At 50.3% G+C, this 56,132-nt stretch carries 53 protein-coding genes, 8 pseudogenes and 1 riboswitch (1 of these 62 running past the window's edge); of the genes and pseudogenes, 36 read left to right on the top strand and 25 right to left on the bottom strand.

The genetic code is table 11. The features are described from left to right. Nucleotides 1-125, top strand: a pseudogene (locus tag B9L21_RS17210) (IS701 family transposase); the annotation flags it as partial. Between the two features lie 69 nt (nucleotides 126-194). Here B9L21_RS17210 and istB read toward each other — a convergent pair. Together istB and B9L21_RS01520 are read right to left on the bottom strand one after the other, a co-directional pair. After that, nucleotides 195-947 carry an IS21-like element helper ATPase IstB gene (gene istB / locus B9L21_RS01515; protein ID WP_063164906.1) on the bottom strand — a complete coding sequence of 251 codons (753 nt, stop codon included), beginning with the start codon at nucleotides 945-947 and terminating at the stop codon, nucleotides 195-197. Further along, nucleotides 944-1,945: pseudogene (locus B9L21_RS01520) on the bottom strand (IS21 family transposase); the annotation flags it as partial. The gene istB and the pseudogene B9L21_RS01520, both read right to left, overlap by 4 nt. A 126-nt stretch (nucleotides 1,946-2,071) precedes the next feature. On the opposite strand from B9L21_RS01520, the pseudogene B9L21_RS17215 reads away from it, so the two are divergent. From B9L21_RS17215 to B9L21_RS01535, 3 genes and pseudogenes are all read left to right on the top strand, one after another. After that, nucleotides 2,072-2,284 (top strand): annotated as a pseudogene (locus tag B9L21_RS17215) (transposase); the annotation flags it as partial. A gap of 205 nt (nucleotides 2,285-2,489) precedes the next feature. Continuing rightward, a pseudogene (locus B9L21_RS01530) lies at nucleotides 2,490-2,721 on the top strand (PCYCGC motif-containing (lipo)protein); the annotation flags it as partial. 136 nt (nucleotides 2,722-2,857) lie between these two features. Then, nucleotides 2,858-3,580 (top strand): ZIP family metal transporter, encoded by a 723-nt coding sequence (locus B9L21_RS01535; protein ID WP_015374824.1) that lies wholly within the window; start codon nucleotides 2,858-2,860, stop codon nucleotides 3,578-3,580. 211 nt (nucleotides 3,581-3,791) lie between these two features. Here B9L21_RS01535 and B9L21_RS01540 read toward each other — a convergent pair whose 3' ends face one another. Both B9L21_RS01540 and B9L21_RS17845 read right to left on the bottom strand, forming a co-directional pair. Continuing rightward, the gene (locus B9L21_RS01540; RefSeq protein WP_050368667.1) at nucleotides 3,792-4,241 is read right to left on the bottom strand and encodes a hypothetical protein; all 450 of its coding nucleotides are present in this window, start codon (nucleotides 4,239-4,241) and stop codon (nucleotides 3,792-3,794) included. A gap of 183 nt (nucleotides 4,242-4,424) precedes the next feature. Continuing rightward, entirely contained in the window at nucleotides 4,425-4,826 is a 402-nt protein-coding gene (locus tag B9L21_RS17845; RefSeq protein WP_050367240.1) for a hypothetical protein, read from the bottom strand. 750 nt (nucleotides 4,827-5,576) lie between these two features. On the opposite strand from B9L21_RS17845, the gene B9L21_RS18025 reads away from it, so the two are divergent. From B9L21_RS18025 to B9L21_RS01575, 6 genes are all read left to right on the top strand, one after another. Then, complete coding sequence (locus B9L21_RS18025) at nucleotides 5,577-5,702, top strand: hypothetical protein (protein ID WP_256368158.1); 126 nt, start codon at nucleotides 5,577-5,579, stop codon at nucleotides 5,700-5,702. Nucleotides 5,703-5,922: 220 nt separating this feature from the next. After that, nucleotides 5,923-6,231, top strand: coding sequence for an ArsR/SmtB family transcription factor (locus B9L21_RS01550; RefSeq protein WP_050367241.1), 309 nt, complete (start codon nucleotides 5,923-5,925; stop codon nucleotides 6,229-6,231). A gap of 14 nt (nucleotides 6,232-6,245) precedes the next feature. Next, nucleotides 6,246-7,190 (top strand): cation diffusion facilitator family transporter, encoded by a 945-nt coding sequence (locus tag B9L21_RS01555; protein ID WP_063164909.1) that lies wholly within the window; start codon nucleotides 6,246-6,248, stop codon nucleotides 7,188-7,190. Between the two features lie 291 nt (nucleotides 7,191-7,481). Further along, nucleotides 7,482-7,850 carry an ArsR/SmtB family transcription factor gene (locus tag B9L21_RS01560; RefSeq protein ID WP_055358810.1) on the top strand — a complete coding sequence of 123 codons (369 nt, stop codon included), beginning with the start codon at nucleotides 7,482-7,484 and terminating at the stop codon, nucleotides 7,848-7,850. Then, nucleotides 7,843-9,981, top strand: coding sequence for a heavy metal translocating P-type ATPase (locus B9L21_RS01565; RefSeq protein WP_063164910.1), 2,139 nt, complete (start codon nucleotides 7,843-7,845; stop codon nucleotides 9,979-9,981). The genes B9L21_RS01560 and B9L21_RS01565 overlap by 8 nt, the downstream gene beginning before the upstream one ends. Nucleotides 9,982-10,219: 238 nt before the next feature. Further along, complete coding sequence (locus tag B9L21_RS01575; protein ID WP_052585063.1) at nucleotides 10,220-10,600, top strand: hypothetical protein; 381 nt, start codon at nucleotides 10,220-10,222, stop codon at nucleotides 10,598-10,600. A 209-nt stretch (nucleotides 10,601-10,809) separates the two neighbouring features. On the opposite strand, the pseudogene B9L21_RS18240 reads toward B9L21_RS01575, so the two are convergent. Next, nucleotides 10,810-11,891, bottom strand: a pseudogene (locus B9L21_RS18240) (type I restriction endonuclease). 168 nt (nucleotides 11,892-12,059) lie between these two features. On the opposite strand from B9L21_RS18240, the pseudogene B9L21_RS01585 reads away from it, so the two are divergent. The 3 genes and pseudogenes from B9L21_RS01585 to B9L21_RS01595 form a co-directional block, all read left to right on the top strand. After that, nucleotides 12,060-12,628: pseudogene (locus tag B9L21_RS01585) on the top strand (transposase); the annotation flags it as partial. A gap of 206 nt (nucleotides 12,629-12,834) precedes the next feature. Next, nucleotides 12,835-14,874 (top strand): bifunctional 2',3'-cyclic-nucleotide 2'-phosphodiesterase/3'-nucleotidase, encoded by a 2,040-nt coding sequence (locus tag B9L21_RS01590; protein WP_063164911.1) that lies wholly within the window; start codon nucleotides 12,835-12,837, stop codon nucleotides 14,872-14,874. A 14-nt stretch (nucleotides 14,875-14,888) separates the two neighbouring features. After that, the gene (locus B9L21_RS01595) at nucleotides 14,889-15,521 is read left to right on the top strand and encodes a LysE family translocator (RefSeq protein ID WP_063164912.1); all 633 of its coding nucleotides are present in this window, start codon (nucleotides 14,889-14,891) and stop codon (nucleotides 15,519-15,521) included. 40 nt (nucleotides 15,522-15,561) lie between these two features. Here the strand turns inward: B9L21_RS01595 and B9L21_RS01600 are convergent, their stop codons facing one another. Beyond that, nucleotides 15,562-16,188 (bottom strand): LysE family translocator, encoded by a 627-nt coding sequence (locus B9L21_RS01600; protein ID WP_063164913.1) that lies wholly within the window; start codon nucleotides 16,186-16,188, stop codon nucleotides 15,562-15,564. A 213-nt stretch (nucleotides 16,189-16,401) separates the two neighbouring features. Then, on the bottom strand, nucleotides 16,402-17,355 hold the full coding sequence (locus B9L21_RS01605) for a cation diffusion facilitator family transporter (protein WP_063164914.1): 954 nt from the start codon (nucleotides 17,353-17,355) through the stop codon (nucleotides 16,402-16,404). A 166-nt stretch (nucleotides 17,356-17,521) separates the two neighbouring features. On the opposite strand from B9L21_RS01605, the gene glgB reads away from it, so the two are divergent. The 5 genes from glgB to B9L21_RS01630 are packed head-to-tail and all read left to right on the top strand — an operon-like array spanning nucleotide 17,522 to nucleotide 25,477. After that, entirely contained in the window at nucleotides 17,522-19,522 is a 2,001-nt protein-coding gene (gene glgB, locus B9L21_RS01610; RefSeq protein WP_063164915.1) for a 1,4-alpha-glucan branching enzyme, read from the top strand. Continuing rightward, nucleotides 19,443-20,606 carry a glucose-1-phosphate adenylyltransferase gene (locus B9L21_RS01615; protein ID WP_063164916.1) on the top strand — a complete coding sequence of 388 codons (1,164 nt, stop codon included), beginning with the start codon at nucleotides 19,443-19,445 and terminating at the stop codon, nucleotides 20,604-20,606. The genes glgB and B9L21_RS01615 overlap by 80 nt, the downstream gene beginning before the upstream one ends. After that, complete coding sequence (locus B9L21_RS01620) at nucleotides 20,606-21,637, top strand: sugar phosphate nucleotidyltransferase (protein WP_063164917.1); 1,032 nt, start codon at nucleotides 20,606-20,608, stop codon at nucleotides 21,635-21,637. The genes B9L21_RS01615 and B9L21_RS01620 overlap by 1 nt, the downstream gene beginning before the upstream one ends. Continuing rightward, the gene (gene glgA / locus B9L21_RS01625; RefSeq protein ID WP_063164918.1) at nucleotides 21,634-23,091 is read left to right on the top strand and encodes a glycogen synthase GlgA; all 1,458 of its coding nucleotides are present in this window, start codon (nucleotides 21,634-21,636) and stop codon (nucleotides 23,089-23,091) included. Before B9L21_RS01620 ends, glgA begins: the two co-directional genes overlap by 4 nt. Next, on the top strand, nucleotides 23,078-25,477 hold the full coding sequence (locus B9L21_RS01630) for a glycogen/starch/alpha-glucan phosphorylase (protein ID WP_063164919.1): 2,400 nt from the start codon (nucleotides 23,078-23,080) through the stop codon (nucleotides 25,475-25,477). Before glgA ends, B9L21_RS01630 begins: the two co-directional genes overlap by 14 nt. A 139-nt stretch (nucleotides 25,478-25,616) precedes the next feature. Here the strand turns inward: B9L21_RS01630 and B9L21_RS01635 are convergent, their stop codons facing one another. From B9L21_RS01635 to B9L21_RS01645, 3 genes are all read right to left on the bottom strand, one after another. Beyond that, nucleotides 25,617-26,411: a TIGR00266 family protein gene (locus B9L21_RS01635; RefSeq protein WP_063164920.1), complete on the bottom strand. Its 795-nt coding sequence runs from the start codon at nucleotides 26,409-26,411 to the stop codon at nucleotides 25,617-25,619. Nucleotides 26,412-26,536: 125 nt separating this feature from the next. Beyond that, entirely contained in the window at nucleotides 26,537-27,346 is an 810-nt protein-coding gene (locus B9L21_RS01640; RefSeq protein WP_063164921.1) for a yteA family sporulation protein, read from the bottom strand. An 85-nt stretch (nucleotides 27,347-27,431) separates the two neighbouring features. Continuing rightward, nucleotides 27,432-28,361: a 1,4-dihydroxy-2-naphthoate polyprenyltransferase gene (locus B9L21_RS01645; protein WP_063164922.1), complete on the bottom strand. Its 930-nt coding sequence runs from the start codon at nucleotides 28,359-28,361 to the stop codon at nucleotides 27,432-27,434. A 158-nt stretch (nucleotides 28,362-28,519) separates the two neighbouring features. Here B9L21_RS01645 and B9L21_RS01650 point away from each other — a divergent pair, with 158 nt between their 5' ends. From B9L21_RS01650 to B9L21_RS01670, 5 genes are all read left to right on the top strand, one after another. After that, on the top strand, nucleotides 28,520-29,896 hold the full coding sequence (locus B9L21_RS01650; RefSeq protein ID WP_063167279.1) for an isochorismate synthase MenF: 1,377 nt from the start codon (nucleotides 28,520-28,522) through the stop codon (nucleotides 29,894-29,896). Next, nucleotides 29,889-31,649: a 2-succinyl-5-enolpyruvyl-6-hydroxy-3-cyclohexene-1-carboxylic-acid synthase gene (menD, locus tag B9L21_RS17855; protein WP_063164923.1), complete on the top strand. Its 1,761-nt coding sequence runs from the start codon at nucleotides 29,889-29,891 to the stop codon at nucleotides 31,647-31,649. Before B9L21_RS01650 ends, menD begins: the two co-directional genes overlap by 8 nt. Beyond that, the gene (gene menH / locus B9L21_RS01660) at nucleotides 31,640-32,446 is read left to right on the top strand and encodes a 2-succinyl-6-hydroxy-2,4-cyclohexadiene-1-carboxylate synthase (RefSeq protein WP_063164924.1); all 807 of its coding nucleotides are present in this window, start codon (nucleotides 31,640-31,642) and stop codon (nucleotides 32,444-32,446) included. The genes menD and menH overlap by 10 nt, the downstream gene beginning before the upstream one ends. Then, nucleotides 32,447-33,265: a 1,4-dihydroxy-2-naphthoyl-CoA synthase gene (gene menB, locus B9L21_RS01665; RefSeq protein ID WP_063164925.1), complete on the top strand. Its 819-nt coding sequence runs from the start codon at nucleotides 32,447-32,449 to the stop codon at nucleotides 33,263-33,265. It abuts the gene before it with no gap. 62 nt (nucleotides 33,266-33,327) lie between these two features. Beyond that, entirely contained in the window at nucleotides 33,328-34,809 is a 1,482-nt protein-coding gene (locus B9L21_RS01670) for an o-succinylbenzoate--CoA ligase (protein ID WP_063164926.1), read from the top strand. A 31-nt stretch (nucleotides 34,810-34,840) separates the two neighbouring features. Here B9L21_RS01670 and B9L21_RS01675 read toward each other — a convergent pair whose 3' ends face one another. Together B9L21_RS01675 and B9L21_RS01680 are read right to left on the bottom strand one after the other, a co-directional pair. Then, a complete protein-coding gene (locus B9L21_RS01675) occupies nucleotides 34,841-35,041 on the bottom strand; it encodes a hypothetical protein (RefSeq protein WP_063164927.1) in 201 nt (66 codons plus the stop codon). A 66-nt stretch (nucleotides 35,042-35,107) separates the two neighbouring features. Continuing rightward, nucleotides 35,108-35,269 (bottom strand): DUF1540 domain-containing protein, encoded by a 162-nt coding sequence (locus tag B9L21_RS01680; RefSeq protein ID WP_082816514.1) that lies wholly within the window; start codon nucleotides 35,267-35,269, stop codon nucleotides 35,108-35,110. Nucleotides 35,270-35,503: 234 nt separating this feature from the next. Here B9L21_RS01680 and B9L21_RS01685 point away from each other — a divergent pair, with 234 nt between their 5' ends. Next, nucleotides 35,504-35,794: a DUF2325 domain-containing protein gene (locus B9L21_RS01685; protein WP_063164928.1), complete on the top strand. Its 291-nt coding sequence runs from the start codon at nucleotides 35,504-35,506 to the stop codon at nucleotides 35,792-35,794. An 18-nt stretch (nucleotides 35,795-35,812) separates the two neighbouring features. Beyond that, the gene (locus B9L21_RS01690; RefSeq protein WP_063164929.1) at nucleotides 35,813-36,313 is read left to right on the top strand and encodes a hypothetical protein; all 501 of its coding nucleotides are present in this window, start codon (nucleotides 35,813-35,815) and stop codon (nucleotides 36,311-36,313) included. A gap of 564 nt (nucleotides 36,314-36,877) precedes the next feature. On the opposite strand, the gene B9L21_RS01700 is transcribed toward B9L21_RS01690, so the two are convergent. The 3 genes and pseudogenes from B9L21_RS01700 to yidD form a co-directional block, all read right to left on the bottom strand. Further along, a complete protein-coding gene (locus B9L21_RS01700; RefSeq protein WP_063167280.1) occupies nucleotides 36,878-37,849 on the bottom strand; it encodes a metal ABC transporter solute-binding protein, Zn/Mn family in 972 nt (323 codons plus the stop codon). An 80-nt stretch (nucleotides 37,850-37,929) separates the two neighbouring features. Beyond that, nucleotides 37,930-38,349, bottom strand: a pseudogene (locus B9L21_RS01705) (GTP-binding protein); the annotation flags it as partial. A 21-nt stretch (nucleotides 38,350-38,370) separates the two neighbouring features. Beyond that, nucleotides 38,371-38,592, bottom strand: coding sequence for a membrane protein insertion efficiency factor YidD (gene yidD, locus B9L21_RS01710; protein WP_409071376.1), 222 nt, complete (start codon nucleotides 38,590-38,592; stop codon nucleotides 38,371-38,373). Between the two features lie 260 nt (nucleotides 38,593-38,852). Between yidD and B9L21_RS01715 the strand changes: the two genes are divergently transcribed. Beyond that, nucleotides 38,853-39,329: an S-ribosylhomocysteine lyase gene (locus B9L21_RS01715; RefSeq protein ID WP_063164933.1), complete on the top strand. Its 477-nt coding sequence runs from the start codon at nucleotides 38,853-38,855 to the stop codon at nucleotides 39,327-39,329. Nucleotides 39,330-39,352: 23 nt separating this feature from the next. On the opposite strand, the gene ytzI is transcribed toward B9L21_RS01715, so the two are convergent. Next, entirely contained in the window at nucleotides 39,353-39,511 is a 159-nt protein-coding gene (gene ytzI, locus B9L21_RS01720) for a YtzI protein (protein ID WP_225995611.1), read from the bottom strand. Between the two features lie 151 nt (nucleotides 39,512-39,662). On the opposite strand from ytzI, the gene B9L21_RS01725 reads away from it, so the two are divergent. The 4 genes from B9L21_RS01725 (at nucleotide 39,663) to ytkD (ending at nucleotide 41,906) form a co-directional block, all read left to right on the top strand. Beyond that, a complete protein-coding gene (locus tag B9L21_RS01725) occupies nucleotides 39,663-40,103 on the top strand; it encodes a Dps family protein (RefSeq protein ID WP_063164935.1) in 441 nt (146 codons plus the stop codon). A 142-nt stretch (nucleotides 40,104-40,245) separates the two neighbouring features. Continuing rightward, a complete protein-coding gene (locus B9L21_RS01730; protein ID WP_063164936.1) occupies nucleotides 40,246-40,641 on the top strand; it encodes a holin family protein in 396 nt (131 codons plus the stop codon). Between the two features lie 400 nt (nucleotides 40,642-41,041). Next, entirely contained in the window at nucleotides 41,042-41,380 is a 339-nt protein-coding gene (locus B9L21_RS01735) for a hypothetical protein (RefSeq protein ID WP_063164937.1), read from the top strand. Nucleotides 41,381-41,438: 58 nt separating this feature from the next. Further along, nucleotides 41,439-41,906, top strand: coding sequence for an RNA deprotection pyrophosphohydrolase (ytkD, locus tag B9L21_RS01740; RefSeq protein WP_063164938.1), 468 nt, complete (start codon nucleotides 41,439-41,441; stop codon nucleotides 41,904-41,906). Between the two features lie 72 nt (nucleotides 41,907-41,978). Here the strand turns inward: ytkD and B9L21_RS01745 are convergent, their stop codons facing one another. The 3 genes from B9L21_RS01745 to B9L21_RS01755 are packed head-to-tail and all read right to left on the bottom strand — an operon-like array spanning nucleotide 41,979 to nucleotide 44,616. After that, nucleotides 41,979-42,788: an ABC transporter permease gene (locus B9L21_RS01745; protein WP_063164939.1), complete on the bottom strand. Its 810-nt coding sequence runs from the start codon at nucleotides 42,786-42,788 to the stop codon at nucleotides 41,979-41,981. Continuing rightward, nucleotides 42,775-43,593, bottom strand: a complete 819-nt coding sequence (locus tag B9L21_RS01750; RefSeq protein WP_063164940.1) for an ABC transporter ATP-binding protein — start codon at nucleotides 43,591-43,593, stop codon at nucleotides 42,775-42,777. Before B9L21_RS01750 ends, B9L21_RS01745 begins: the two co-directional genes overlap by 14 nt. An 18-nt stretch (nucleotides 43,594-43,611) precedes the next feature. Beyond that, nucleotides 43,612-44,616: an ABC transporter substrate-binding protein gene (locus B9L21_RS01755; RefSeq protein ID WP_063164941.1), complete on the bottom strand. Its 1,005-nt coding sequence runs from the start codon at nucleotides 44,614-44,616 to the stop codon at nucleotides 43,612-43,614. 271 nt (nucleotides 44,617-44,887) lie between these two features. Here B9L21_RS01755 and B9L21_RS01760 point away from each other — a divergent pair, with 271 nt between their 5' ends. From B9L21_RS01760 to B9L21_RS01770, 3 genes are all read left to right on the top strand, one after another. After that, nucleotides 44,888-45,676 carry an alpha/beta hydrolase family protein gene (locus B9L21_RS01760; protein ID WP_063164942.1) on the top strand — a complete coding sequence of 263 codons (789 nt, stop codon included), beginning with the start codon at nucleotides 44,888-44,890 and terminating at the stop codon, nucleotides 45,674-45,676. 68 nt (nucleotides 45,677-45,744) lie between these two features. Further along, on the top strand, nucleotides 45,745-45,987 hold the full coding sequence (locus B9L21_RS01765) for a DUF2584 domain-containing protein (RefSeq protein ID WP_033009830.1): 243 nt from the start codon (nucleotides 45,745-45,747) through the stop codon (nucleotides 45,985-45,987). Between the two features lie 233 nt (nucleotides 45,988-46,220). Next, nucleotides 46,221-47,171 (top strand): Rpn family recombination-promoting nuclease/putative transposase, encoded by a 951-nt coding sequence (locus tag B9L21_RS01770; RefSeq protein ID WP_063164943.1) that lies wholly within the window; start codon nucleotides 46,221-46,223, stop codon nucleotides 47,169-47,171. 272 nt (nucleotides 47,172-47,443) lie between these two features. Here the strand turns inward: B9L21_RS01770 and B9L21_RS01775 are convergent, their stop codons facing one another. Then, nucleotides 47,444-48,691: an MFS transporter gene (locus B9L21_RS01775; protein WP_063164944.1), complete on the bottom strand. Its 1,248-nt coding sequence runs from the start codon at nucleotides 48,689-48,691 to the stop codon at nucleotides 47,444-47,446. 374 nt (nucleotides 48,692-49,065) lie between these two features. Continuing rightward, nucleotides 49,066-49,225: pseudogene (locus B9L21_RS01780) on the bottom strand (DUF4277 domain-containing protein); the annotation flags it as partial. Between the two features lie 49 nt (nucleotides 49,226-49,274). Here B9L21_RS01780 and B9L21_RS01785 point away from each other — a divergent pair. Continuing rightward, on the top strand, nucleotides 49,275-49,550 hold the full coding sequence (locus B9L21_RS01785; protein ID WP_063164946.1) for a hypothetical protein: 276 nt from the start codon (nucleotides 49,275-49,277) through the stop codon (nucleotides 49,548-49,550). A 193-nt stretch (nucleotides 49,551-49,743) separates the two neighbouring features. On the opposite strand, the gene pckA is transcribed toward B9L21_RS01785, so the two are convergent. Next, nucleotides 49,744-51,330, bottom strand: a complete 1,587-nt coding sequence (gene pckA / locus B9L21_RS01790) for a phosphoenolpyruvate carboxykinase (ATP) (RefSeq protein ID WP_063164947.1) — start codon at nucleotides 51,328-51,330, stop codon at nucleotides 49,744-49,746. Nucleotides 51,331-51,515: 185 nt separating this feature from the next. Beyond that, nucleotides 51,516-51,630, top strand: a riboswitch (SAM riboswitch). Between the two features lie 121 nt (nucleotides 51,631-51,751). Here pckA and metK point away from each other — a divergent pair. After that, nucleotides 51,752-52,966, top strand: coding sequence for a methionine adenosyltransferase (gene metK / locus B9L21_RS01795; RefSeq protein WP_063164948.1), 1,215 nt, complete (start codon nucleotides 51,752-51,754; stop codon nucleotides 52,964-52,966). A gap of 187 nt (nucleotides 52,967-53,153) precedes the next feature. Here metK and B9L21_RS01800 read toward each other — a convergent pair whose 3' ends face one another. Then, nucleotides 53,154-53,684 (bottom strand): gamma carbonic anhydrase family protein, encoded by a 531-nt coding sequence (locus B9L21_RS01800; protein WP_063164949.1) that lies wholly within the window; start codon nucleotides 53,682-53,684, stop codon nucleotides 53,154-53,156. Between the two features lie 172 nt (nucleotides 53,685-53,856). Between B9L21_RS01800 and B9L21_RS01805 the strand changes: the two genes are divergently transcribed. Next, nucleotides 53,857-54,939 (top strand): tetraprenyl-beta-curcumene synthase family protein, encoded by a 1,083-nt coding sequence (locus B9L21_RS01805; protein ID WP_063164950.1) that lies wholly within the window; start codon nucleotides 53,857-53,859, stop codon nucleotides 54,937-54,939. Nucleotides 54,940-54,951: 12 nt separating this feature from the next. On the opposite strand, the gene B9L21_RS01810 is transcribed toward B9L21_RS01805, so the two are convergent. Further along, the gene (locus B9L21_RS01810; protein WP_063164951.1) at nucleotides 54,952-55,563 is read right to left on the bottom strand and encodes a tRNA (mnm(5)s(2)U34)-methyltransferase; all 612 of its coding nucleotides are present in this window, start codon (nucleotides 55,561-55,563) and stop codon (nucleotides 54,952-54,954) included. Next, nucleotides 55,560-56,132 carry the 3' portion of a TIGR01212 family radical SAM protein gene (locus B9L21_RS01815; protein WP_063164952.1) on the bottom strand. Its footprint extends 387 nt past the window's final position, so 573 of the gene's 960 nt are visible here — the last part of the coding sequence; its start codon lies off the right edge, out of view; its stop codon occupies nucleotides 55,560-55,562. Before B9L21_RS01815 ends, B9L21_RS01810 begins: the two co-directional genes overlap by 4 nt.

Consider the following 56,132-nt stretch of genomic DNA (forward strand, 5'->3'; position numbering starts at 1 on the left):
ATTTCTCTCACAGCGATCATCAATTGGTCTGGGGGCATTCGCTTGTTTGGCTGATGGTGCACACCTTCACGCAAGCGTTTCCGTTCGCCTTTCGTCTGTATGACAAGACATCGGGAAGAAGCAAAATGTTTTTTGCAAGCAAAAAGTGCAGAGAATTGCAAGAAAAAATACATAGGCTTGCCGGCTCAATGAATTTACCTTTCAACCGAGCGAGAAGGGAGCGACTGAACGGCAGAAAGCGCGTGCCGCAAGCGGTAGCTCTCTCCCGTAAACGCGAGAATGTGGGCGTGATGGACCAAACGATCCACCAGCGCTGCCGTCAGGCGGTTGTCCCCAAACACTCGATTCCACTGTCCAAACTCTAAATTCGATGTCACGATGACACTTTTTCGTTCATAACAATCGGCAATGATGTGAAACAGCAGTTCCGATCCCTGCTTTTGAAAAGGTACATAGCCGAGTTCGTCCAAAATCAACAGCTCGCATGTGTCGATTTGCCGTTTGAGCCGTCCGAGGGTGCCGTCTTTTAACGCCTCTTCGAGCTGGGCGACAAGATCGGCGACACGGAAAAACCGAACTTCATGGCCCCGTTCACACGCTTTTAATCCTAATGCGGTGGCGAGATGGGTTTTTCCTGTTCCCGGCGAACCTAAAAGCAGGACGTTCTGTTTTTGCTCCAAAAAGCGAAGGTCGCAAAGTTCTTCCTTCGAGGTCGTGGTCGGCCAATGAATCTGATCCGACCATTCATAATCTTTGAGCCATTTCAACTCCCGGAACTTCGCCTTCTTGATCAATCGAGCCTGTTTTGCTTTCTGACGGAACGACAGCTCCAACGCCAACACATCACGCAAAAACTGTTCCTTGGTCTCGTAGGCCACCTCCTCGAATCGATCCGCGATGTACGCCAAATGCAGGGCTTTACAAATCTCTTTTACATCCATCTTCATGCCCGGCTTCCCCCTTCCCTTGACGGACAAAGACGTTGATCATACACATGTAAATCGGTTTCATAGTCGACGAAAACGGAAGGGGTATAGGCTTCTTCCCATTTCGCGGGATACTCCGAACGCTTCGCCTCCATCAACACCCCGATCTCATGGGGCGTCAAATCCCACCGTTGATACTTGTCAAGCCACTGGGCGATCTCATAGACGGTGTACCGCTCCAGCAGCTTCTGCACTCCTCGAATGCGTGATGCCGTCTGTTTCGGTTGTTCCATGAAGTATTTCCTAATGGCCTCCGGCAAGTAAACTCGAAACCGCGAATACTCCACCACCCGGGGCTTTTGCGCCCATTCCGCCAAAATGTCCTTCCAAGGGAGCTCCCGTTGCTTTTTCGTGTACGGCCTTGGCGCTTCCAGGTACACCTCCCCTTCCTGGGACAAAACCATGAAACAATCCCATTCCTTTTTGACAAGGACACGGTTGGGAACCGGGATCCCATGAACCACAAACGCCTCCCCATCCACCGTTACTTCCCCGTATTTATTGACATTAGCGTGGTGGAAGGAGAAGATCGGGAGATCTCTCTCCGGCAGGACAAGCAACTCCTTTTGTTCTTCCTGCCATAATTCCTCAATGGTTCTCCCTTTTTCATAGTGGGGGCGGGCTCGATCTTCGATCATCTTGCGATGCAGCCACTCCGCCAGTTCTTCATCCCCCTCGATCAACGGAGCAGGGACAAAGCAGTGTTGACGAGTATAGTAAACTTTCCGTTCGACATTCCCTTTTTCGTGTCCGCTATACGGATTGCACGCCTGTACGTCAAACCCATAATGAAGCCGGAATCGCTCAAATGCTTCAGTATATTGACGTTCGCCTCCTTTTCGAATCGAAACCACCGCCGCCGCCAAATTGTCGATGCGCAGTTTTCTCGGGACGCCTCCGGCTTGGCGAAACAGCTGAGTGAGCCCGTAAAGAAAACATTCGCTGTTTTCCGCCGGCATCCACTGTTTTGTTCTTCACAACCTTAACAGTAGAGGGAATTTTAGGAGCTGGCAAGCCTTTTTTTATGCCATGAAGCTCTGCACTTTTTTGTTGCAGAACTCTGTACTTTCATTTTGCACTAAACAAGCAAAATCGACCTGGCGATCGAGATGCTTTCCTCGCTCAAGAGGAAGCGGGCTCAGCCGGTGTATGTGCTCGTGGATTCATGGTATCCGTCCCAAGCGCTCATCGAAGCCTGTCTGAAACAAGGATTCCATGTCATCGCCATGCTCAAGACGAACCGGATTCTCTACCCACGAATCACGATACCCAACCGCTTCGGCAATCAGTTGAATCTCTTCATCCGAAACAAGTTTTTGCATCAAATTCGGGAGTGTGGTATGCTTGTTCATAGAGAGCACCTCCTGGGTTTGTTTGTGTCGCTACTCACATTCTACAGGAAAGGTGCTCTTTTTTCTATACCCTTTGGATTTTATTGGATAATCAACACGCCTGATAAAAAATATAACTATGTGCTAAATAATCAATATAACCAAACAAAAGAAGAGTGCAGGACATAAAAGTAGTATGAATTGCTTTGTCAAAAAAAATCAATGAAGATGGTTCTGTTGTCTGGGATGACCACGGTACTCGTTGTGGCGTTTGCTTACAAATCGCCGCGGAATCCATTAAAATGAAACAAGAAGGTAAGTCTATAAAGGAAATTCGCCACTACATTGATGAAAAGTACAAAGAAGGTTACGCAAAACCAACTAAAACTCCAATGCCTTTATAATAAACAAACCTCACTTTTCCGAAAACGAAGGCTTTACAATCCTCCCACGGTGGAGGATTTTTTGTTTTCTTAAGGCATATTTTATAAGTTTGGCAGATATAAAAGTAAAGACAACTTAGTACAAGGGGGATGATGGATGAACTCACTTTGGCTTTTAGGGTTTTCTGCTTCTGCTATTGGAATGTTATCTGGCGGAGTGATTGCTTGGTTGTTTAAAGGCTGGCAAAAAGGAACGCCAACCATTTTTTCAGTATGTAGTGGTATGATATTTGGACTGGTCGCGATGGAAATTTTGCCTGAAAGCATAGAAATTGGAGGTTGGTTTATTGCTATTGTCGGATTGATTTTTGGTTATTTTATTTATAAGCATCTAGAAAAGGTTTCCCATCATGTGATCATTATTACCAATGACGCTAAAAAAGACTTATTTGTACATTCTGGTCTATTTTTAACATTCAGTATTGCCCTACACAATTTTCCAACAGGCATCGCACTTGGAGCCAATACTCACGATTCATTGACTAAACCAATGATGACTGCGATCATGCTTCACAATATTCCAGAAGGGATTGCTGTTTTTACTCCCTTGCTGATGGCTGGGTTTGGAATTATCAGCATCATACTTGGGGCAACCATAGCCTCCGCCCCCATAGGAGTTGGAGCCTTCATCGGAAGTAATTATGGGATGGGTGTCCCTTGGCTAGTAGCAATGATTATCGCATTGGCGATGGGGGTAATGCTTTCCGTGACGGGAAAAGAAATTTTTGGAACAGCTTTACGCACATCTACCAAAATATACTGCGTTATCATGGCTGTAATCGGTTTTGTATTGGTTTCATTTTACTTGTTTTTTCTATAAAAGACTTTACTAAAAAGGTGCATGTTAAGTTAACGGGTTCGGTTCAGAAGTACAAAATCAAGAAAAACAGTACAAATAACAGCGTAATTAGCACAAAATTCGAACCAAATTTAACAAAGTAAAAAGCACATTAAAACGCTTGGGTTTATTCCAAGCGTTTTAAACTAAAATTATATTGACTTGTTCAATTAAGACTGTTACTAAAATGTTACTACCGTACTTCAATTACAAAGGCATAACTTGAATCTCCCTTTTCCCATCTCGCTGAAACATCATACACATATACACCTTTTTCTTTTGGTAATAGTATCACATTATCATTTATTGGAACATTTTCTGTTTTTTCATTTGTAAGCCATCTATTTACTACTAATGTATTTTCTTTAGGCTCATCTTTGAATTCTATTTTCAATTGGGAATCTGGTGGTACAACCACAGGTTTTAGTTCTTGATTTTTAATGAGTTCTGGCGGAGAACTTGTATCGGCACAAACAGAACTAAGTAATCCATTCCAACAATACGAACCTTGTGCCACTTCTACCTTTTTTTCTCCAACAGTTATGGTTGGTAAAGGTGGTTTAGCACTAAATAGTTCAGTAACAAAATCCCCCCCAATGCCTAACGCAATTAATACTAATAATGTAATTAAAAACTTTTTCATACACTTCCCCCTCATGGGTTAATTTTCCCTTTGCTAATTTTCTGAGTAATCTATATATTCAGTTTAACATAAAATACCAAAATCATTAAAAAGGATTTAGTCAAAAAATATTGATATTTCAGCAAAAAATAAAAAACAAATCGTATACTGATTTGGTCCTATAAAATATCAAATCCCTTAAGGTTATTGCATATAGATTATTTCTTTTAAATCAAATTGTTTTTTTGCAATGCCTAATCGTTGAGCAGGTGTTCCTACTGTCTCCTTTGTTTTGTATGCTAAACAAAAATTGTAGTAAGTCCGAAGTATGGTAAGAGCCATTTGAGCATACTTTGAGTTAAAGTTTGAATAGATATAGCTTTTTCCGTCACCACGAGCTGTTATCAATGGTCTTTCTAAAATAGATAGCCGTCTTCGAATGTGCTGGATAAAGGTATTTGTGGCGTTGTCATTCACGATTAGCAATGTCCTTTGGTTCGAATGATGAAAGATTGGTTGTACAATCAATTCATCGAAATCTTCTGTCAATTGTCGCAAGTGGATGTTCAATCGAATTATCAGCGTATTCATAATGACTGCTGCCACCTGAAATGACTTTCTTATGAAATTGGTGTGTATGAAATAATTCTTCCAGTTTCAGAAAAGCCAATTTCTGCAAAGAACTTGTAATCATAACCAAAGTTAATTCCCCAGTTGATTAAATCCACTCCTGCTTGAATAAATTCCTCACGAGCTTGTTTCCGAGATTTTGTTTTATCCGTTTGACAAAGAAAATGGTGGGCATTAGATAAGTGAATTTCTTTGGCAAATACACGATAAAGGGAAGTCATCAATGAATTTATGTCCAATTAGCATCAATTTTAACACATATTTGGAATACTGTCTGTTGGTCAGCAGTCACTTGCTAATTATAATGCGATTAATGGTGATAAATTCAATAAAACATTGATATATCAACAAATAAAAGGAGTCCAATTCATATGCGAATTGAACTCCTTTTTGTATTACTTTTTTCAATTTTATACTCAACAACCGAACCCGTTATGTTAAATTGTGCCTTTTTGTATGTTATCCCAAAGAATAATCTAGCGGATGTGTAGAGAAAATAATCCAAAAAATGGTTCTTTCGGGAGTTTTTTATCAAAAACGATGTTATTTCATCAGAACTCAAGACATCGCTAAAAGTATGAAAGCGGATGTGACACAATTAAAATGTGAAGATGATATGGTATACAGAACGTAACAAGAAGGATGCTAAAAATGAAATCGAAAACGAGCAATAAAAAGTGGTCATTTTGAATCGATCGATAAACTGCATTCATACGGAGGTTTCTAATGAACAGGGATAAAGACAAGAAAGAAACTGAGAAAAAAGAGGAACAAACACAACAAACAAGTAATGAGGATAACGTCATACGGGAACTTGAAGAAGAATTTACAAAAGATGTGCTGATATTTTAAAGGACAGCTCACTGCTGTCCTTTTTATACCCTTAAATCGGCATGTTGCAAGTCTGATTTTTCCACCTGAACGGTTGTCATCATCCCCCCTCATTTATTATCTAAATCCCTCATTTTCATGAAAAAACATTTCCTAAACTTGACAAAAAACTGAATGTAAAATATGATACATACATATGAATATATGCTCATATATAATAAATAAAGTGAGGGAAATCATCATGAAGACCGAAGACCATTCTTTCCTAAAATCTGAAACCATTGAAAATGTATCGCGCATATTTAAAGTATTAGCCGATCCAACACGAATCAAAATTCTTTATTTGTTATCGCAAGAAGAGTGCAATGTCAATCACATTGCAGAAGTGTTGGAAATGTCACAATCAGCCGTTTCCCACCAACTTAGTATGTTGCGAAATCTGAGACTGGTTAAGTATCGCCGTGAAGGAAAAACACTGTTTTACTCCTGCGATGACGAACACGTTATTTCATTATTAAAACAAGCCATTGACCATGCTGAACATCATTAAGGAGGCGTTTTATCATGCATCATCACCACCATCATTCTCACGACCACCATGGTCATCACCATCACCACGGACACCATCATGGTCACAGTAGAGAAGGGAATAAAAAAGGGCTTACGATTGCACTTCTCATTACCACTGGAATTATGTTATTGGAGTTTTTTGGAGGTTTAATCACAAACAGTCTAGCTCTTCTTTCTGACTCTGGTCATATGCTTAGTGATGCCAGTTCACTTGTTCTTAGTCTAGTTGCTATTTGGTTTGCCACCAAACCAGCTTCCCCCAATAAAACGTATGGCTTTTATCGTTTTGAAATTTTAGCCGCTTTATTTAATGGAGTTACCTTGTTTGTAATCGCTGGATTTATTATTTGGGAAGCAATTGAACGTTTTTACAACCCACCAACGGTAGCTAGCGGCTCTATGATGATCATTGCGTCCATTGGTCTGTTTGCCAATCTTTTAAGTGCTTGGGCGTTAATGAGAAAAGGGGATGTGAAAAATAATGTCAATCTTCGTAGCGCTTATCTTCATGTGATCGGTGACGCTTTGGGTTCCGTAGGTGCTATCATCGCTGGGCTTGTCATGTGGCTCTTTAGTTGGTATGTCGCTGACCCCATTATTTCCATTTTGGTTGCCTTATTAATCTTGAAAGGCGCTTGGGGAGTGATTAAACATACGGTTCACATTTTGATGGAAGGAACGCCCATTACCATTGACCAAAATGAAGTGAAAAAAGCCTTAGAAAGTATTGAAGGAGTGATTAACGTTCACGACCTTCATATTTGGACAATTACTTCAGGGTTAGACTCATTAAGTTGCCATATTTTGATTGAAGATCATCAAGACAGCCAAAAGGTTTTACAAGATGCCATTCACATGATTGAAGAAAAATTTAAGATTCTGCATACAACCATTCAAATTGAAACCTCTCAAATCCATCATGGGGAAATGAAAGTCTAGCGAAAAACAATATAGAGTGATGTCAGCTATTGTGATTAGCGGCTTAAACGCATATTTATTGTTTAAGAAATAGTAAACCTCATTATCTTTTTGCGGATAATGAGGTTTATTGTTTTTATCTAATAGAATTTTTTGATGTAGCTAATTAAATGAATCGCACGGTAAATATTGGGTTGATTTTTTTAAATTCCATTCTTTTTTTGTTTTTAATTCAAATAAATATTTGAATAATAAAAGAAATGGGGTATAATATATTAAAACGGAAATTTGAATATGAAAGAGGGATAATGAATGAGTAAGAAAGATACATGTGAAATTTATTGTTATGACGAAGAAAAAGTCAATCGAATACAAGGGGAATTGCAAAAAGAAGATATATCCAGTGTTGTCCTGTTGTTTAAAGCACTGGCAGATGAAAATAGGGCAAAAATTGTCTATTCACTTTGCCAAGATGAAGAGTTATGTGTATGTGATATTGCTAATATCATCGGGGCTTCTGTTGCAACAACTTCCCATCATTTACGGACTCTTTATAAACAAGGGATTGTAAAGTATCGAAAAGAAGGAAAGCTAGCATTTTATTCGCTGGATGATGACCATATTAAGCAGTTAATCATGATTGCGTTAGTACATGATAAAGAGGTGAAAGTCCGTGTCTGAACAACAAGCAAAATTATCTAAATCAGAAGCGAAAACCTACCGTGTTCAAGGATTTACTTGTGCAAACTGTGCGGCAAAGTTTGAAAATAATGTAAAATCATTGCCCGGTGTTCAGGATGCTAAAGTAAACTTTGGAGCATCTAAAATTACCGTTTGGGGTACAACAACCATCGAAGAATTAGAAAAAGCAGGAGCTTTTGAAAACTTAAAGGTTCGGGAAGATAAAGAAAAATCAGTCAAGCGTGAACCTTTTTGGAAGCAAAAAGAGAACATTAAAGTGTATATTTCCGCCGTTTTGCTTGTGATCAGTTGGTTTTTAGGGAAGCAATACGGAGAAGAGCATATCTTTGCGACAATTGGATATGCTGCAGCAATTTTAATCGGTGGATATTCGTTATTTATAAAAGGTTTCAAAAACCTAGTTCGATTGAATTTTGATATGAATACGCTGATGACAGTGGCGATTTTAGGAGCTGCAGCGATTGGTGAATGGGGAGAAGGTGCAACGGTTGTTATTCTATTCGCCATTAGCGAAGCCTTAGAGCGTTATTCCATGGATAAAGCTCGTCAATCCATTGAATCGTTGATGGATATTGCTCCAAAAGAAGCATTAATTCGTCGCGGAAATGAAGAAATGATGGTCCCTGTTGACGATATTCAAGTCGGAGATATTATGATCGTAAAGCCTGGTCAGAAATTAGCGATGGATGGAATCGTCATCAAGGGTACATCTACGCTAAATCAGGCTGCCATTACGGGAGAAAGTGTTCCCGTAGCGAAAACAGTTGGTGATGAAGTTTTTGCAGGAACATTGAATGAAGAAGGGTTATTGGAAGTAAAAGTGACAAAACGAGTGGAAGATACAACTCTTTCGAAAATCATCCATTTAGTGGAAGAAGCTCAAGCAGAACGAGCACCTTCTCAAGCGTTTGTAGATCGTTTTGCCAAATACTATACACCAGCCATTATCATTTTTGCTCTTTTACTAGCCGTTATTCCTCCATTATTTATGGGTGCTGATTGGAGCGAATGGATTTATCGAGGTCTAGCTGTATTAGTGGTTGGTTGTCCGTGTGCGTTGGTTATTTCCACGCCTGTTTCGATTGTAACTGCCATTGGAAATGCAGCGAAAAACGGTGTGTTAATTAAAGGTGGTATTTATTTAGAGGAAGCAGGATCTCTAAAAGTCATCGCTTTTGATAAAACAGGAACATTAACAAAAGGTGTTCCTTCCGTCACCGATGTGGTCACTTATAATGGCAATGAAAATGAACTAATGACCATTACAGCAGCCATTGAAAAAGGCTCACAACATCCACTTGCTTCCGCCATTATAAGAAAAGCAGAAGAAGATGGATTGAATTTTAATGATTTATCTGTTGAAGAATTCCAATCCATTACAGGTAAAGGGGTCAAAGCAAGAGTAAACAACGAAATGTATTATGTCGGAAGTCCAGGTCTTTTTGAAGAACTTCTTCCAAATGGCATCCAATCAGAAATAAAAGAACAAATGACAACCCTTCAAACACAAGGGAAAACGGTCATGGCGTTAGGAACGGAAAAAGAAATTCTGGCGTTAATTGCCGTGGCAGACGAAATAAGAGAATCATCCAAAGAGGTTATTCGAAAACTTCATCAAGTCGGTATTGAAAAAACGGTAATGTTGACAGGGGATAACCAAAGAACAGCCGAAGCCATCGGAAAACAAGTCGGCGTTTCCGATATTAAAGCCGATTTACTTCCAGAAGATAAACTGAATTTCATCAAAGAGCTTCGTGACAAGCATCAAAGCGTGGCGATGGTTGGAGATGGTGTGAACGATGCACCAGCTCTTGCAGCTTCAACCGTTGGTGTGGCAATGGGCGGTGCTGGAACCGATACAGCCCTAGAAACAGCCGATATTGTCTTAATGTCTGATGATTTAAGCAAATTGCCATATACGATTAAATTGAGCCGCAAAGCTTTAGCGATTATTAAGCAAAACATTACTTTCTCTTTAGGGATTAAGGCATTGTCATTACTGTTAATTGTGCCTGGTTGGTTAACGCTATGGTTAGCGATATTTGCCGATATGGGAGCAACATTAATCGTAACATTAAACAGCATGCGATTGCTAAAAGTTAAAGAATAGGCTCTTCACCACAAAATGTACTTGACAATCAAGTTGTTTTCTGATCAAGGGTACAAAAAATGCGAAATTTCCTGTATGGTAAAGGTAACCAAACCATCAACCATGGAGGAAATTTCGCATGCAATCTCAGTTTATCAAAGATTTGATCACTTCACCAGGCTTTCTTATTCAAGGAGAACGAAAAGAGGAAGGACGATGGATTTTTGAACGTTCCCTCCCTTCTCATTAGGTGAATAAAATGATCGTTGCCAACAATTATAGTGAAATCAAAGATCATTTTGATTTCACGGATAGTATTATAACGGATATGAAATGGAACAATCCGTTAGATTTATCTATAATGATCGACTATTATTGGGATACACAGGAGAATAGGGAAGAAAACAGAATATTAGCGTTGCATTTTAAGGATTGCCTGGCTGTGGAGTATAAACTAAAAAAAGAGATACTAGAAATGTCAAGGGATGATATCCATTTTGATAGCTTGTTCACTATTATTCGCTTCGAAAATGTAGAAGCAAATTCAAGCGTATTTCACCATTTTCATATCTATACCTTTGATTATAAAGAGCCATTGCTAAAAATTATTTGTAAGCAGGTTCAGTTGGAGGAAGTATAGGTCGGTGTTTGAAAACAATGGAAGAAGAAAAGAAGGCGGATCGCTCCGCCTTTTTTGCACGGGATAGCAGCCGAAAATAATTTTGCACAAATTGAACGGTGCGGTGGGGAACGTTGGTCAACAGGCGGCTTACAAATTTTTATGTAAAATATGTTAAATTCCGTTGAAATTGGCTGGAAACTTTGTTATGGAGCAAGGCTTTCCAATGTTTAGAGGAATTTCTGTGCTACTTTTATTAGTTTGTCCCTATGTTTTTCAATATCGGCCACCGTTTCGATATATACTGTTGTTCTCCCTTCATCATTGAACTGAATGTACTTGTTGCTTGTATTGAGTCCGAGACGGCAAATCCATCTTCGGATGTTATTGTCCAGTAAAACATTAAAGTAGCTCAAGTTATCGCGATAATAGATACGTTCGGGATCGAGAATCTCCCTTAGGAGCATCCGCACTAATACATACCCCTCAAGCTCCTCCTCTGTAGTGACTATCTGCGGCGCATGGTGTTCCTCTTTTGGATCTTCGGGAACATCTGTCGCTTTCTCTTCTTTCGCTTGGGCGGTCTCTTCTTCGTCACTGTTGGCTAAGGCAGCCCTTAAGTTTATCGTTGACTTGGTCGTTTAGAAACTGTTTCAGTGCCTTTTTCACAAGCCCTTGAAACTTTTCGATCACGTTTTTAGTTTTCTTTCCGGGATAAATATCGCTGATGATGAATGCAACGAACTCATCAGACGGGTTTTCCCACTGATTATTCAGGAACTGTTTAATTTCATTTAGGTATTTTAATTCGGATGCGGCGCTGAAAATGCTGTCAACGTCGAAACTGCTTTTTCGGAATTTAGCCAGCTCGATAATTTGATTTTCTCTCGGTTCAGCGAGGTTAAACTCGAAAAATGGCACTGAATCCATTTTGTTTTGTTCATCGAGATCGGTATAAAATCTGTATAAGATGCCATTAGTCAAAATAGCGAACTTAGCTGAGGTTGCGTCAAAATATCTAAACAGCTGCGAATCGTGTTTATCCAGCTTTTGATTGGCGGCCTTAGCTTCAATGAGAATAACCGGTTTTCCATCGATCATAATGGCGTAGTCGACCTTTTCCCCTTTTTTGATTCCCACGTCAGCTGTAAACTCCGGTAAAAACTCTTCCGGATTGAAAATATCGTACCCTAGAACTTGAAAGAAAGGCATAATGATCGATGTTTTCGTAGCTTCCTCTGTCGCTATAGTATTTTTTAATCTGTTCACTCTTTTCGTATAGTGTCTGGATCTGCTCGATGAAATGATCCATTTTGCTCCACCCCTCTGCACAACATTTATCTTAATTAGGCGAGAAGACTCCCACTTCGACGAAGCGAAGCGGAGTAAGTGGGAGATGAATCGCCTTAACTATATTTTGTTGAAAATAGGATAGATTCAGTAAAATATAGTATCATATAGTTAGATGGGAGGTGAAAACATGTATTTTTGTATCAAACAACAGCTAAATGGTTTGACCAAAGAAGAATACTTGACTCTTCGAGAACTGTGCCATATTGCCAAGAACATGTACAACGTCGGATTGTACAATGTCAGACAATACTATTTTGAACACAAGGAATTTCTTAATTATGAGAAAAACTATCATCTTGCAAAAACTAACGAAAACTATAAGCTGTTAAACAGCAACATGGCACAGCAAATTTTAAAAAAGGTCAATGAAGCCTTTAAATCTTTCTTTGGTTTGATCAGTCTTGCCAAACAAGGAAAATATGACCTTGTGTCACATCAGACGGCAGATCATTCATCATTGATGGGCGGAGATTAAAAAGTATAAATCAATGGTTTAACAAAGAAAATGCCAGACTTCAAAGCATGAAAGATAAGCAAAAAATCAAAGGCACCACTCGTAAACAGGCTTTGCTTGCTATGAATCGCAATAATAAAGTGAATGATTATATCAACAAGACTTGCCGTTACATCATTAACTACTGTATTGAAAATCTGAGTGTCTTATGCTCTAGCGGCGAAGTGGACACGCCTCAAAGAATAAGGATTGCTTGAAGCAGTCAAACTTCTTTGGAAGCCCCCACTTCAAATTTTCGCTAGAAAATTAAGTGGGGGTAGTTCACATGTCCTTGACGGACCATTTATATCCCCCTTTGCTAAACTTTCAGCGAAACATTTCCCGAAAATTTTGGATCTTTTATAGTATAATACAGATGACAATGATTTGATGAGTGGGGGGATGGGCATTGAAAAAACGGAAGAAATACGCGGCGGCGAGCGTGTTGTTGGCGTTGGGGCTGCTGGCTCCTTCGTTTGGGCCGACGGCGGTAGGCGCGGAGGATCGGGATGTCGTCAAGCTGCGCATTTTGGAGACTACCGATGTACATATGAATCTCGTTAACTATGATTATTTCAAAGACAGCCCGACGAATGAGTTCGGGCTGTCAAAAACGGCGCGATTGATCGAGCAGGCACGCGTTGAGCAGCCGAATACGCTTCTGTTTGACAACGGAGATTTGATTCAAGGAACGCCGCTTGGCGACTATGTGGCGAAAGTGAAGCCGCTGCAAGATGGCGAAGTGCATCCAGCCGTGAAACTGTTGCATTTGTTGAAATATGATGCGGCGACAGTGGGAAACCATGAGTTCAACTATGGCTTGGATTTCCTCGATGAGGTGTATGATGATGCCAAGCTGCCGATCGTGAACGCGAATGTGTACCGCGATGACCATGATCAAAATCCAGATAACGATGTCAACTATTTCACGCCGTATCACATTTTCGCGAAAGACGTCGTTGATGAAGACGGAGAGACACATACGCTGAAGATCGGCGTCATCGGCTTTGTGCCGCCGCAAATCATGGATTGGGACAAAGCGAATTTGCAAGGGAAAGTAATAGCGAAAGACATTGTGCAGTCGGCACAAAAGTATATTCCAAAAATGAAAGCCGAAGGGGCCGATTTGATCGTCGTGCTGTCACACTCGGGCATTGAAACCAGCGGAAACAGCCCGAATATGGAAAACGCCTCCTATTATTTGACGCAAATTCCGGGGGTTGACGCCGTGTTGACCGGCCATCAGCATAAAAAATTTCCGGCGCTTCCGGGAACGACGCCCGATTTTCCGGATGGAAACGGTATCAACAATGAAAACGGGACGATCAACGGCGTTCCGGTGACGATGCCAGGTTCGTGGGGCGATACGCTTGGGGTTATTGACTTGACGGTTGAGCAAGTCGATGGGAAATGGAAAGTGACACAGGCAAAAGCCCAGCTTCGCCCGGTGTACGACAAGGCGACGAAAACGCCGTTGGTTGACAGCGACCCGGCCGTCGAGCAGGCGATCCAAACGGAACATGAAGCGACGATTCAGTACGTCCGCAGCCCGGTTGGAGAAACTACGAGCCCGATCAACAGCTATTTTGCACTCGTTCAAGATGATCCGTCCGTGCAAATCGTTACGAACGCCCAAAAGTGGTATGTGGAAAACATGCTAAAAGGGACGCAGTATGAAGGTCTTCCGGTGCTGTCGGCCGGCGCTCCGTTCAAAGCCGGCGGACGCGGTGGACCGAGCTATTACACGGATATTCCGACAGGGGAAATCGCCATTAAAAACGTCGCCGATTTGTACTTGTATCCAAACACGGTGTATGCGCTGAAAATTACGGGAGCCGAGTTGAAAGAATGGCTTGAGTGGTCGGCGGGGCAATTCAACCAAATCGACCCGAACAAGACAGGCATTCAGCCGCTTGTGAACAACGACTTCCCGACGTACAACTTCGACATTATTGATGGCGTAACGTACGAGATCGATGTTACCGAGCCGGCGAAATACGACAAAAACCAAAATGTGATCAACCCAAAAGCCAACCGCATTAAAAACTTGCGATTCCAAGGCAAGCCGGTGACGCCGAAGATGGAATTTATCGTTGCGACGAACAACTACCGGGCGACGACGAACCGGATCATCAATCCGGGCGGGAAAAACACGATTTTGGCCGCACCGGATGAAAACCGGCAAGTGATCATCGATTATATTCGCGAAAGCGGAACGATCAACCCGTCCGCGGACGGCAACTGGACCTTTGCGCCAGTGAAAGGGAAAGCATCGGTGACCGTTTCCTTTGAATCGTCACCGGACGCACAAAAATATTTGCCGCCAGACAGCCGCATCCGCTATGTGGCGACATTGTCCAACGGGTTTGCCCGATATGAACTTGCGCTGTTGTCTTGGAAAGAAACGAAGACAAACCATTCGAAAGAACTAGCAACATCCAGCCATTAAGGGGAGGGAGACGCGTGTTAGGCATTACAAGTTACGGGATGTATTTGCTGGCGTCGATTTTGATGCATGCCACTCCGGGTGTGGATACGATGTATATTATGGGGCGCAGTGTCGCGCAAGGGAGAAAAGCGGGCGTGTATTCGGTGTTGGGCATTTCGACAGGGGTGTTCGTTCATACGCTGCTCGCTGCGTTTGGCTTGGCGGTGATTTTGCAGCAGTCGGTTGTCTTGTTTACGGCTGTGAAAATCGCCGGTGCGGCGTATTTGGTGTATCTTGGCATCAAAATGATGCGGCAGCCGGCGCCGCCAGCGTTGGAGTCCGAGAAATTGGCGCCGATGAAGCTGAAAAAGATTTATTGGCAAGGCGTGACGACCAATGTAATGAATCCGAAAGTGGCGTTGTTTTTCCTTTCCTTTTTGCCGCAATTCATTCAAACGGATCAGCCGTACGGCCCGCTTCCGTTTTTGCTGCTTGGTTTATCGTTCGTGGTGACGAGCACGATGTGGGGGCTTGGCGTCGTCTATGTTACCGCGCTGGCAACGAAACGGGTGCGCCAAAACGCGAAAATGGCGCTTCTTGTCAATCGGTTGACGGGGATCATGTTCATTGGGCTTGGGGTGAAGCTGCTGCAAACGAAAGCATCATGAGCGGGCTGAAAAAATCGCCCGCTCACTTTGTTTGCCGCCGCTACGACCGCTCGCTGAAGGCGATTTGGATGCCGATGGCGGCGAAAAGGACGCCTTTTAGCCAATGGATCCGCCGGGCGATTCGTTCGTTCGACAGCAGCCAGTGGCGCAGTTTTTCCGCACCGATGCTCACCAAGGTGAAGACAACGAGCGCTTGAACGAGAAAGATGACGCCTAATGCGAGCATTTGCTGCGGGATTCGGCCCGCTGACGGATGGACGAACTGCGGCAATAGCGCCAAAAAGAAGAGCGACACTTTCGGATTGAGCACGTTCATGAAAATGCCTTTTTTGTACAGCGACATTAAGGCGAGCCGCTCTTGACGCTCGAGCGCCAGGCCAGCGTCTTTTTCGCGGAACGCTTGCCATGCCAAGTACAGCAAATACGCGGCGCCTGCGTATTTGACGACGGCAAAGGCCAAGGCGGATTGGTAAATGACGGCCGAGACGCCAAGCACCGCCGCGCTAATATGGACGACAAGCCCTGTGCACAGCCCGAGCGCGGTGGCGATGCCCGCGTGCTTGCTTTGGGACAGGCTTTGGGCGATGACGAATAAAATGTCTGGGCCCGGGGCGAGCGTCAGCACAACCGCGACGCCTAAAAACGATAAAGCGGTATCCATTTCCATCGGACACACCTCTTTGGTTGTTGATCATGACGATGATTCCTAAGTTTCGCCATGCTCCCGTTTAATTCCTTTTTTCTCGGCAAAAATGGGTTCATTTCCTGTTTGACAAACACAATGGAGATGTTGGGCGCATGCCTATGAAAAAAGGGTGAGACATCTCTTTACCTTTTTGACCGCCTCTGCCGGGATCGGCATGAGGCGGTCTTTAGGTCTTTATGCTTGCGGCGGCTTCTTTTTCGCTAAAAACGCCTTGCCATAGCTGCCGTGGTCATGCAGCATGGCGTGTTCGACTTGAATGGTGGCGTGCTCGATGCCGTATTTTTCCTTCAGCATTTCATTCACCGCCAAAATGACGCAAAGCGGTTGGATGTGTTCATTGATAAACACATGGGCCGACAGTGAATAATGGTCGGTGGAGATGGCCCATAAATGCATGTCGTGCACGTCCTCGACCCCTTCGATGCTCCGGATGTCAGCGCGGATTTGTTCGAGGTCAAACTCGTCCGGCACGGCTTCCATCAAAATGAGATACGATTCGCGCATAATTTTTACTCCGCCCGTGAAAATGATGGCGGCGATCACGAGGCTGATGATCGGATCGAAAATCGTCCAGCCAGTGAAATAAATGAGCAGCGCGGAAAGGATGACGCCGATCGAGCTGATCAAGTCGCCGATAAAGTGCCAAAGGGCGCTTTGGACGTTTAAATTGTCTTCTTCTTTCATGCTTCGGCTTAAGACGATCGTCAGCGTCACGTTGACAATGAGGCCGATCGCGGCGATTCCAAGCATGAGGCGAAACTGGATCGGCTCCGGGTGAAGAAACCGCTCGATCCCTTCCCATAAAATCCACACGGCAATGGCCGCCAACGTCAATCCATTTAAAAACGAGGCAATGATTTCAAACCGCAAAAACCCGAACGTAAAGCGGCGGTTGGGCGGCCGCGTCGCCATGTAAAGGGCGACCATGCTCAGGCCGAGCGCCAACACATCGGACGCCATATGAGCCGAATCGGACAACAAGGCGAGCGAGTTGGAGACTACGCCGCCAATGATTTCGACAACGGTGAAAAAAACGGTCAGCGCTAATGTAATCCAAAGCGCCTTTTTCGATTGGCTTTGTATTTTCACATGCGGGAGATGATGAAAATCGGATGTAACAGGAGACATAGCGCACCTCTCTTTATAATAATTATTATTTTAAATATATTATAATATAAGAGTCGGCGGATGTGCAAAAAATTTATCGACAGGGACACGATTTTTGATAGGTTTTGTCAAAAAATATAGAGAAGTTTTTCAAGGAATGAAGCATTGAAGCGGCGAATAAGGAATAATGTATGGCCATCATCTTGCTTTGGAAAGGATGCGATACGGTTTGATTGCGGCGAATCCGACGGATTTGGAAGTGTATTTGTTTCATGAAGGCAGCTTGTATCAAAGTTACGAGTTGTTTGGCGCCCATGTGATCCATGAGGGAGGGACGGTCAGCACCCGTTTTTGCGTTTGGGCGCCGCACGCGCGCGATGTGCGGCTTGTCGGCAGTTTCAACGATTGGGATGGGACGAATTTCCGCCTCCAAAAAGTGAATGATGAAGGGGTATGGACGATCGTTGTCCCGGAAAACTTGGAAGGGCACTTATATAAATATGAAATTGTTGCGCCGGACGGACGTGTGCTGTTCAAAGCCGACCCGTACGCCTTTTACTCCGAATTGCGTCCTCATACCGCCTCGATTGTCTACGATCTGAAAGGATACCAGTGGAACGATCAATCTTGGCAGCGGAAAAAGCGACGGAAACGAATTTATGATCAGCCGATGGTCATTTATGAACTCCATTTCGGTTCGTGGAAGAAAAAAGAGGGGCGTTTTTCTACGTACCGTGAGATGGCCGATGAACTCATCCCGTACGTGCTCGAGCACGGGTTTACGCACGTTGAGTTGCTTCCGCTTATTGAGCATCCGCTCGATCGGTCGTGGGGCTACCAAGGGACAGGGTATTATGCGGCGACGAGCCGCTATGGAACGCCGCACGATTTCATGTACTTCGTCGACCGCTGCCATCAGGCGGGGATCGGGGTCATTCTGGACTGGGTGCCAGGCCATTTTTGCAAGGATGCCCACGGGTTGTATATGTTTGACGGTGCCCCGACGTATGAATACGCGAATGAAAAAGACCGCGAAAATTACGTTTGGGGGACGGCCAATTTTGATTTAGGCAAGCCGGAGGTGCGCAGTTTTCTCATCTCGAACGCGCTGTTTTGGCTGAAGTATTACCATATCGACGGGTTCCGGGTCGATGCGGTCGCCAATATGCTTTACTGGCCGAACAATGACAGGCTGTATGAAAACCTGTATGCGGTCGAGTTTTTGCGCAAGTTAAACGAAGCGGTGTTTGCCTATGACCCGAACGTGCTCATGATTGCCGAAGATTCGACCGACTGGCCGAAAGTGACCGCGCCGACGTATGAAGGCGGGCTCGGCTTTAATTATAAATGGAACATGGGCTGGATGAACGACATGCTGAAGTATATGGAAACGCCGCCGTATGAGCGGAGGCATGTGCATAACCAAGTAACGTTCTCCCTCCTTTATGCGTATTCGGAAAATTTCATTTTGCCGTTTTCTCACGATGAAGTCGTGCACGGCAAACAATCGCTGCTCAATAAAATGCCGGGGTCGTATGAAGAAAAGTTCGCCCAGCTCCGGCTCTTGTATGGCTATATGATGGCCCACCCCGGGAAAAAGCTGTTGTTTATGGGCAATGAATTTGCCCAGTTTGACGAATGGAAGTTTGAGGGCGAGCTCGACTGGATGCTGTTTGATTTTGAGCTGCACCGGAAGATGAACGAGTACATGAAGCAGCTCATCGCCTGCTATAAACGGTATAAGCCGTTTTACGAGCTTGATCATGACCCGCAAGGATTTGAATGGATTGACGTCCATAATGCGGAACAAAGCATTTTCTCGTTCATCCGCCGCGGGAAAAAAGAAGACGATGTGCTTGTTATTGTTTGTAATTTCACAAATCAGGCGTATGACGACTACAAAGTGGGAGTGCCGCTGCTCACGCCGTATCGGGAAGTGCTGAACAGCGATGCGGCGGAATTTGGCGGATCGGGGCATGTCAACGGGAAACGTCTTTCCGCCCTGAGCGAGCCGTTTCACGGAAAACCGTACCATGTGCGCATGACGATTCCGCCATTTGGCATTTCGATTTTACGGCCAGTGCAAAAACGAGGGGAGAGAAAGCAAAATGAAGAAGAAGTGCATCGCCATGTTATTGGCCGGCGGGCAAGGAAGTCGGCTTCGCTCGCTGACGACAAACATCGCTAAACCGGCCGTGCCGTTTGGCGGGAAGTACCGGATCATTGATTTTACGTTAAGCAATTGCACGAATTCCGGCATCGATACGGTCGGAGTGCTGACCCAATATCAGCCGCTCCTCCTTCACTCGTACATCGGCATCGGAAGCGCGTGGGACTTGGACCGGCGAAACGGCGGCGTCACCGTTCTTCCGCCGTATTCCGTCTCTTCCGGCGTCAAATGGTACGAAGGCACCGCGAACGCGATTTATCAAAACATCAATTACATTGAGCAGTATGACCCGGATTACGTGCTCGTCTTGTCTGGCGACCATATTTATAAGATGGATTACCAGCACATGCTTGACTATCATATTGCCAAACAGGCCGATGTGACGATTTCGGTCATTGAGGTGCCGTGGGAAGAAGCGAGCCGGTTTGGGATTATGAATACAAACGAAGAAATGGAAATCGTGGAGTTTGCTGAAAAGCCGGCCGAACCGAAAAGCAATTTAGCGTCGATGGGCATTTATATTTTCAATTGGCCTCTCTTGAAGCAATATTTGCAAATCGACAACGCGGATCCGCATTCGTCGCACGATTTTGGCAAAGATGTCATTCCGCGGCTGCTCCGTGAGAAAAAGCGGCTTGTGGCATACCCGTTCAAAGGATACTGGAAAGATGTCGGCACGGTGAAAAGTTTATGGGAGGCCAACATGGACTTGCTTGATGAAGGCAATGAACTTGACTTATTCGACCGCTCATGGCGCATTTATTCCGTTAATCCGAATCAGCCGCCGCAATACATTTCCCAGGAGGCGGAAGTGGCGGACTCACTCGTGAATGAAGGATGTGTCGTCGAAGGAACGGTCGAGCGGTCGGTGCTGTTTCAAGGCGTCCGTATCGGCAAAGGGGCGGTCGTGAAAGAATCGGTCATTATGCCAGGTGCGGCAGTCAGCGAAGGAGCGTATGTCGAGCGGGCGATCGTTACGCCCGATTGTGTCATCCCGCCGCATTCGTCCGTTTGCCCGGACGATGCCGATGAGGTCGTGCTGGTGACCAAAGAATGGCTCAAGCAGTGGAATAAGGAAACAGCGAGGAAGGATGAAGCGTGATGAACAACAGGATGTTAGGCGTGATTGACGCGACGACGTATATGGAGGCGTTAGCGCCGCTCATCGAGCAGCGTTCGATCGCCGCGGTGCCGTTTGCCGGCCGGTACCGGCTTATTGATTTCGTGCTCTCAAGCATGGTCAATTCGGGCATTGAAAGTGTTGCCATTTTTCCGAAATATCAGTACCGTTCGCTCATGGACCATTTAGGGTCAGGGAAGAACTGGGATTTAAACCGAAAACGGGACGGACTGTTTTTCTTCCCGTCGCCGGATTTGCTGTTTTCCGGCGAGCGCCGGGTCGGGGCATTTGCCCATTTTGAGCAGCATATTGACTATTTTTTGCGGAGCCGGCAAAAATATGCTGTCATCGCGAACGGCTATACGGTGTGCAACATCGATTTTGGCGCCGTCCTAAAGCGCCACATCGAAAATGGCTGCGATGTGACCGAAATCCGTCATCGCGGGCGGTCGCTTGAGATGTATTTGCTTGAAACGTCGCTGTTGCTTGACTTAATCGCCGACTACAAAAACCGCGGCTACTATAGCATTGTTGATGTCGTCCGCGATTACCGCCATTCGTTGTCGATTTGCGATGATGAATATAGCGGGTATGCGGCGGTCATTGATTCGGTGAAGCAGTATTTTTGCGCAAGCATGGAGCTGCTTGACCGGGACGTCTGGGAACAGCTCTTTCTTCCGTCGCACCCGATTTACACGAAAGTCAAAGACGAGCCGCCGACGAAATACGGGCGGGAGGGGCACGTGAAGCGTTCGATGATTGCCAACGGCTGCGTCATCGAGGGAACGGTGGAAAACAGTGTTGTGTTCCGCTCCGTCAAAATTGGCAAGGGGGCGGTCGTGCGCAATAGCATTATTATGCAAAAGTGCCAAATTGGTGACGGTTGTGTCCTTGATGGCGTGATTATGGATAAAGATGCTAAAGTTGAACCGGGCGTCGTTTTACAAGGAACGGTGGAACAGCCATTTATCGTTCGCAAAGGAACGGTGCAAGGGGAGGTCATCAGCCGATGAAGGTGCTATTTGCCGTTTCCGAATGCGCCCCGTTTGCCAAATCGGGGGGGTTGGCTGATGTCGCCGGCGCGCTGCCGAAAGAGCTGCGCCGGCTCGGCGTCGATGCCCGCGTGATGCTGCCGAAATATGAAACGATCGCCCCCGAATGGAAACAGAAAATGAAAAAGGTGGCGGAACTCATCGTCCCGGTTGGGTGGCGCCGCCAATATTGCGGTGTCGAAGAGCTCAGGCATGACGGAATCATCTATTACTTTATCGACAACGAATATTATTTTCGGCGGCCGCAGCTGTACGGCCATTATGACGATGGCGAGCGGTTTTCCTATTTTTGCCGGGCGGTGCTTGAGGTGCTGCCGGAAATCAAGTTTCAGCCGGATGTGATTCACTGCCATGACTGGCATACAGGCATGGTGCCGTTTTTGCTTCGGGAACAGTACCGGCATGATCCGTTTTATGCCGACATGCGCACCGTTTTTACGATTCATAACTTGCAGTTTCAAGGGCTGTTTCCGCGCGGCATTTTAGAAGACTTGTTGAATTTAGACGGCCGCTATTTCACCGTGGACCATCTTGAGTTTTACGGCAGCGTCAGCTTTATGAAAGGGGCGCTCGTTGCCTCCGATGTAATTACAACGGTGAGCCCGACGTATAAAGAGGAGATTCAAACCGCTTATTACGGCGAGCGGTTAGACGGCTTGCTGCGGGCGCGGCGGGACGATTTGCGCGGCATTTTAAACGGCATTGACGACGAATTTTACAATCCGGAAACGGATCCGTTTTTGGCGGCGACCTACAGCGTACATACGCGGGAAAGAAAACGATTGAACAAGCGCGCTTTGCAGCGGCAGTTCGGCTTGCCGGAGCGGGATGATGTGCCGCTTGTTGCGATGGTCACGAGAATGACGGCGCAAAAAGGGCTCGATTTGGTGACGTGTGTCTTCCATGATATGATGGGCGAAGACATGCAGCTTGTCGTGCTCGGAACGGGCGACTGGCGGTTTGAACAATTTTTCTCGCAAATGGCCGCGGCGTATCCGGACAAAGTCGGCGTGTACATCGGCTTCCATGAACCGCTCGCCCACCAAATTTATGCCGGGGCGGACTTGTTTTTAATGCCGTCATTGTTTGAGCCGTGCGGGCTGAGCCAAATGATCGCCTTACGGTACGGGACGATTCCGATCGTCCGGGAAACCGGGGGATTAAACGATACGGTGCAATCATACAATGAGATTACAGAAGAAGGAAATGGATTCAGCTTCACTCATTTTAACGCTCATGACATGCTGTATACGATCCGTCGGGCGCTGTCCTTTTACCGCCAACCATCCGTTTGGGAGCAACTGACAGAACGGGCGATGCGCGGCGACTACAGCTGGCGCCGGTCGGCAAGACAATACAAGCAAGTCTATGAACAGCTGATCAAAAAGGAGGAACGCACGCTTGTTCTCCGATAAAGAAACGTTTAAACGGGCGTTTGTGACGCGGCTCGAAACATTGTGCGGCAAACAGTTCGAGGAGTCAACGACGCGCGATCATTATTATGTCCTCGGCCATATGGTGCGCGAACATATTAGCCGCCATTGGATCGCGACGAATGAGCGCAATCGGGCGCAAAGACGGAAGCAAGTGTATTATTTGTCGATCGAATTTTTATTGGGCCGGCTGCTCGGCAGCAACTTATTGAATCTCGGTGTCCGCCCGGTCGTTGAAGAGGGGCTTCGCGAGCTTGGCATTCGCCTCGAAGACGTCGAGGAGAGCGAGGCGGACGCCGGGCTTGGCAACGGCGGGCTCGGGCGGCTTGCCGCCTGTTTTCTCGATTCGCTCGCGACGTTGAATTTGCCGGGCCACGGCCATGGCATCCGCTATAAACACGGACTGTTTGACCAAAAGATCGTCGATGGCTATCAAGTTGAGCTGCCCGAGCAATGGCTGCGCCACGGAAACGTTTGGGAAATCCGCAAAGAAGAGCTGGCTGTCGAAGTGAACTTTTGGGGGCGCGTCGAGGTGTCCGAGCAAAACGGCCGCCTCGTTTTCCGCCATGTCGACAGCGAAAAAGTGATGGCGGTGCCATACGACATGCCGGTGATCGGCTACGGGACGAATACGGTCAATACGCTGCGGCTTTGGAGCGCTGAACCGGCGAAGACGTTCCCGCTTCATAAAGACGTCATGCAATACAAGCGGGAAACCGAGGCGATTTCCGAGTTTTTATACCCGGACGATACGCATGACGAAGGAAAAATTTTACGGCTGAAACAGCAATACTTTCTCGTTGCCGCCAGCCTCGGCAGCATCGTGCGTGCCCATCGCCGCCAGCACGGAAATTTGCACCGGCTCCATGAATATGTCGCCATTCATGTCAACGACACCCACCCGGTGCTGGCGATTCCGGAATTGATGCGCATTTTGCTCGACGAGGAAGGGATGAGCTGGGAAGAGGCTTGGCATATTACGACCCATACGATCGCCTATACGAATCATACGACGTTGTCCGAAGCGCTCGAGAAATGGCCGATTCATTTATTTCGGCCGCTCTTGCCACGCATTTACATGATCGTTGAAGAAATTAACGAGCGATTTTGCCGCGAGCTATGGGAACGCTACCCCGGCGATTGGGGGCGGATTGAACACATGGCCATTATCGCCCATGGCATGGTGAAAATGGCGCATTTGGCCATCGCCGGCAGCCATAGCGTCAACGGAGTGGCGAAGCTGCACACCGAAATTTTGAAGCAACGGGAAATGCGCCTGTTTTACGAATGGGCGCCGCAGAAGTTTAACAATAAAACGAACGGGGTGACGCATCGTCGCTGGCTGTTAAAGGCGAACCCGGAGCTGTCGGCATTGATTACCGACACGATCGGTCCGCGCTGGATTCACGAGCCGGAAAGGCTCATTGATCTTGCGCCGCACGCCTCTGATCCGGCGTTTCGGCAGGCGCTCTCAGCCGTTAAGCAGCAGCGCAAACGAAAGCTCGCCGCCCGCATTTATGAAAAGACCGGGATTCAAGTTGACGAATCGTCGATCTTTGATGTGCAAGTGAAGCGGCTGCACGCCTACAAACGGCAGCTGCTCAACGTCTTGCATATCATGTACTTATACAATCGGCTGAGGGAAGACTCGCACTTCTCGATCTACCCGCGCACGTTCATCTTCGGAGCGAAGGCGTCACCTGGTTATTATTATGCGAAACGGATCATTAAACTCATTCATTCGGTGGCTGACAAGGTCAACAGCGACAAACGGACAAATGGACAGCTAAAGGTCATTTTTTTAGAAAATTACCGCGTGTCGCTCGCCGAGGAAATTTTCCCAGCCGCCGATGTGAGCGAGCAAATTTCGACCGCAAGCAAAGAAGCGTCCGGGACGGGCAACATGAAGTTTATGATGAACGGGGCGATCACGCTCGGCACGCTCGACGGGGCAAATGTCGAAATCGCCGAAGCGGTCGGAAAAGAAAACATGTTTTTGTTCGGGCTGACCGCGGAGGAGGTGCTTAACTACTATGAGCACGGCGGCTACCGGGCGCATGAATATTACCACCACGACAAACGGATCAAGCAAGTCGTCGATCAGCTGGTGAACGGCTTTTTTCCTGATGTTGACGACTATTTCGAGCCGATTTATGACTCGTTGCTGACGCAAAACGACGAATATTTCGTTTTGCGCGACTTTGCCGCTTATGCCGAAGCGCACGAGCAGGCGGAGGCGGCTTACCGCGACCCGGCGCGCTGGTGGTATATGAGCGCCGTCAACATCGCCCACTCCGGCTATTTCGCGAGCGACCGGACGATCGCCGAGTACGCCGCTGACATTTGGGGCATTTCACCGTCGATGTGAAACGACAGTGAAGCGCGATCAGGAACGATTGGGCGCCCATCAAGAGGTCTGATGTATGACCGCCGTCGCCCTTCGCCCGAAGGTAAAGGCATGAAAGGAAAAGGGACGTTCTGCTTGGTTCAGAACGCCCCTTTTCGTTTTAGTCGTCTCCGTCAAGCCAATCGCCGATGCCTCCTAAGAGGCTGCCTTCGCCGACTGACCGCCCCCCGGCGCTCGGAGCGGCAGCGAGCACGCGGTCAGCGAGCCGGCTGAACGGAAGCGATTGCACCCAGACCGCTCCCGGGCCGGTCACGGTGGCTAAAAATAACCCTTCACCGCCAAAAAAGGCCGTCTTAATGTTGCCGACATATTCGATGTCATAATCGACTTCCTTTGTCATCGCGACAAGACAGCCGGTATCGATGCGCAGCTTTTCCCCCGGCTGCAGCTCGCGGCGGTGAATCGTCCCGCCGGCGTGCAAAAAGGCGAGCCCGTCCCCTTCTAGTTTTTGCATAATAAATCCTTCGCCGCCGAAAAAGCCGGCGCCAAGCTTGCGCTGAAACTCAATGCCGACAGAGACACCTTTGGCGGCACATAAAAACGAATCTTTTTGACAGATCAGTTTCCCGCCGAGCTGGCTCAAATCAACCGGAATAATTTTCCCCGGGTACGGGGCGGCAAAGGCGACGCGGCGCCTGTCGCTTCCTTGATTGGTGAACACCGTCATGAACAAACTTTCCCCGGTGAGCAGCCGTTTGCCGGCGCCGACAAGGCGGCCGAGCAGCCCCCTTCCGCCCGAGGAGCCGTCGCCGAATATCGTCTCCATGGTGATGCCGTCTTCCATCATCATCATGCCGCCCGCCTCCGCAATGACGCTTTCGCGCGGGTCGAGCTCGATTTCGACAAACTGCATGTCATCGCCGTACAGCTGGTAATCAATTTCGTGTGTGTTCATCTTCTCGCCTCCATCATCGTGATCAACGTTCCGGTATGTACTACGGAAAACATGTCTTCACTGTTTCAAAAAAGACCATCGCACGGATGGTCCTTTTTGACGAAGCTCGCTGGCCTCGGCTGGTTTTAAGGATTCGTTTCCCCAAAGCTTTGCTGGGACGGCCTTTCGTCATAGCGGCGGTAACTGTCCTCGGACGTATACGGGTCTTTTTCGTACGCCGGTAAATCGCCAATATTGGACATGATGCCTTCATCGTCCAATTGATTTTCGAGCAGCTCATGCTCTCTCGTCGGATACACGTTGACGTGTTTTCCGTACAAATCGACAGCCGCGAAATTTTCCAAGTCTTCTACATAGCCGACGTTCTCTTCCGACTCGGCGTACACTTCGCCGTAGTAGTCGACGTTTTTGCCAAGGTCGGACGGGGTGTCGGACGTGCCGTAACGGGCGACCTCCTGCCACGCATCCTCGGCATCGTAAGCGACCGACTCATCGCGGTCGTCAAAGTCAAATTTGCCAAACGGCGGCATAAGCACCCCTTCCTCAAGCGGCCGTTTTTGCGAGACGGTTTGGTCGGGGCTGTGCTGCCGGCAATAAAGCGTGGTCGGCAGCGCCTCAAGCCGTTCGTACGGGATCGGCTGCCCGCAGATGCGGCACGTTCCGTACGTGCCGTCGGCAATGGCCGCAAGCGCCCGTTCAATTTCGCGAAATTCACGCTCGGTATGTTCGTCTAAGGCGAGATCTTTTTCCCGCTCATACAGTTCGGTCGCCTCGTCAGCCGGGTGGTTGTCATAGCTCGCCAGCTCGCCGACCGCATCATGGGCATGGCTGCGCACGAGGCCGAAATGGTCGTTTTGCTTCAGCCGGTCTTCAATGTCCCGCTTCATCTCAAGCAGCGTTGAGCGGAAGGCGGCCAGTTGTTCGCTCGTCAACATCGGTTGCAACCCCTTCCTTCACAATAGCGTCTATATGGTGTAGTATGGGCGAAAATCAAAAAAAAACACGGCCCTTCCGACCGTGTTATAGCCAGCGGCTGACGAGCAAGCCGATGGCGAGCAAAAAGCCAAACTGCGTATTCGTTTGAGCGGTGGCTTTCATCGCCGGCATCATCTCCGCCGGTTTCGTTTTGCCGATAAACCCGCGCGCCGCTGCCACTGCTTTGGGCACGCTCAGCAAGGCAAGCAGCGTCCAAAACGGCACGACGCGGAACAGCACCAGCGCCACAACCCAAAGAAACGCGGCGGCAAACATCATCACAAGCACGCGGATCGCCCAATCGCGCCCGACTAAAATGGCGAGCGTTTTTCTCCCCTTTTCGCGGTCGCCGTCTAGGTCGCGGATGTTATTGGCGAGCAAAATCGCGCCGACTAAAATGGCGACCGGAATGGCCACGAGCACCGCTTTCACGCTAACATCGCCCGTTTGGATAAAAAAGGAAATTAAAATGATGACAAATCCCATGAAAAACCCGGCCGCCAGCTCGCCAAACGGCGTGTAAGCAATCGGAAACGGCCCGCCGGTGTAAAAGTAGCCGGCTGCCATACAAACCGTTCCGATGACGGCAAGCCACCAGCTGCTTTGCGAGCAAATGTAAACGCCGATGAGCATCGCCGCTCCAAGGCAGGCGAACGCCAGCGCCAATACGGTTCGCGGCTCGAGGCCATCGCGGACGATGGCGCCGCCGATGCCGACCGACTCCGGCGAATCGAGACCGCGCTTATAATCATAATACTCGTTAAACATGTTGGTTGCGGTCTGGATGAGTAACGAAGCGATCAGCATGGCAGCAAAGAGCGAAAGGCGAACCGCCGTCTCGCCAAGCGCCAGCACCGTGCCGACGCATACCGGTACAAACGCCGCCGTCAGCGTATGCGGCCGCGTCAGCCGCCAAAAGACGCGCCAGTCGCGGCGGGCTGGCGGTCGATGATCGATATGTGTGGATGGCTGCATATGGATTTCCCCTTAATGTTTCGTGAAAATATAGTCAAAATAAGTGTAGGAAAACGTTTAAGGCGTGTCAACCCTTTCCGATAGATAAATGATTTCCTATTATATATAATGGATGTAGGGGATGGAGAGGGAATCTTACGAAAGAAAGCGTGAGGGTCGTGGCGATTGTATTTCAACATAAAATCCAACAACAACTGCACGAGCTGGCGGCGAGCGCCGCACGGCCGTTTGTCAGCTGGACGGAACCGTTGGAAGACATCGATCCGGTTTCTTTTTTTATGCAAGGACCGGCCTGCGGGTTTCGCGAGCGGTTTTTTTGGTCTGACCGAAGCGGCGGCACCGTCTTTGTCGGCCTTGGCTCGGCCTATGCGATCGAAACAGAGGAAACAGACGGACGGTTTCAGTATATCGAACAAGAGCGGCAACGATGGGCCGGACAGATCGAGCAGCACGGCGAAGCAGATATGCCGCCGCTGTTGTTCGGCGGGTTTTCGTTTGACCCGCACCGGCCGCCCGCTTCGGTATGGCGCGGGTTTTCAGCCGGAAAGCTCGTGGCGCCGGCTGTGCTTCTCTCGGTCAAAAACGGCCGGACGTTGCTGACGGTCACGCTGCCCGCTGGCGGCATGGAGCGGGACATGGAACGAATCGGGCGGCTGCTTCGACGGATGGAGGAGCCGTTGCCGTTTTCAGCAGAGTTTCCGACTGTCATCTCGGATGAAGAAGAGGAAAAAGAGCGGTGGCTCGCGGCGGTTCATGAAGCGATCGCCTCGATTCGCACCGGCCGATTGGAGAAAGTCGTGCTCGCCCGCGCGCGACGGTTGGCGTTCAACGCGGTGATTGACGCCGCGTTTGTGCTCAGGCGGCTTCGCGAGCAGCAGCCGTTTGCCTATCTGTTTGCGTTTGAACAAGACGGCCGCTGTTTTATTGGCGCCTCGCCTGAGCAGCTCGTCCGAAAAGAAGGGGAGACGTGCCGCTCAGTGTGCCTGGCAGGGTCTGTGCGCCGCGGGGGCAGCGTGGCGGAAGATGAACAGCTTGGCGCCTGGCTGCAGGCGGATTCGAAAAACCGCGAGGAACATCAGTTTGTTGTGCGCATGATCCGAAGCTTGTTTTCGTCCGTTTGTGAGACGGTGGAGATGCCGGCTGTGCCGCAGCTTCTGAAGCTGCCGCATATCCAGCATTTGTGCACGCCGGTCGTCGGCCGCGGCTGCCGGGAGCCATCGGTGCTGCGCCTTGTAGAACTGATGCACCCGACGCCGGCGCTCGGTGGAACGCCGCGCGAACGGGCGATGGAAGCGATCCGTTCCCTTGAGCCGCTTGACCGCGGGTGGTACGCCGCTCCGATCGGCTGGGTGGATGCGGACGGCAACGGGGAATGGGCGGTCGCCATTCGCTCCGGTTTGCTTGAGGGGAACAAGGCGACGCTGTTTGCCGGCTGCGGCATTGTCGCCCATTCGGATCCAACGAGCGAGTATGAAGAGACGAACGTCAAAATGGCCCCGATGTTATCAGCTTTAGGAGTGATGAACAATGACTAACGCGTTGTCATATTATGTGGCCGCCTTTGTTGACGGGCTGGTGCAAGCTGGGGTGACAGAAGCCGTCATCAGCCCTGGTTCGCGCTCGACGCCGCTTGCGATGGCGATGGCGGAGCATCGCGGTCTCCGCTTTTCGATGCACATCGATGAGCGGTCGGCGGCGTTTTTTGCCCTCGGCATGGCGAAAGCGAAACAGCGGCCGGTCGCGTTAGTATGCACGTCGGGGACGGCGGCGGCCAACTATTTGCCGGCCATCGTTGAAGCGCACTATTCGCGCGTGCCGCTTGTCGTGCTGACGGCCGATCGGCCGCACGAGCTGCGCGATGTCGGCGCGCCGCAAGCGATTGACCAGCTGCATTTATACGGCCGTTATGCGAAATGGTTTGTCGACTTGGCGCTGCCGGAAGAGACGGATTCGATGCTTCGCTATGCGCGGACGATGGCGGCAAGGGCCGCGGCCATCGCGGCGGGCGCGCCGGCTGGACCTGTGCACGTCAACGTCCCGCTCCGCGAGCCGCTCGTGCCGATCATCGGCGATGACGTTTGGGAGCGGGTGCGCACCGTGGCGGAAACGCCGCAAATGATCAGCGGCTGTGCGACGCTGTCAGCAGAAAACGCGGCGGTGCTCTATGAGCAGTTGGCCGCAGCCAAGCGCGGGCTGATCGTTTGCGGACCGCTTGACCAGCCCGGTTTTGCCGAGGCGGTGACGGAGCTGGCAAGGGCGCTTGATGTTCCGATTCTCGCCGACCCGCTTTCCCAGCTGCGTGCCGGTTCGCATGACAAAACGTATGTCATCGACAGCTATGATGCCATGTTAAAAGACGAGGCGATCGCGTCAAAGCTCGTGCCGGACGTCGTGCTCCGGTTTGGCGCCATGCCGGTATCGAAGCCGCTCTTTTTATGGCTCAAGCAACACCGCTCGATCCGCCAAATCGTTGTCGATGATGGCGGCTGGCGCGATCCGACATTGTCGGCGGCATGTGTCGTCCATAGCAATGAAACCGTTTTTTGCCGCCAGCTGCTTGACATCGCCGAACCGAAGCGAAACGAGAGCGTTTGGTCGACGACGTGGCGGGAGATCAACGACATCGCCCGCACCGTGTTGCGGGAGCACTTGCCGGCAGACGAATGGTTTGAAGGGAAAGTGTTTGCTGAACTTGCTGAGCTGCTGCCGGCGGGAGCCACGCTTTTTGTCGGCAACAGCATGCCGATCCGCGACGCCGATACGTTTTTCTTTGCCACGGACAAGCCGTTTCGCGTTCTCGCCAACCGCGGCGCCAACGGCATTGACGGCGTCGTCTCAAGCGCTTTGGGCGCAAGCTCTGTTGCGCAGCCGCTCGTGCTTGTCATCGGCGATTTGTCGTTTTACCATGACTTAAACGGCCTGCTGGCGGCCAAAATGCACGGGCTGCAGGCGACGATCGTACTGCTGAACAATAACGGCGGCGGCATTTTCTCCTTTTTGCCGCAGGCGCGCCATGAAGGGCCGTTTGAAACGTTGTTCGGCACGCCGACGAATTTGTCGTTTGCCCATGCGGTCGAGATGTATGGCGGCCGTTATGCGGCGCCGCACACATGGGACGAATTTCGCCGCCATGTCGCCGAATCGCTCGACACAGGCGGGCTGAACGTTATCGAAGTGCGCACGTCGCGCGCGGAAAATGTCCAAATGCATCGATTGTTGTGGAAACGTGTTTCCCAGGAAATCGGGAAATTTCTCGAACAAAAAGGAATGGAAGAGCCGTGGAACTGAATGGAATTGGTTACCATGTGGAACAATATGGGGAAGGGGAGCCGTTGTTGCTGCTGCATGGGTTCACTGGGAGCGCGGATACGTGGCGGCCGCTCATTCCTTTTTGGCAGGACTTTCGCCTCATAGCGGTTGACCTCATCGGACATGGGCGGACGGAGGCGCCCAAAAGCGCCGATCGGTACCGAATGGAGCAGGCGGCGGCCGACTTGACGGCGCTTCTTGATGAACTTGGCATCGAAAAAGTGAACGTGCTCGGCTATTCGATGGGCGGGCGGCTCGTTTTGAGCTTTGCTATGTGGCATCCGCATCGCATCCGCCGCTTAGTGTTTGAAAGCAGCTCGCCGGGGCTGAAGACGGAAGCGGAGCGGCGCGCGCGGCGAGAAGCCGATGAGGCGCTCGCGCACATGATTGAACGAAACGGCGTCCGCGCGTTTGTTGATCATTGGGAACAGCTGCCGCTCTTTGCCACGCAAAAGCGGCTTCCGGAGCCGGTGCGGGCGGCCATTCGCCGCGAGCGGCTTCGCCATACGGAGCAAGGGCTCGCCAACAGCCTGCGCGGGATGGGAACAGGCGTGCAGCCGTCGTGGTGGAAGCGGCTTAGGGAGATCCAAGCGCCTGTGCTGCTTCTTTGCGGGGAGCACGATGAGAAATTTTGCCGCATTGCTGCCGACATGCATGAACAGCTGGCGAACAGCGAACTCATCTGCGTGCAAGAGGCTGGACATGCAATTCATGTGGAACAGCCCGGCATTTTTGCTAAAATAGTAAGTGAATTCATTAAAAAGGGGGAAGTATGAATGCCGTTTGAATGGGTGAAAGAGTACGATTATGAGGACATTATTTACGAAACGTACAACGGCATCGCCAAAATTACGATCAATCGCCCGGAAGTACATAATGCGTTCCGTCCAAAAACAGTCAACGAGATGATCGATGCATTCTCGCGGGCGCGGGACGATTCGAACATCGGCGTCATCATTTTGACCGGCGCGGGCGGCAAGGCGTTTTGCTCCGGTGGGGACCAAAAAGTGCGCGGCCATGGAGGATATGTCGGCGAGGACGAAATTCCGCGCCTGAACGTGCTTGATTTGCAGCGGCTCATCCGCGTCATCCCGAAACCGGTCATCGCGATGGTCGCCGGGTATGCGATCGGTGGAGGTCATGTGCTCCATGTCGTCTGCGATTTAACGATTGCCGCCGACAACGCCATCTTCGGCCAAACGGGGCCGAAAGTCGGCAGCTTTGACGGCGGCTACGGCGCCGGTTATTTGGCGCGCATCGTCGGCCATAAAAAGGCGCGCGAAATTTGGTATTTGTGCCGCCAGTACAACGCCCAAGAAGCGCTCGAGATGGGGCTCGTCAACAAAGTTGTGCCGCTTGAACAGCTTGAGGAGGAAACGGTCAAATGGGCGCAAGAAATTTTGGAAAAAAGCCCGACGGCCATTCGTTTCTTAAAAGCGGCGTTTAATGCGGATTCCGACGGTTTGGCCGGCATTCAGCAGCTCGCCGGCGATGCGACGCTCCTTTTCTATACGACGGAAGAAGCGAAAGAAGGAATGAGAGCGTTTAAAGAAAAACGGAAACCGGACTTCGGCCAGTTTCCGCGTTTTCCGTGAGAACGAAGAAGCAGCTTGATGTCCCGTCAAGCTGCTTCTTTACGATGAAAGGGGGAAAATGAATGACAACGATGCCAAACTGGCTGAAGCAGCGGGCGTTTTTGACCCCGGAGCGGACGGCCATCAGTGACGGAAAGCGGACGAAAACGTTCGCTGAGCTGTATGAAGCCGCCGCGAGCTGGGCGCGCCGCCTTGCCGGGGCGGGCGTCAAAGAAGGCGACATTGTCGCGGTGCTGATGAAAAACAGCGTGGAGATGATGGAGATCGTCCATGCGTTGTTTTTCCTCGGCGCCCGTGCGTTGCTGCAAAACGTGCGCCTTACGCCATATGAGCTTTGTTGGCAGCTCGATGACAGCGGGGCGCGCGTCGTGATTGCCGACGACGATCTGGCCGGCCGCTTCGGCGGCGACGGGCGGGTCATAACGGTGAGCGCGCTCGCCGCGTTTGCCGAAGCGGACGTGTTGCTTAAAGAAACCTGCCATTTGGACGAGACGGCAACGATTATGTATACATCGGGGACGACCGGCACCCCGAAAGGCGTGCTGCAAACATACGGCAACCATTGGTGGAGCGCTGTCGGCTCGGCGCTCAACTTAGGGTTGCACGAGCGCGACTGCTGGCTGGCGGCCGTGCCGCTGTTTCATATTAGCGGGCTGTCGATCGCCATGCGCAGCGTCATTTACGGCATGCCGATGCAGCTGCAGACGTCGTTTGACGCCAAGGCGGCCAACGCTTTGATCATGGACGGCAAGGTAACCGTCATGTCGGTTGTGGCCGCCATGCTGCAGCGGATGGTGTCCGAACTAGGCGCAGCGCGCTACCCGGATACGTTCCGCTGCATGCTGCTAGGCGGCGGGCCGGCGCCGCAGCCGCTGCTTGAAGCGTGCAAAAAAAAAGGCATTCCGGTATACCAAACGTACGGAATGACGGAAACGGCGTCGCAAATTGTCACCTTGGCGCCGGAATACAGCTTGACCAAGCTCGGCTCAGCCGGCAAGCCGCTTTTTCCGGCCGAGTTGCGCATCATGCGCGACGGGCAGCCGGCCGCGCCGTATGAAGCCGGGGAAATTGTCGTGAAAGGGCCAAACGTGACAAAAGGGTATTTGCACCGCCCGGAGGCGACCGAACAGGCGATCCGCGACGGCTGGTTTTATACGGGAGATATCGGGTATGTCGACGAAGAAGGGTTTTTGTACGTACTTGACCGCCGCTCTGACCTCATCATCTCCGGCGGCGAAAACGTCTACCCCGCCGAAATCGAGGCCGTGCTCCTCGCGCATCCGGCTGTCGAAGAAGCCGGGGTGACCGGCGTGGAAGATGAAACATGGGGGCAAGTGCCGTACGCGTTTGTGAAATTAAAGCAAGGGGCGGCGGCGGATGAGGACGAATTGAAGCAATTTTGCCGCCGCCGATTAGCTACCTATAAAGTGCCGGCGCGCATGTATTTCGTTCCTGCGCTGCCGCGCAATGCAGCGCAAAAACTGCTGCGCCGCGAGCTGAAAACGCTCATTCCGGAAGCAGAACAGCGAGCGCCCCGCCGATAAACGGGGCGCTCGCTTGATCCCGCAGCCGGCATTAAAAATCATCGTCCGCCAGTCCAAGCTCCGCCGCCCGATAGGCGACAAGCCGCTTAATATCGGGCGGCAACTGCTCCAATGAACCGAACTCGTACTGCCACAAGTTCGTGAAGGAGTCGATGCAAACCGGATAGGCCGCCGGATGGCGCTTCTTCATTTCCTCCTTGAACGCGTTAATGAGGCTGGCGCGCTTGTCCATCGTCATCCCCCTCTAACTATGCAAGCGCCGCCCGGTCAGCCAGGCAGCGCTTGACTTGCTTGACAGTTATGCTTCATCAGAAGGAACAAACGTTTTGCAATCCGTTTCCGTCGAATCGGACGCCATTTTTCCTGTATGGCTGACGACGTAAATCGCCTCGGCGCTGCAGCGATTTCCTTCCGCCCAATAATGGCAGTTGCGGACTTCGCAAAGAACGTCTTTCGCCATTCGTCATCCCCCTTATCATAGTGAAATCGCCTACACCAATAGTTTGCCGGCTTAGCCGCCATTTATGAGCGGAAAGGGGAAGAAACAGAGGCCGTTCTGTCGCCCGTCGCCTTGTTAAAGTCGGAACGGTTTTTTTGAATGTGACAAAATGAAAACATTTATCATTATCATTGACATAGAAAATCATTCTCAATTAAAATAGCAATAGAGAAAGCGATAAGGGAGGAAGATGTCATGGCCTCATTGCTTGTTGTTGGTGCGGATCATTTAGGCAACATTACCGATAAATTAGCGGATTCCGGTTTCCGGGAAATCATTCATGTCAATGGCCGAAAAGTGAATATGGTCAAGCGCGATATCCCGGAACATGTGGATGCCGTATTAGTGATGATCGATTACATTAACCATAACTTAGCGAAAAAAGTGAAAGAAAAGGCGAAAAGCAAAGACAAGCCCATTTACTTTGTCAAGCGGTCGTGGAGTTCGATTTATGCTGTGTTGGAGCAGCTGGAACAACATGCATAAACATGGGAGGCGGCAGCGATGAGATATATACATCAAGAAACGCAAGGCGCTTGGGTTTATGCCGTTCACCGATTTCTCCGCCGCGTCGTCGAGGCGTATTGTGAAACAGCCCCTTCCTTGCGGTCGCCGTTTCAGCTGCTGAGGCTGATTGAAATGCACCGCCCGCTCCTTTCGTTGTCTCTCTTTCCTTCGCCATTGCATTATGGCCTCGTGCTCGCCAAAGTGACGGACCATTTGCTGCAGTTTTTCGGTTCGGCGGAAGAAGCAGAATGCAAACCGCTGTTGCTTGTCGGCGGGGGGCATCAGGGAAGGGAGGAGGAATGGAGCAGTGCAAGCCTCTGCATCGTTTACCGCGACCGGGTGCGCGTATTGTTATGGTGCGAGGAAGAGGGACAAATCCGGCAATGCAAGGAAAGCATGCCGTCTTTATGCCGAAAGGCGGTCGGATTTTGCCCGCGCGAACTCGAATGTTGCTTTTTATGGACGGGCGGCCGCCGCATTGAATGGATGTCTGCCTAATAAAAAACGGCATGTCTTGCAATGGAATGAAAGCCCGACATGCCGTTTCACCTTGAAAGAAAAAACGTTCGGACGTTCTCTGCCTTGTCCTTGCGAGGGCGCAGTCAGAAACGTCCCATTTTTATCATATACTTATGGCAAGGTGTCGCTATTGGTGATCTTTTTTCTTGTTATCGCCTGTTTGTCGTTGCTGCTTTTGCAAGGCCAGCAGCACGTCGTGGAGATCGATCTGGCCGTCATGGTTCAGATCGGCGGGAGCCGCAGGCGGACCGTTGGCTGGCTTTGTATACTCGGCCAGCTTCTGCGTTTTGGAGATGTGGGACGTGTCTGGTTTGATGTTCATGAGAAAGTAAGGAGACAGCGATGCATATGGCGAAAATGATGCTGATCGGAAGCGTGATCATCGCTCGTTTGCGCAAATGTTCCATATAATTTTTAGAAAATTTTAAACAAAAATGGTATATTACATTCGTCCTCCATCTTTTGGAGCACTGCCACGAAAAAGAAAGTTTCGGCAAAAAAAGCGATAAAAAAGCTCCGCCTTGGCAGCGGAGCGGGGAAAGGCTAACGGAGCGCCTGTTGAATCGTTTCAATATTTTCTTCCATCAAGTCGAAGTAATCACGGTGTTGATTCCTGTCTTCGTCAGTCAGCGTTTCAAGGTTGTGCAAATAGAGCGCCTTGGCGCCGATTTCATGCTGCACCATTTCCGCAGTTTTGGCTGGGATGTTGCGCTCAAAAAGAACATAGCGAATGTGATGGCGTTTTGCCCAATCGATGAGCGCGGCAAGCTCTTTTTGCGATGGTTCGTTTGTCGGTGACAGGCCGGATACGCTCCGCTGGCGGAGCCCATAGCGTTCCTCCCAATAACCGTAGGCGGCATGGGCGACGAGAATGTCTTTTTTCGGCGCTGACTGCACGGTTTGTTGGAATGTTTGATCAAGCGCTTCTAGTTTTGCTTTTAAGGTGTTAAAGTTTTTCGTAAACATTTCTTTTTGCTCTGGTTTGAGCTCGATCAGCAGGTCGCGAATCTGTTCGGCGATCGTGATCGAACGGATTGGGTCAAGCCAGACGTGAGGGTCTTTGTCACCATGATTGTGTTCCCCTCCGCCGCCTTCTTCGGCGTTATGTTCATGTTCCTCTCCATGTTCTTCATGGGACGATTCAAGGAGGTCGATGCCGTCGGCAGCAGCGAGAAAGCGAACAGGTTCATTTTTTAACGTTTCTTTTAGCTTTTCAGCGAAAGGCTCCATGCCTTGGCCGATGTAAATGAAGGCGTCCGCCTCGGCGATCTGTTGAATCGTTTTCGTTGTCGGTTCGAACGTATGGGCTTCCGCTCCCGGCGGATAAACGTTATGGACCTCGACGGCATCGCCGCCGATTTTTTTCGTGAAATCTTCGAGCGGGTAGACGGTTGTATAAATCGTTAACGTTTCTTTCGCGGGTTGCGTCTCGTTCGGATTTTGGTTGCTTTGGCAGCCGTATAGCAGGCCGAATAAAGCGAGAAATACGCATACAATCCATGATTTCGTTCTCATCATGAGCTCCTTCCTTCGAAGAGATATGTCCTTCGTTATTATATCGTAATGATTCCGATTTGAAAAGCATTTATCATTGCTTAAAGCGAAGGATGAAATGGTGGGAAAGGGTCTTTCCATATTGTCCAGTCCTCTTTCATTTCGTCATCTGTCAGCAGGCATTCATCAAGCGTCGCTTCAATCCGCCTGGCATCCATCTCGATGCCGATTAACACGAACTCGGTCATACGATCGCCGTATACGTTGTCCCAATTTGTGCGCAATGCGTCGTCTTCTTGAAGAATCTCACGAATGGCTTCTTCCGGATAGGTAGCCACCCATTGCCCGGCTCCTTGAATGGTAATGGACGTCCCAGCTTGTGATAACAGGCAGCACATGTCATTCCTCGAAGCAAGCCAAAAAAATCCTTTCGCCCGAACTACTTCTATTGGCCAATTTTCAAGCCAATTCAAAAACCGTTCCGGATGGAATGGCCGTTTTCTTCGATAAAAAAATGAGGAAAATGGCAAGGGGGAATACAGTTATTTTGTTTCATTAAGGTGCTGAGATGGTTCAGGAACAGGGTCGAACCCACCCGGATGAAACGGATGGCATTTCAAAATCCGCTTCACTGTCAGCCACCCCCCTTTGAGGGCGCCAAACCGTTTTACCGCCTCGAGCCCATAATTCGAGCAGGTCGGGTAAAAACGGCAAGTTGGCGGCTTAAGCGGGGAAAGAAATCGTTGGTAAAAACGGATGAGCATGATCAACAACTTGGCCACTGCAACCATTCCTTTCCGTCGTTGTCACTATTTCTACAATAGAATAAACCGCTTTTCCGTTCAAGGGAAATGGTGCGTTATGGTGAAAAGGCATTCGCCTCCAGCGGGTGTTTCGCCTGTCCCGCCGGCTTTGGAAGTCAAGGTCTTTCCGGCCGAAACGGTATGGAAGGCAAAAAAGATGCGGGACACCCCTCGTTTTGGTTATGATAAAAAAGAGAATACACGACTAAGGGGGATTTTGTATGCCTTCACCGGTAGAAAGCTTTGAATTGGATCATTGCGCCGTCAAAGCGCCGTACGTGCGGCATTGCGGCGTTCACAAAGTCGGCAGCGACGGCGTTGTCAATAAGTTCGATATTCGTTTTTGCCAGCCGAACAAAGAAGCGATGGACCCGGCGGCCATTCATACGTTAGAGCACTTGTTGGCGTATACGCTGCGCAAACATGCGGCCAAGTACGATCATTTTGACATTATCGACATCTCGCCGATGGGCTGCCAGACGGGGTTCTACCTTGTCGTGAGCGGATCGCCGACCGTTGAGGAAATCATCGATTTGCTTGAGGAGACGATGAAAGACGCCTTGAATGCGACGGAAGTGCCGGCCGCCACCGAGCGGCAATGCGGCCAAGCGAAGCTGCATGACTTAGAGGCGGCGAAAGAGTTGATGCGCTTTTGGCTGTCGCAAGAGAAAACGGAGCTGAAAAAAGTGTTCGGCTGATGAATCGGCCGGCCCGAAAGCCGCTACTGCGGCTGTTTTGGGCCGGTTTGTTGTTTGTCGCCCCGTTCCTCGGGAAGCGGATCTACTGTATGTTTGTACCCGTACGCTTTCGAAGTGGTGACGACTGCCAACAAAAGAACGACCGCTACAATGATAAGACAAATCACTAACGTCCAATACATGATGACGCCTGCCTTTTTTCTTTCCATTATATCATACGGGAACACGCGCACATTCATATTTCTGCTGCAATCGGGCAACCTATTCAACGGCAAGGTTCGGCTGTTTCAATAACGGACAAGTTGGGTAAATCAACCATGGGGAGGAATGAATATGGCAAACCAATTAACGGACATTGTCAACAAGCAAATCGCGAACTGGACCGTGTTGTACGTGAAGCTGCACAACTACCATTGGTATGTCACCGGACCGCAATTTTTTACGCTGCATGAGAAGTTTGAACAGCTTTACAACGAAGCGGCCGGCCATATTGACGCGCTCGCCGAGCGGCTGCTGGCGCTTGGCGGCAAACCGGTGGCGACGATGAAAGGCGCATTGGAGCAAGCGTCCGTCAAGGAAGCGACCGGGACGGAAACGGCCGAGCAAATGGTCGCCGCGATTGCCGGCGATTTTGAGACGATGATCGGCGAACTGAAGGAAGGAATGCAAGTGGCGGATGAAGTCGGCGATGAAACGACAGGGGATATGCTGCTTGGCATTCACCGGAGTTTGGAAAAACACGTCTGGATGCTGAAATCGTTTTTGGGACGGTAAACGGACAGGCTGCCCGTCACCCCACCGGGCAGCCTTTTGCTTTTGTCGAAAAAAAGCATTGTTTAGGGAAAGCGCCGCGGCTTGCTTTGTCTCCTCGGCATAGAATAGTTACGCGTATTCTATGTCGAAGGAGGGGGGGAACGTGAACAAGCCGATTCCGATGATCGGGGTTTCGCTGTTCGGTTCGCTCGTGTCACTGTTCGTCGGCAGCGTGGACACATTTGTAGTCATTTTGCTAGCGTTAGTGATCGTCGATTATATCACCGGTATTGTCGCGAGTGCGTTGGAAGGCAGGCTGTCAAGCCAGGTCGGGTTTCGCGGCATCGTCCGCAAATTGCTTATTTTCGTGCTTGTCGCTGCATCCCATCTCGTCGATTTGGCCATCGGCTGGGATATGCACTTAATTCGTGATGCGATCATATTTTTCTATATTGCCAATGAATTTATCTCGATTGTGGAAAACGCCGGACGGGCCGGCGTTCCGATTCCGGCCGTGCTGCGCAAGGCGATCGAGCTGTTGAAAGATGAGATGAAATGACCCCCGAAGGCTAGCTTGGCGGGGGATTTTTGTGTACAATGCTCCTTTCGCATTGACCGATGAGGATGAACGGTTGGCTCAGTCGCCAATCTCTGAAAGGCTGGTGAAAAATAATGATCGCTCCTAGCTGACGTTAGACCATGTGAAATGAGAAGCCGATGCCGCAAAATTTCTCTATTTGAGAAACAAGGCGGTGAAGCGGCTTGCTCCTTTCATCACCGGCCTTCTGAGGAAAACGCTGCATTGTACGTTTTCCGATTATGCCGGAGTGGCCCTCTTGCCTTATCGATCGCTTCCGCCGAAACGGCCACCTCATTTTGTTCGCCCATTTTCGTGAAATCCGCATATTTTTCCTAGATGGCCCCACACTAAACAAAAAGAGCAGAAGGAGTGGACGAGTGTGGCAGAAGAACGGAAAAAGACGTACTACGTCTCGATGGCAACCGGAGAAATTTCTCAGTTGAAAACGGCGTCGCCATGGGACTTCCAAATTGAGGCAACCGACCGGGAAATCGCCGAGCTGCGCGAGTATTTTGACCAAAACTATTCGACGGACTGGCAGGCGTTTTGGCGCGCCCATGTGCCGTATGTCCAATATCATTACGACCGGGAAAATGACGCCTATGACCGAACGATGACGAAAATTTACGAAATGATTTACCGGCTTGGCAATGACGAAGCGAAGGCGCATGTCCGCTCGCTTGGCATCCTACCTGAAGAAACAGAAACAAACGACTAAAAAGCCGCGAATGGGGCGGCTTTTTTTGTATAATGGGGAGAGGAAAGGGGAGAGTCCGATGTATGAATTTCGTGATTACTACGGGCATCGCGTCCGGCTGGCGTTTGCGGACCATCCGTTTTCCTCGGCCCCCGGGCATGTGTGGATCATTTGCCGCTACCAAGATCAGTGGCTATTGACAGATCATCCGCACCGCGGCCTCGAATTTCCCGGCGGCAAGGTTGAAAGCGGAGAAACGGCTGAGGCGGCCGCTGCCCGTGAGGTGATGGAAGAAACAGGCGGGGTCATTGGCCGTCTTTCCTATGTCGGCCAATACGAGGTCGAGCCGGATCTTGTGAAAAACATGTATTTCGCCAACATTACGGCACTTCTAGAGCGGGAATCGTATTGGGAGACGAACGGCCCGGTGCTGCTTTCGGCGTTGCCGGACCATATCCGCGACGATCGGCGCTTTAGCTATCTCATGAAGGATGATGTGCTTCCATTAGCGCTTGCGGAACTCAAACGGCGCGGGTGGATCGACTAATATTTGGCGGCCTTGTTTCGCCGTCGGCGGCAAAGCAAAAAGAGACGCCCATCGATCGTTCGCGAACGTCTCTTAGCGGCGGCTGCTCCATTTTTTTTCGATCATCGCGACAAGCTGGTACATCACCGTCGACAGCAGCGCGACAATGAGTAAACTCATTAAGACGAGGGTAAAATTGAATACTTGGAAGCCGTAAATAATTAAATAGCCGAGCCCTTGTTTGGAAACGAGAAACTCGCCGGTGATGACGCCGACCCAGGCGAGGCCGACGTTTACTTTCAACGTGGAAATGATCGCCGGAAACGACGCCGGCAGCACCGCTTCTTTGAAACATTGGTAGCGGGTGGCGCCGAACGTCCGCAACACTTTCACATAGTTCGGGTCGACTTCTTGAAACGACGCATAAACGACAATCGTCGTAATGATGATCGAAATGACGACGCCCATGGCGATAATGGATGTAAACCCCGGCCCAAGGGCGACGATCAACATCGGTCCGAGCGCGACTTTCGGCATGGCGTTAAAGACGACCAAATACGGATCCAGCGTTTTGGCGAGGCGTGGAAACCACCAAAGCAACGCGCCGATCAGCGCGCCGCCGGCCGTGCCGATGACAAACCCGAGCATCGTTTCAAACAAAGTCGCCCACGTATGCGTGAGAAGAGAGTGATCGCCGATTTTTTCCAAGAACAGCTTGAAAATGGCGGACGGAGAGCTGAACAAGAGCGGATCGACCCAATGAAAGCGGCTCGCCGCTTCCCAGACGGCGAAAAAGGCGACAAGGAGTGCGGCTTGCCAAAGGCGGATCACGCGCCGCTCTTTGCGGAGTGCGGCAAGGTAGTTATGATGCAGCGAGCGGATGCGTTCATTAGACGGATTCAAGGGCCTCCATCTCCTTCCAAATGGATTGAAACAACGCGGAAAACGCCGAATGCTGGCGGGCGGCGAACGGTGGACAGTGCCGCAGCTCATCTGGAATGGCAAACGTCCGCACAAGGCGGCCTGGCCGCGGCGAAAACAAGAAAATGCGGTCGCTCATGGCGATGGCTTCCTCGATGTCATGTGTGACGAGCACCGCGGTTTTTTCGTATTGCTGTAACGTTTTCCATACAAGTTCTTCCAGCTTCAGTTTCGTCTGTTGGTCAAGGGCGGAAAACGGCTCATCGAGCAGCAACAGCTTCGGGTCGGTCGCCAACGTGCGCACGAGGGCGGCGCGCTGGCGCATGCCGCCGGACAGCTGGCTCGGATAATACGATTCGACGCCGCCGAGGCCGATCTCGGCCAGCAGGGCGAGCGCCCGCTCTTTTGTTTCTGGCGTCAACGTTCCTGTGATGTTGAGACCGAGCAAGATGTTTTCCTCGATTGTTTTCCATGGAAACAAGTAGTCTTGCTGAAGCATGTAGCCGACCGCGCGGCGGATCGGTGAATCCGCTCCGCCTGCCCGGCGCGCCATAGCGGCGTTCGTTTCCCGCGGCCAAAGCGGTTCGCCGTCGATGCAGACCGATCCTTCCGTCGGCTCAATGAGCCCGGCGATGATCGACAGCAACGTCGTTTTGCCGCAGCCGCTGGGGCCGAGAAAGGAGACGAACTCTCCTTTCTCGACGGACAGCGACACTTGATCGAGCGCGGTGACGGCGGTCGTTTTCGTAAAATACGTGTGCGAGAGGCGGTCAATGGCAAGAAACATCCGATTCACCCGCTTTCGTTACTCATTCATCGCCTGTTTGGCAAACGATGAATCCACTAATGTTTCAAGATCGATGCGCTTCGGCAGTTCGCCGGCTTCATCCATGATCGTTTGCAAGTGGTTCCATTCTTCTTCATCTAAAATCGGATCGGTCGCGTAGGTGCCTTGGCTTTTGTAGCGATCAACCACTTTTTCGATGAGGGCCAAATCGGTGTCTTTGAAATACGGCTGAATGGCTTTCGCGATGTCCGAGGCGCTGTGCGATGCCACCCATTGCTGGGCTTTGTAGATGGCGCGCGTAAATTTTTCAATGACGTCTTTGTTCGCTTTTATATAGCTTTGCTTTGCCATGTACGATGTGTACGGGACGCGTCCGGACTCGGTGCCAAAGGAAGCGACGATGTAGCCTTTTCCTTCTTGCTCAAAAATGCTCGCGGTCGGTTCAAACAGCTGGACGAAATCGCCGGTCCCGCTCGCAAACGCGTTGGCGATGTTGGCGAAATCGACGTTTTGAATGAGATGCAAATCGTTGTGCGGGTCAATGCCGTGTTGTTTCAGCACAAATTCGCCGACCATTTGCGGCATGCCGCCTTTCCGCTGGCCGAGAAACGTGCTTCCTTTCAACATCTCCCACGTAAAGTGGTCGATTTTTTTGCGGGAAACGAGAAACGTGCCGTCAGTTTGCGTGAGTTGCGCAAAGTTGATGACCGGGTCATCCGTCCCTTGCGCATAGACATAAATGGATGTTTCCGAGCCGACCAAAGCGATATCCGCGCCGCCGGACAGCAGCGTCGTCATCGTTTTGTCGCCGCCCCATGTCGTCGTCAGCTCGACATCGAGCCCTTCTTCTTTAAAGAAGCCTTTCGCTAAGGCGACGTACTGCGGCGCGTAAAAAATCGAGTGCGTCACTTCGGCGAGCCGGACGTTTTTCAGCGGCTTTTCTCCTTGGCCGTTGCCGTTGCCGCAGGCAGCGAGCGGCAGAAGGAGAAGAAGCGAGCACAACCATGCGATCCATTTTTTCATGCGGCTTACCCCCTTTTCGTCCACGTGCGGTGAACATTGGCTTCACCTTATCGTATGCAGGAGGGAAAAATGTGTGAAGGCCTAGAAAAAATAGGCGGTCGGGCCGTTCCTCGCGCTCGAGGGCTTTTTCAAGTTGATGCTCTTCCAAGGGGCGGCATGCAAGAGCGGCGAGGCAGTCGGACATCTCCACTTGCCCTAATGAAAGAAGGCATTGGGGGATGATGACGGGTGGTTCGCATCATCTAGTTTCGCGTAGGAAGGAGGCGGGCGTATGGACGGGGACATCATCGACCAATACCGGTTTCCGTCGCCGCACCCGGGCATCGAGGTGTTCGTTGTCACCTATATGTCCCAAGGGCTGAAGGTGAAAGGGTTTTTCGCGGCGCCGAAAGGAAACGGCGTGTACGACGGGTTTTTATATTTGCGTGGCGGGATCAAAAACGTCGGGCAGGTGCGAGTGCCGCGCCTCATCGAGTTCGCGTCGCGCGGATTTGCCGTCTTCGCCCCGCTTTACCGCGGCAACGGAGGCGGGGAAGGGAACGAAGATTTCGCCGGCGACGATCGCTATGACGCATTTGCCGGGTTTGAGCTTCTTCGCCGCCACCCGCTCGTCCACCCGGGGCGCGTCCATCTGTTCGGCTTCTCGCGCGGCGGGGCGATGGCGCTTCATGCCGCCATGCTCGCTGAACGGGTTTGTTCCGTCGCGGTTTGGGGCGGCGTGACGGATGTAGCGCTAACATACTGGGAACGTCCGGATTTGCGGCGGATGATGAAGCGCGTCATCGGCGGGACGCCGAACAAATGCCCAGAGCGCTACCGGCACCGCACGCCGCTCTATCATCTGGAACGGCTCAAGGCCCCGGTGCTCATCATCCACGGCGGACGTGATGAGAACGTATCGATTGAGCACGCTTGGCGGCTGGAACGGCGGTTGAAGCAGCTCGGCAAACCGGTCACGGCTTGGTACTTCCCCACGTTCACCCACTATTTTCCGCCGCCAGCCAACCGCAAGACGGTGCAAAGGCTTACACAATGGATGAAACAACAGCCGACGGTGTGATACGATACGAGTAGAAAGGCGGCGCGGCCGCCAACGAATCGATGGGCAGCCAAGGAGGTTGAAATCATATGGGCATGCCGATGGAAGTGCAGACGGTCATTGTGACCAAAGGGAAGGAACAGCGCGTTCAAGGAAATGTGTTTGTGCTGGAAAAAGACGGATACCGCTTGTATCCGCTCGACGTGCCGCTTGAAGTGCGCCGGACCGTACAAAGCGAAGCGAGCGGCATCGCGGTCGTGAAAAAGCTCGAGTGGGAAGACAACCGGACGACGGTGACGTACGAGCTCGTCAGCCTGTATTCGACGAATTGAATGCGGGAGACCGCGGAGCCGCACCGAATGGGGCGGCCGACTAAGTGGGGAATGGGAGCGCAAACGGAAGAACGGTTTGCGCTCCCTGTTTTGGAAGCGAGGGAAAACTAGGCCGCTTGCCCCGATTCCGGCCGTAACAGCGAAACGGATGAAAAAGTTCGGGGAAAAGCAGGAGTTGGGCCGGAAGAAAGCGAATAGGATGCAATGAATTTGATATCGCAAGGAGGGAAAACGTGGCCAAACAGCGAATCGATCACGACCGGTTGTTCAAGGAGCTGCTGTCGACGTTTTTCGAAGACTTTTTGCTTCTTTTCTTTCCTGACGTGTACGAGCACATCGACGTTCACCATCTCTCTTTCCTCTCCGAAGAGCTGTTCACCGACGTGACAGCCGGGGAGAAGCACCGCGTCGACTTGTTGGTCGAAACAAAGGTAAAAGGGGAAGACGGGCTCGTCATCGTTCACGTCGAACATCAAAGCTATAAGCAGCGGACGTTCCCCGAGCGAATGTTCCTCTACTTCAGCCGCTTGTTTCAAAAACACCGCCGCCGCATCCTCCCGATTGCCATCTTCAGCTACGACGAACGCCACGACGAACCTTCCTCATTGATGATTCAATTTCCATTTTTGACGGTTCTTGACTTCCGCTTTCTGACGGTGGAACTGCACAAACTGCCGTGGCGCGAGTACATCCGCCGTGACAATCCGGTTGCCGCCGCCTTGTTAAGCAAAATGGGGTATAATGAAAGCGAGAAGGTGGAAGTGAAAAAGGAGTTTTTGCGCATGCTCGTCCGCCTCGAGCTCGATGAGGCGAAACAGCGGCTGTTGTTTGGGTTTTTTGAAACGTATTTGCGGTTGTCCGAAGCGGAGGAAATCCAACTGCGAAACGAGGTGAGCCAAATGGAGACGAAGGAAGCGAAACAAGTGATGGAGCTCATCATCTCATACGAACAGCGGGGAATCGAGAAAGGCATTCAACAAGGAGTCAAACAAGGAATCGAACAAGGGTTGAAACAAGGAATAAAGCAAGGGATGAAGCAAGGGATTGAACAGGGACGTCAAAAAGGGATCGAGGAAGGGAAAATCGACGTCGCGAAGAAAATGTTGGCGAAAGGGTACGATGTCGACACGATCCACGAGCTGACCGGGCTGCCGGCGGAAAAGATTGAACAGCTGAAGAAGTAAACCCGCCTTCGCATTGTCGTCGACCTCCAATCGTGCAAAAATCCCGGGGGATCGACGACAATCATTTTATGCGTTCGAACCTTACGGCCATCGAGGGTAAAGTCTATTGACAGAATTTGTCGGCGACGTTCATCGTCCCGATTGGCGTTTTGATTCTAATGTTGAAAAGGCAGGGGCGCAAACAATCCTTCGGTTTGCACTCTGCCATATGATGAAGCAAGACTGATTCCTTTGCTTTGTTCTGAAATAAAGTGATCATTTACAGAGGGAGCTCACAAAATAGTTCCCGTGATTTCTCCTTTTTGGTTCTCCTTATAACTCCAGATTTTCCGCTGACGATAACTGATCCAGCCGCTGATCAAAAAGCAGCAAACAGACAAATAAAATGAAAAACGAATCCCGTAAACATCGGCGATAAAGCTCATTAACAATGTGGAAATTCCGAATGTTACGGAACTAATGACTCCCTGCACGGCAAAAACATGAGGCAGAGCGTCCATCCGGGCATTTTTTTGAAGAATCGTCTGAAGACAGATCAGCTTCCATTGTTCGATGATCCCGTACAGGGCGGAATACAGAAGCGCCAGCGCACCGTGCGTCGTTGTGCCAAATAACAGTGTGACAATAGCGATACAAAACGGGCCAAACAATACAAAAAATTGCTGGTTTTTTTCAACCGATTGACTAAACTTAACGCTTAACAATCCCCCTATCACCATGCCGCCAAAGAAAACAGAGTTAATATATCCCCACCATTCCTCTCCTACATGTAATTGTTCTTTCACATACATATAAAGGATGGCCGAAATCCAGACCCCATTTCCGATTCCTTCAAAAAATGACATGAAGCTAATCGATTTAGCGTGCACATTTCTCCAAGTGTATTCCCATCCTAGACTGATCGAAAGGAGAAAGTTCTTTAGGCCTTTGCCTTGAGCCGTCTTCTTCTTTGTATGTTCTTGTATATGCAACAGAAACATGAGAATGCTTGAGACGACATAGAACAATAAGGTGATATTGATTAAAAGGAACGGCGACCCTACACTGACAATCAAACTCCCAATCGGCCATGCGCTAAGTTTGATGAATTGGTCTAACGTGTTTACAAAACTGTTGGCTTTCAAGATTTCCTCCTTGGAAACGATAAAAGGAACGAGGGAGTTTTTAATCGGATTATTGATCCCATCTAAAAAAGCGATCAATGATACAAAAACATAAACGATCGCAGTGTAATGTTCCGCACCCCATTGCAAAAACAGCGAGAGAAAAAGCAGCAGAAATGTTTTACACATTTGTCCGTAGGACAATAACGTTTTTAGTTTATATTTTTCGAAAAATATCGGTGCGACGATTCCGCTAATAAATAACGACAATGTAACGAAAAAAGGGACTAATGCGGCAGCCATGGCTTTCGATGTCAAATGATATAGGTAAGAGACAACGGAAACAATGTAGAACACATCTCCGAAATTCGCGAAAGATTGTCCGATCCAAAGGAAATGAAATGTTTTATTTTTCATGACCTCAATCCTCTCTTTGATCATCGAAACGACTGGTGATGGAATAGTCAAAATGAACCAAAAATCAGATCTTCAGTCTTTGATGAAACTGGCTTTTTGCCACGCCCCAAAACGATGGAGCGAAGGAAAACGGGTTGATTTTCAACAATCTGCTAAAGGTAAATGGATATACTGAAGCAATGGAAGCCTCCCCCTTATTCTGTTTAGAGTATCTTGAAAATCAAAAGGCCTTTAGACAGAGCATATCTCACATTTCGCACCCTAACAAGGTCAAAACAAAGGATTTTTTATTTAGTTTTTCAGAATAACTTTTTGACCAACACGACGAGCGATGGCTATCCTTTTTTTACCATCGCTGGTCGTTCCGTATGACTTGTAGATGATGGCCTGAACGGCATCGCTGACTCGAGTCTGGCACTGTGGATCAACGGGAACGAGATGGTCAATCAATTGGGGCAGGCCCAGTTTCTTGAATAGGGCACTTATTATATTCAAATAATAATTGCGATAGACCTTTTTGACTTGAACGTTCATGAGAGAAAAACTCCTTCACTTTCCTTGTATGTCAAGGATTCATTCGACGATGGACACAAAAAATCCTCCCGATTTTCGTTGGGAGGGTGCGAAATGTGAGGCATATCATGCTGCTGGAGTTTCTATAGGAATTATGCATCTTGATCACTTGTTTAATGATACTAAAAATTGTGATAAGTATATGAATGATTTGCGGAAAACAGTTGAAGAAATAGAGGCAAGAACACAATTCTTGGGGGAACAGGGAGTAAAAACTTTAGAAATCATGCGCAAGTTCATTAATCATCCATCTTTTGATGACATTACGTATTCCTTACAGAACTAATGGCCATTGCGACAAATGAAAACACAGAAGCCCATTGCGTTTGATCGAGTCCGGTTGTTTTGAGGTTGTTTGAGGCGAATGAAACGGATCGACGTACAGAAATGCTTAAGGATTCAGTGTCGGAGTCCAAAGCAAAGGAAAGAAATAAAAAACAGCCGGACAGGGAACGGTTCCCTGTCCGGCTGGGTTCTTGTTAAACGAGCGGTCCGCCGAGTTTTTCGATGGACGGATCGATGTGGGCGAATTTTTGGAAGTTGGCGCGGAATTTTTCCGCCAGCTCTTTCGCCTTTTGTTCGTACGCTTGTTTGTCGGCCCATGTGTTTTGCGGGCGCAAGACGTCGTCCGGCACGCCGGGGACGTGCGCCGGGATGGCGAGGCCGAAGATCGGGTCTTGCACGGTTTCGACGTTGTCAAGCTCTCCTTCGACGGCGGCTTGCACCATCGCGCGGGTGTAGGCGAGCTTCATGCGGCTGCCGACGCCGTACGGCCCTCCTGTCCAACCGGTGTTGACCAAAAAGACGCGGACGTTGTGCTCAGCGATTTTTTGTCCGAGCATTTCCGCGTACTCGACGGCCGGGCGCGGCAAAAACGGCGCGCCAAAGCACGTCGAGAACGTCGCTTCCGGTTCGGTGACGCCGCGTTCCGTGCCGGCGAGTTTGCTTGTGTAGCCGCTTAAGAAATGGTACATCGCCTGTTCGCGCGTCAGTTTGCTGATCGGCGGCAGGACGCCGAACGCATCGGCCGTCAGGAACACGATCGTGGACGGGTGGCCGGCGACGCTTGGGTCGACGATGTTTTTGATCGCTTGAAGCGGGTAGGCGGCGCGCGTGTTTTCCGTCAGCGTGCCGTCATCGTAATCCGGCACTCGCGTCGCGTCGTTGAGAATGACATTTTCGAGCACGGCGCCAAAGCCGATGGCGTCAAAAATTTGCGGCTCTTTCTCGCGCGATAAGTTGATGCATTTCGCATAGCAGCCGCCTTCGATATTGAAAATGCCGCGGCTCGACCAGCCGTGTTCGTCATCGCCGATCAAGCGGCGGTTCGGGTCGGTCGAGAGCGTCGTTTTCCCGGTTCCCGACAAGCCGAAGAAGAGGGCGACGTCGCCTTCCTGGCCGACGTTGGCCGAGCAGTGCATCGGCAGGATGCCTTGTTCCGGCAGCAAATAGTTCATCACCGAGAAGATCGATTTTTTCATTTCACCGGCGTATTCCGTCCCGCCGATTAGGACAACGCGGCGTTCAAAGGAAATGATGATGAACGCTTCCGAGCGCGTGCCGTCCACAGCCGGGTCCGCCTTAAAGTTCGGCGCGCAAATGACGGTAAATTGCGGCTCATGTGCGGCGAGCTCTTCAGCGCTCGGCCGGATGAACAGCTGATGGACGAACAAGTTGTGCCAAGCGAATTCGTTGACGACTTGAATCGGCAGCCGGGATTTCGGATCGGCGCCGGCAAAGCCTTTAAAGACGAACAGTTCCTCTTTCCTCATTAAATAATCGAGCACTTTATCATACAGTTTTTCAAATGTTTCCGGCGCCATCGGCTGGTTGACCGTTCCCCAATCAACGGTCTGTTTCGTCGACGGTTCTTCCACGATATATTTGTCTTTCGGCGACCGTCCGGTATATTTGCCGGTCGTGACGGCGACGGCTCCGGTGTGCGTCAGCCGTCCTTCGTGTCGTTGCAGCACTTTTTCGACGAGCTCAGCGACGGACAATTGGTGATGTACGTACGGTTTTTGCAGCAGCAAAGAAAGCTTATTTGTCATGTTTGCGATCCCCATGTTCACAACCTGCCTTCTTTTTGTAATCACTCTTGAAAATAGTATAACACATTTTTATTAATAGTCCATACTAATTGTGTAGGTTTTTTTGAACTTATTTTGCCTATTTTTCAGATAATAAAAAATTCATTTCTGCGGTTGACTTTGCTTATTCCATTGCGATAAGATAAGTCATTGAACGGATACTCTTATCCCGAGCCGGTGGAGGGACAGGCCCGATGAAACCCAGCAACCGTCACAATTTTACATATGTGAAATGGTGCTAACCTGTGGCAAGGCGTGGTCCTTGAACGATAAGAGTGAAAGGAAGCAATCCGATTGCAATGACCTTTCCTCACCGTGACAGGAAAGGTTTTTTTATATTGCGAAGGGAAACGAGTTCCGTATCGCCACATTACGTCAAGAGGAGGAAATGAGCCGAATGTCAGCCAAACGCCGCTTGTTTACTTCAGAATCTGTAACCGAAGGACATCCGGATAAAATTTGTGACCAAATTTCCGATGCCATTTTGGATGCCATTTTGGAAAAAGATCCGAACGCCCGCGTCGCTTGTGAAACGAGCGTGACAACAGGTCTCGTGCTTGTCAGCGGGGAAATTACGACGTCGACGTACGTCGATATTCCGCGCATCGTCCGCGATACGGTTCGCGAGATCGGCTATACGCGCGCAAAATACGGATTTGACGCCGATACGTGCGCCGTGCTGACGTCGATTGACGAGCAGTCGCCGGATATCGCGATGGGGGTTGACCGGGCGCTCGAGGCGCGCGAAGGTCAGATGACCGACGAGGAAATTGAAGCGATCGGTGCCGGCGACCAAGGGCTTATGTTTGGGTTTGCCTGCAATGAAACAGAAGAGTTGATGCCGCTCCCGATTTCGCTTGCCCACCGTTTAGCGCGCCGTTTGGCCGAAGTGCGCAAAACGGACGTGTTGCCGTATTTGCGTCCGGACGGCAAAACGCAAGTGACGATCGAATACGATGAAAACGGCAAACCGGTGCGCGTCGACACGATTGTCATTTCGACGCAGCATCATCCGGAAATTGAGCAAGATCAAATCGAACGCGATATGAAAGAACACGTCATCAAACCGGTGGTTCCAGCGGAGTTGTTGGATGAGAACACGAACTATTTCATCAACCCGACCGGCCGGTTCGTCATCGGCGGTCCGCAAGGGGACGCTGGGCTGACAGGGCGGAAAATCATCGTTGACACGTACGGCGGTTACGCCCGCCATGGCGGCGGTGCGTTCTCGGGCAAAGACCCGACGAAAGTTGACCGCTCGGCAGCATATGCGGCCCGTTATGTGGCGAAAAACATTGTCGCGGCCGGGCTTGCTGATAAGTGCGAAGTGCAGCTCGCCTACGCCATCGGTGTCGCCCGTCCGGTTTCGATTTCGATCGATACGTTCGGCACCGGCAACGTGTCGGAAGACATTTTGATTGAAGTCGTGCGCAACAACTTCGACCTTCGTCCGGCCGGCATCATCAAAATGCTTGACCTGCGCCGTCCGATTTACAAACAAACGGCGGCTTACGGCCATTTCGGACGCACGGACGTCGATTTGCCGTGGGAACGCACCGATAAAGCGGCTGTGCTGAAAGAGCAAGCGTTGGCGTTAGCGAACGGACAATAACGAAAAAAGAGGGGGTGATCGGCAATCGCCGGCCGTCCCCTCTTTTTCTTTTTGGCTTGCTTTCGCATTGGTTGGTCAGGCGAGCATGACGGCATGGCAACGACTGCGTGATTGACGTGTTTCTCGGCTGTTGGTTCGTCATCGGCCGCCAAGGGCGATGGGAAACGCCCGACATTCCAGCCGCTCGTTACGGCTCGATGGGCCGCTGCTGCCGGAGCGCTTTGTAATATTGCCCTTTTTCCACGTATTCGCGGCGGATGCGTTCCATTTCACGGAAATCGTCTTCGGTCAGCTCGCGGACGACTTTCGCCGGCCGGCCGAGGGCGAGCACGTTCGGCGGGATTTTTTTGCCGGGCGGCACTAAGCTGCCGGCGCCGATAAACGCGCCTTCGCCGATTTCCGCGCCATCGAGGATGATCGATCCCATGCCGATCAAGGCGTTTTTGCGAACGATGGCGCTATGCAAAATGACTTGATGGCCGACGGTCACGCCGTCTTCAATGATGAGCGGATTGTTTGGACTTTGATGCAAAATTGAGTTATCTTGAATATTGACCCGGTTGCCGATGATTGTCGGCGCCACGTCGCCGCGGATGACGGTGTGAAACCAGATGCTCGTCTCCTCGCCGATCGTGACATCGCCGGTGATCGTCACATAATCGGCGATAAAGGCGGACGGGGCAATGTGCGGCGTCTTTCCTTTGTATGGATAAATCATCGCTTTCGTTCCTTTCTTTATGCAAAATCGTCTGTCTATTTGTATTTTACAAAGTTGTCCGCCGTTCGTAAACAACAGGAAGCGGACTGCAGCCAAACCGGTTTGTCCAAGCTGCATGGATGGCAATACTAGAAGAGAAAAGAGCAAGGTTTTTGCGCCCGAGGTGAGCCCATTGAAAATTCCGACACATCCGATTGCGTTAATGAAAATGGTCTATCGCGACGTGTTTCCCATTGTCCACCGCGAGCTTGCCTATTGGCAGCGGCAGGCGGAGCAAATCCCTGACCCGGAACTGCGGCGTCAAGCGTTGGCGAGCATTGCGTCGAAAACGTTCCATTGTGAAGGCGGTGCAATTTTGGCACTTTTGGCGGGGGAACAATTAGAAGCGTGCATCCGCTTTATCGTCGCGTACCAGACGATTAGCGACTACTTAGATAACTTGTGCGACCGGAGCACCTCACTGGATCCGCTCGATTTTCGCGCCTTGCACGACTCGATGCCGGATGCTTTGACGCTCGGGGCGGAGCCGTCGAACTATTACCGCCATCGCCGCGAGCAGGAAGACGGCGGCTATTTGCCGGCGCTCGTGCGCACGTGCCAAGAGGTGCTCAAGACCGTGCGCCATTACGAAACGATCGTTCCATTTTTGCATGAACTGGCCGGATATTATTGCGATTTGCAAGTACATAAACACGTCGATACAAAAGAGCGCGTGCCGCGGCTGGAACGGTGGTTTGCCCAATACAAAGACGCCTTGCCGCCGATGGAATGGTACGAGTTTTCCGCCTGTTCCGGCTCGACGCTCGGCATTTTTTGCCTTGTGGCGTATGCGTTTGGCGAGTCGCTGCCGCCGGAGATGGCAAAACAAGTGCGCGACGGTTATTTTCCGTACATTCAAGGGCTGCACATTTTGCTTGATTATTTGATCGATCAAGAAGAAGACCGCGAAGGCGGCGATTTGAACTTTTGTTTTTACTATCCGAATGAAACGGTGCTGCTCGAACGGCTTTGCCACTTTATTGAGGAAGCGGACCGCCATGTCGGCGAACTGCCCCATGGCGAGTTTCACCGTTTGATTCACCGCGGCTTGCTTGGGCTGTATTTGTCGGATGACAAGGTGAAAAAGCAGCGCGGCTTGCGCCGGTTGGCGCGTCAGCTCGTCCGCGCCGGCGGGGCGGCGTCGCAGTTTTTCTATTGGAACGGAAAAGCGTATCGTTTTTGGCAAGAGAAACAAAAACGGCTGTCTTTCTCGTAAAGACAGCCGTTTTTATTTGGGGGCGGATCGGGGAAAAGGAGCGATCTCCGCCTGTCGCTTTTCGAGCGCAAGAATAAACGGCGGGTCGTTGCGCCGATTGAGGAATTCGTATTTTAGCACATGGACGTGTTGCTGGTCGAGCGAACGCACGTAATCAAGCAGCGCGTCGCGCTCGATTTTTCCTTCCGGGTGGCCGTGGTAAACGACAAGAACGATGACACCGCCCGGCTTCATGACGGAAAGAAGCTGTTCGACCGCCTGAATCGTCGATTCCGGTTTGGTGACGATTTGTTTATCGCCGCCCGGCAAATAGCCGAGGTTGAACACGGCGCCGGCAATGCGGCCATGAACATCACAGGGAAGCGCTGTGAGCAGTTCGCTATGGCTTTGTTGGAATAACGTGACCCGGCCGTGCAGCCCGCGTTCAGCAAGGCGGGCCGCCGCCGCCGCGATCGCTTCCGCTTGAATGTCAAAGCCAAACACATGCCCGCGATCGCCGACGCGTTCGGCAAGATAGACGGTGTCATGGCCGTTGCCGACCGTCGCGTCGATGGCAAGGTCGCCTTCAGTGACCGCGCCGGCAAGCAAAAAGCGGGCAAACGGCAAAATGTTCATCAATGTCATCGGGCCGCCACCTCTTGTTTGTATCGTTTTCCTTGATAGCTGTTGCGCCGCTCAAGCTCGGCGTCAATGGCGTTTAATACTTCCCATTTATTGGCGCTCCACATCGGCCCGATGAGCAAGTCGATCGGCCCATCGCCGGTGATGCGATGCACGACCATCTCCGGCGGCAGCACTTCAAGCTGGTCGCATACAAGGCGGACGTATTCGTCAAACGACAAAAACGTAACAAGCCCTTTTTCGTATTGTTTCACCATCGGTGTTCCTTTTAATAAATGAAGCGAATGGATTTTGATGCCTTGCACATCCATGGCGGCGACCGTTTGGGCCGTTTCCATCATCATGTCGTACGTCTCTAGCGGCAGGCCGTTAATGAGATGAACACAGACGCGGATGCCGTGCCGGCGCAATTTTTGGACGCCGTCGACAAAACAGTGGAAATCATGCGCCCGGTTGATCAGTTGCGCCGTCCGCTCATGGATCGTTTGCAAACCGAGCTCGACCCATAAATACGTCCGTTCGTTCAATTCGGCCAAATAATCGACGACTTCATCCGGCAGGCAGTCAGGGCG

The organism is Geobacillus uzenensis, from assembly GCF_002217665.1.
GTDB lineage: Bacteria > Bacillota > Bacilli > Bacillales > Anoxybacillaceae > Geobacillus > Geobacillus subterraneus.

What these genes read in the sequence shown, in the direction of transcription:
- pckA (WP_063164947.1), bottom strand. Translation starts at nt 51,330, where the DNA reads ATGGGGATCGCAAACATGACAAATAAGCTTTCTTTGCTGCTGCAAAAA.
- ytkD (WP_063164938.1), top strand. Translation starts at nt 41,439, where the DNA reads ATGTATGAATTTCGTGATTACTACGGGCATCGCGTCCGGCTGGCGTTT.
- menD (WP_063164923.1), top strand. Translation starts at nt 29,889, where the DNA reads ATGACTAACGCGTTGTCATATTATGTGGCCGCCTTTGTTGACGGGCTG.
- B9L21_RS01750 (WP_063164940.1), bottom strand. Translation starts at nt 43,593, where the DNA reads ATGTTTCTTGCCATTGACCGCCTCTCGCACACGTATTTTACGAAAACG.
- B9L21_RS01810 (WP_063164951.1), bottom strand. Translation starts at nt 55,563, where the DNA reads ATGACATTGATGAACATTTTGCCGTTTGCCCGCTTTTTGCTTGCCGGC.
- B9L21_RS01785 (WP_063164946.1), top strand. Translation starts at nt 49,275, where the DNA reads ATGGACACAAAAAATCCTCCCGATTTTCGTTGGGAGGGTGCGAAATGT.
- B9L21_RS01685 (WP_063164928.1), top strand. Translation starts at nt 35,504, where the DNA reads ATGGCCTCATTGCTTGTTGTTGGTGCGGATCATTTAGGCAACATTACC.
- B9L21_RS01765 (WP_033009830.1), top strand. Translation starts at nt 45,745, where the DNA reads ATGGGCATGCCGATGGAAGTGCAGACGGTCATTGTGACCAAAGGGAAG.
- B9L21_RS01620 (WP_063164917.1), top strand. Translation starts at nt 20,606, where the DNA reads ATGAACAACAGGATGTTAGGCGTGATTGACGCGACGACGTATATGGAG.
- glgA (WP_063164918.1), top strand. Translation starts at nt 21,634, where the DNA reads ATGAAGGTGCTATTTGCCGTTTCCGAATGCGCCCCGTTTGCCAAATCG.
- B9L21_RS01800 (WP_063164949.1), bottom strand. Translation starts at nt 53,684, where the DNA reads ATGATTTATCCATACAAAGGAAAGACGCCGCACATTGCCCCGTCCGCC.
- B9L21_RS01690 (WP_063164929.1), top strand. Translation starts at nt 35,813, where the DNA reads ATGAGATATATACATCAAGAAACGCAAGGCGCTTGGGTTTATGCCGTT.
- B9L21_RS01615 (WP_063164916.1), top strand. Translation starts at nt 19,443, where the DNA reads ATGAAGAAGAAGTGCATCGCCATGTTATTGGCCGGCGGGCAAGGAAGT.
- B9L21_RS01680 (WP_082816514.1), bottom strand. Translation starts at nt 35,269, where the DNA reads ATGGCGAAAGACGTTCTTTGCGAAGTCCGCAACTGCCATTATTGGGCG.
- B9L21_RS01760 (WP_063164942.1), top strand. Translation starts at nt 44,888, where the DNA reads ATGGACGGGGACATCATCGACCAATACCGGTTTCCGTCGCCGCACCCG.
- B9L21_RS01600 (WP_063164913.1), bottom strand. Translation starts at nt 16,188, where the DNA reads ATGGAAATGGATACCGCTTTATCGTTTTTAGGCGTCGCGGTTGTGCTG.
- B9L21_RS01700 (WP_063167280.1), bottom strand. Translation starts at nt 37,849, where the DNA reads ATGAGAACGAAATCATGGATTGTATGCGTATTTCTCGCTTTATTCGGC.
- B9L21_RS18025 (WP_256368158.1), top strand. Translation starts at nt 5,577, where the DNA reads ATGAACAGGGATAAAGACAAGAAAGAAACTGAGAAAAAAGAGGAACAA.
- B9L21_RS01640 (WP_063164921.1), bottom strand. Translation starts at nt 27,346, where the DNA reads ATGTTGACGAGCGAACAACTGGCCGCCTTCCGCTCAACGCTGCTTGAG.
- B9L21_RS01550 (WP_050367241.1), top strand. Translation starts at nt 5,923, where the DNA reads ATGAAGACCGAAGACCATTCTTTCCTAAAATCTGAAACCATTGAAAAT.
- B9L21_RS01670 (WP_063164926.1), top strand. Translation starts at nt 33,328, where the DNA reads ATGACAACGATGCCAAACTGGCTGAAGCAGCGGGCGTTTTTGACCCCG.
- glgB (WP_063164915.1), top strand. Translation starts at nt 17,522, where the DNA reads ATGTATGGCCATCATCTTGCTTTGGAAAGGATGCGATACGGTTTGATT.
- B9L21_RS01775 (WP_063164944.1), bottom strand. Translation starts at nt 48,691, where the DNA reads ATGAAAAATAAAACATTTCATTTCCTTTGGATCGGACAATCTTTCGCG.
- metK (WP_063164948.1), top strand. Translation starts at nt 51,752, where the DNA reads ATGTCAGCCAAACGCCGCTTGTTTACTTCAGAATCTGTAACCGAAGGA.
- B9L21_RS01575 (WP_052585063.1), top strand. Translation starts at nt 10,220, where the DNA reads ATGATCGTTGCCAACAATTATAGTGAAATCAAAGATCATTTTGATTTC.
- B9L21_RS01645 (WP_063164922.1), bottom strand. Translation starts at nt 28,361, where the DNA reads ATGCAGCCATCCACACATATCGATCATCGACCGCCAGCCCGCCGCGAC.
- istB (WP_063164906.1), bottom strand. Translation starts at nt 947, where the DNA reads ATGAAGATGGATGTAAAAGAGATTTGTAAAGCCCTGCATTTGGCGTAC.
- B9L21_RS01725 (WP_063164935.1), top strand. Translation starts at nt 39,663, where the DNA reads ATGGCAAACCAATTAACGGACATTGTCAACAAGCAAATCGCGAACTGG.
- B9L21_RS01635 (WP_063164920.1), bottom strand. Translation starts at nt 26,411, where the DNA reads ATGAACACACACGAAATTGATTACCAGCTGTACGGCGATGACATGCAG.
- B9L21_RS01605 (WP_063164914.1), bottom strand. Translation starts at nt 17,355, where the DNA reads ATGTCTCCTGTTACATCCGATTTTCATCATCTCCCGCATGTGAAAATA.
- yidD (WP_409071376.1), bottom strand. Translation starts at nt 38,592, where the DNA reads ATGCTCATCCGTTTTTACCAACGATTTCTTTCCCCGCTTAAGCCGCCA.
- menB (WP_063164925.1), top strand. Translation starts at nt 32,447, where the DNA reads ATGCCGTTTGAATGGGTGAAAGAGTACGATTATGAGGACATTATTTAC.
- B9L21_RS01540 (WP_050368667.1), bottom strand. Translation starts at nt 4,241, where the DNA reads ATGAAAAAGTTTTTAATTACATTATTAGTATTAATTGCGTTAGGCATT.
- B9L21_RS01755 (WP_063164941.1), bottom strand. Translation starts at nt 44,616, where the DNA reads ATGAAAAAATGGATCGCATGGTTGTGCTCGCTTCTTCTCCTTCTGCCG.
- ytzI (WP_225995611.1), bottom strand. Translation starts at nt 39,511, where the DNA reads ATGTATTGGACGTTAGTGATTTGTCTTATCATTGTAGCGGTCGTTCTT.
- B9L21_RS01560 (WP_055358810.1), top strand. Translation starts at nt 7,482, where the DNA reads ATGAGTAAGAAAGATACATGTGAAATTTATTGTTATGACGAAGAAAAA.
- B9L21_RS01535 (WP_015374824.1), top strand. Translation starts at nt 2,858, where the DNA reads ATGAACTCACTTTGGCTTTTAGGGTTTTCTGCTTCTGCTATTGGAATG.
- B9L21_RS01675 (WP_063164927.1), bottom strand. Translation starts at nt 35,041, where the DNA reads ATGGACAAGCGCGCCAGCCTCATTAACGCGTTCAAGGAGGAAATGAAG.
- B9L21_RS01715 (WP_063164933.1), top strand. Translation starts at nt 38,853, where the DNA reads ATGCCTTCACCGGTAGAAAGCTTTGAATTGGATCATTGCGCCGTCAAA.
- B9L21_RS01555 (WP_063164909.1), top strand. Translation starts at nt 6,246, where the DNA reads ATGCATCATCACCACCATCATTCTCACGACCACCATGGTCATCACCAT.